Below are 48,632 nucleotides of genomic sequence, written 5' to 3'. Positions count from 1 at the left end.
GCGGCGGTGGAGCCGCATGTCGGGGCCGGTGGGCCGCTGCGGCGTCCGCAGCGGCTGGTTCTCCCAGTAGGCGCGGTAGGCCGCCGCCCGGCGCAGCAGGAACTCCTCCGGCGGCACGTCGTTCTCGGGGGTCCCGCCCGCGTAGTTGTTCTCGGTCTCGTGGTCGTCCCAGGTGACGACGAACGGATGGGCGGCGTGCGCGGCCATCAGGTCCGGGTCCGACTTGTACAGGCCGTAGCGGAGCCGGTAGTCCTCCAGCGTGACCGTCTCGCGGTTGTAGTGGGCGGGCAGCCTGCGGTCGGTGTCGTTGCGTGCGCCGCCGGTGGCCGTGACGGCGTACTCGTAGAGGTAGTCGCCGAGGTGGAGGACGACGTCGAGGTCCTCGTCGGCGAGGTGACGGTACGCCGTGAAGTACCCGTCGTGGTAGGCCTGGCAGGAGACGGCGGCGAGCCTGAGCTCGCTGATGCGGGCGCGCCGGGAGGGGGCGGTCCGGGTACGGCCGACGGGGCTGATCCACTCGCCGGCGCGGAAGCGGTAGAAGTAGACGCGGTCGGCGTCGAGGCCGGTGACGTCCACATGGACGCTGTGGTCGAACTCGGGGTGCGCGGTGGCACCGCCGCGCCGGACGACCCGGGTGAAGCGGGCGTCGTGGGCGAGCTCCCAGCGGACCGTGAAGCGGGCCCGGGGCAGCCCGCTGCCGGGCTCGTAGGGGCTGGGGGCGAGGCGGGTCCACAGCACCACGGACGAGGGCCCCGGGTCGCCGGACGCCACACCGAGGGTGAACGGGTCGGCGCCGATCCGCCGGGCGTCGGCCTCGGCGGCGTGCGCGGTGCCGGGCAGGCCGACGCTGAAGGCCAGCGCGGCGGCGGCCGAGGTGACGGTGAGGAAGGAGCGGCGGCCGAGCTGGTGCGCGGCGGCGGCTCTGAGTTCTGCGGCGTGGTGCGGCTGAACGGTTGTCATAGGGCCCTCCCCTGGCGGATGGTGTCCGCGTCCATGGCAGTGGCCCGTGGCGAATCCTCGTTGTCCGTGGTCCGACATCCGCATGGCGGTCGGGTGAGTTCCGCACCCGCCCGGTGCGCGTACGCTGCGCGACCATGGACGACGTACGCAGGATCGCGGTGGTGACGGGAGCGGGCTCGGGCATCGGCCGGAGTGTCGCGCTGGAGCTCGCGGGCGCCGGCTGGGCCGTCGCCCTGGCCGGCCGCCGGGCCGGTGCGCTCCAGGAGACGGCGGAGCTGGCCGGCGGGGACGCGGACACGCTCTGCGTGCCGGCGGACGTGACCGAACCGGACGCGGTGGCCGCCCTGTTCGGGGCCGTACGGGAGCGCTGGGGCCGGGTGGACCTGCTGTTCAACAACGCGGGCACGTTCGGCCCCGGCGGCATCCCCTTCGCCGACCTGCCCCACGAGGCGTGGCGCAAGGTCGTCGACGTGAACCTGACGGGCGCCTTCCTGTGCGCGCAGGCGGCCTTCCGGCAGATGAGGGACCAGGATCCGCAGGGCGGGCGGATCATCAACAACGGCTCGATCTCGGCGCACACGCCCCGCCCGGACTCGGCGCCGTACACGGCGACCAAGCACGCGCTGACGGGGCTGACGAAATCGATCTCCCTGGACGGGCGGCCCTACTCGATCGCCTGCGGCCAGATCGACATCGGCAACGCGGCCACCGACATGACGCTGGCCATGCAGTCGGGCGTCCGGCAGGCGAGCGGCGAACTGGCGGCGGAGCCCGTGATGGACGCGGCCGACGTGGCCCGGACCGTGCGGCACATGGCGGAGCTGCCGCTGGAGGCGAACGTGCAGTTCGCGACCGTCCTGGCGACGAACATGCCGTACATCGGCCGGGGCTGAGCCGCGCGGGCCCGGCCCTCGAAGGGGGCCGGGCCCCGCCGGGCGGCGTCACGGGGCCGGGCCGCACCCCGGGCCCCAGGCGTCCGGTGATCAGTCCTTGTAGTCGGGCGCGATCCGGTCCAGCAGCCGCAGCATCGCCGCCCAGGCGAGGTCGTAGGCGTCGTCGTCCTGGAAGTCGGCGCTCGCCTCGCCCGCCAGCTGCCGCGCCGTGTACGCGCACACCTCCTCCGGCGGCACCACCAGCGGCACCCCGCTCGCCTGCGCGGTGACCTGGATCTCGCACGCCTTCTCCAGGTAGTACATGCGCAGGAACGCCTGCGCCGCGCTCTCGCCGACCGTCAGCAGACCGTGGTTGCGCAGGATCAGCGCGGGATGCGTGCCGATGCCGGCGACCAGGCGGGCCTGTTCGTCGAGGTTGAGGGCGACGCCCTCGTAGTCGTGGTAGCCGACCCGGTTGTGGAACTCCATCGACATCTGGTTCAGCGGCAGCAGCCCGCCCTGCTGGGCGGCGACGGCGCAGCCCGCCCTGGTGTGGGTGTGCAGGACGCAGTGGGCGTCGGGACGGGCCGCGTGGATGGCGCTGTGGATGACGAAGCCGGCCGGGTTGACCTGGTACGGGGTGGGTCCGACGGGACGGCCGTCCAGGTCGATCCGCACCAGGCTGGACGCGGTGATCTCCTCGAAGAGGAGACCGTAGGGGTTGATGAGGAAGTGGTGTTCGGGGCCCGGCAGCCGCTGCGAGATGTGCGTGAAGATGAGGTCGGTCATCCGGAAGTGGGCCACGAGCCGGTAGACGGCGGCCAGTTCGCGCCGCAGGCGCAGCTCCTCGGCGGCGTACGCCGACGCGTCGGCGTCGGCGGCGGAGGCATCGGCGGCGGAGGCGTCCGAGGCGGAAGCGGCTGCTGCGGCGGGGGTGGCGTCCGAGGCGGAAGCGGCGGCGGGGGTGGCGGTCGGTGCGGCGGTCATGCGGGGGCCCCTTCGGTGGATGCGGTGGTGGGTGCGGTCGCGTGTCCCGCCGGTGCGACGGGGTGCCCGGCGGTCGGGTCGACGACCGGGGTCAGGGGCCGGCCGGTGCGGTGCCAGGCCACGACGTTCTCGGCGGGCCCGCACACGTAGGCGCGGCGCGAGGAGTCGCTCAGAAAGGCGCTGTGCGGGGACAGCTGGATCCGCCGGTGGCCGCGCAGCGGGTCGCCGGCGGGCGGCGGTTCGACGGGGAAGACGTCGAGGGCCGCCCCCGTGAGCCGGCCGGAGGCGAGGGCGTCCAGCAGGGCGGCGGCGTCGACGAGTTCCCCGCGGGAGACGTTGACGAGGAAGGACCCGGGGCGCATCCGCGCGAGCAGCCGGGCGTCCACCAGGGCGCGGGTCTCCGGGGTCAGCGGCACGTGCAGCGAGAGGACGTCCGCCGCCGCGGCGAGGGCCCCGAGGTCGTCGTACCGTGCGACGCCGGCCGGCCATCCGGCCGGGTCCGCGTGCGGGTCGTAGGCGGCGACGCCGCCGAGGACCGGGGCGGCGAGCGCGGCGAAGCGGCGCGCGATCCGGCCGAAGCCGACGAGCCCCAGGGTGAGGCCGCTCGCCCTGCGCGGGAGTTCGGCTGCGGTGAAGTCCTCGCTCCAGCCGCCGGACCGGACGACGGCGTCCGCCTGCGGCAGGCGCCGCACGAGGGACAGCGTGCTCGCGAGGGCGTGGACGGCCACGTCCTCGGTGGCGGCGTCGGGAAGATGGGTGACCCACAGGCCGCGGCGCCGGGCCTCGGCCGTGTCGACCATGTCGTGCCCCGCGGACATGGTGGCGACGATCCGCAGCGAGGGCAGCCGGTCCAGCAGACCGGCGTCGACGCGGGCGTAGCCGACGATCAGCGCCGTGGCGCCGGCGGCCGCGGCGGCGATCACGTCCGGGTCGCGGCTGCCGGCGACCCGGACGTCGAAGCCGGCGTCGGCGAGCAGCCGTGCGCCGGGCTCCGGATCGAGGTCCTCGGTGTCCGTGAACACGGCGATGGGCTGATCCATACGACCCTCAACAGATGATTCGTCGGTCAATGACGAAGTGAACGTACGATTCGATTCAGCTGCTTGTCCATTCTTCGCCGAGTCGTACGCTCGTGATACCGATCACCTTCGCGGCCGACCCCGCGCCGCGTGGCCGAGAATGAGACCGGACCCGGGCGCGGCCGCGCGCGGACCGGGCCGCCGACCCGAGGGGACCGCCCAGGTGGATCTGGACCGCATCGACCTGGCCGTCGTCCGCGAACTGCAGACCGACGGGCGCCTCGCCTACGAGACCCTCGCCCGGCGGGTGGGCCTGTCCCGGCCGGCGACACGGGCCCGCGTCCAGCGGCTGCTCGACTCGGGGGCCGTGCGGGTCGTCGCCGTGGTCCACCCCGAGGTGCGCGGTCTGACCGCGTCCGCCCATCTGTCGGTCGGCACCGACGGGCCGGCCGAGGCGGTCGCCCACCGGATCGCGGCGATGCCCCAGGCGCCGTTCGTCTCGCTGACCGCGGGCCGTCACGCCGTGATGGCCGAACTCCGCACGGAGGGGTTCGACGCGCTGGACCGCGCGATCGCCCGGGTGCGGGCGCTGCCCGGCGTCCGTGCCCTGGACCCGCTGATCGGCACGCGACACCTCAAGGACCCGTATCTGCTCACCCGGAGCCCGACGGCGGGCGACCTGGACGACACGGACCGGCGGATCCTCGCCGAGCTGGAGCAGGACGGGCGGCTGCCCTTCGCCGACCTCGCCGAACGCGTCGGCCTCTCCCCCGGCGCCACCCGGTCCCGGACGCTGCGCCTGCTGGACGGCGGAGTGGTGAAGGTGCTCGCGCTGGTACGGCCCGAGGTCCTGGGCCTCGGCTACCTGTGCGGCTTCGCGCTGCGCCTCACCGGCGAGCGCGAGCCGGTGGCCGCGGAGCTCTCCGGATGGGACCGCGTCTCGTTCCTCTCGGCCTGCCTGGGGCGCGCCGAGCTGGTCGGCACCGTCTCCGCGGAGTCGCTGGGCGCGGTGCGGACCACGCTCGACGCCATGCGGGCGCTGGCCGGCGTGCGGGAGGTGGAGAGCTGGGTCCACCTGGAGCTGGTCAAGGAGCGCTACGACCCGGGGGCACCCCCGCCCGGGCCGCGGGCATAGCCTCAGACGGCGTCCGGCACCGCCTCGTCCCAGGGCGCGGGACCGCTGCCCTCGGTCCAGGCGACCAGCCCGGCGTGGTCCACGCACCGGATCCCGCACTGCTCGGCGTAGTCGGCGGCGGGCTGCGTGAACTCGCCCGTGGTCACGACGACCGCGATCTGGGCCTCGTGCACGGCGAAGCAGGTGCCCCCGAAGCGCTGCACCTCCTGGGAACCGACCTTGTTCACGGGCCCGTACCGCTTGCACTGGACGACCACGCGCCGGCCGTCCGGGGCGGTCGCGAGGACGTCCGCCCCCAGATCGCCCGCGCCGCCGACGACTTCGACGTCGGTGCAGCCGTCCCGTTCGCACAGGGCCGCCACGGCGTGCTCGAAGGCGAGCGCGTCCATGGCGCCGTAGTCGGCGGCCTCGAAGGTCTCCGGCCCCGGGTCGTCGAGCACCTCCCCGGGCTCCGCGAGCACCTCTCCCGGCTCGGCGAACACCTCCCCCGGTTCGGCGACCACGTCCCGCGGCTCCACGAGCACGTCCCCCGCCCCGGGGAGGATCCTCGTCGGCTCGGGCTCATCGGGGAGGACCCCCGCCGTCGCCGGTACGGCCGGCGCGGGCTCCCGCACGGGCAGTTCGGCGGCGGCCCGGTGGGTGGCCTCGACCAGCGTTCCGGCGAGACGGGCCGCGGCACGGCGGCGGCGTGCCTTGCGCAGCCAGGCCGCCGCGGCGACCACCGCACCGGCCACGAGCACCCCCGTCACCGGGTTGTCGCCGACCGCTCCGGCCATGAGTTTCAGTGTGAGCGCGGCCCCGCAGAGCGCCGTCGCGACCAGCGCGAAGAACAGCACCGTCTGCCGGAGACTGAAGGCCCGTCGTGCCGTCACCGGCCGTGGCCGTCGGATGGGTACGGTCATACGCGGCGGTCACCCCCTCCTCGGACGCCCCTCGGGGCGCTGTGATGATCACTTGACTCAACGTGTGCCCAGGCAACGGGCGTTCACGTGTCCGAGGAACCGACTCGCGATCCACGGCCGCGGATCTCCCCCTCCGGCCCCCGGCCGGTCACAGGAAGCGCCGGATGGGGGCGACCGACAGCTCGGCCAGCCGCTGGCGGACGGGGCGCCGCTTCCAGCGGCCGGGCACCATCAGCTCGCTCGCCCGGACGTCGTCGTCGAAGTGCTGGTCGAGGGTGGCGGTGAACTCCTCGTCGAGGACGGCGAGCATGACCTCCTCGTCGTGGTCGAGGGAGCGCCGGTTGAAGTTGGTGGACCCCGTCAGGGCGGCGATCCGGTCCACCGTGATGACCTTGGCGTGCATCATCGTCGGCTGGTACTGGTGGATGCGCACACCGCAGGCGAGGAGTTCCTCGTAGTGGTTCTGGCCGGCGAGCTGGCAGACCCGCTTGTCGGTGTGGGGGCCGGGCAGCAGGATCTCCACCTCGACCCCGCGCCGTGCCGTCGCGCACAGCAGGTCGACGAAGTACTGGTCGGGGGCGAAGTAGGCCGTGGCCAGGCGGAAGCGCTCCTGCGAGGATTCGAGCATGACCCGGATCAGGGTCTGCATGTCCTGCCAGCCGAAACTGGCCGACCCGCGGACGACCTGGACGATCGCGTCACCCTGCGGCTCATGGGCGGTGAAGCGGTCCCGGTCGTCGAAGAGGCAGTCGTGGCACTCCGCCCAGTTCTGCGCGAAGGCGGCGGCGATGCCGTCGACCGCGGGGCCGCGGACCTGCACGTGGGTGTCGCGCCATTCGTTCGCGTTCCGGGCGTCGCCGCACCACTCCTCGGCTATGCCCACGCCGCCGGTGTAGGCCACCGACTCGTCCACCACCAGCACCTTGCGGTGGCACCGGTGGTTCTGCTTGAGCGGCGACAGGTACAGGGGCTTGCGGAACCACGCCACCTCGACCCCGGCCCGGTCCATCAGATCGAGCAGGTCCGCCTCGATGAGGCGGCTGCCGAAACCGTCCAGCAGCAGCCGCACCCGCACCCCGTCACGGGCACGGTCGGCGAGCGCCTGGGCGAAGAGCCGGGCGATCTCCCCGCGCCAGTACACGAACGTCATCATGTCCACGGTGTGCTCCGCCGAGCGGATGCTCTCCAGCATGGCGGCGAAGATCTCGTCCCCGTTGCGCAGCGGCAGCAGCGCGTTCCCCTCCGTGGCGGCGATCCCGATCAACCGCTCCAGCCGGCGCCGCATCCGCTGCTTGCGCTCGTCGAGGGAGGCGGCCGGGGCCGTGGGTCTCTGTTCGTCACATGTACTCGTCACGGTTCCACCTGGGGTCGTGCCGGGCCCGTCGGTGACCGGGTCCCGGCGCCGGTATTCGCCGCATACCCCGGCCACGCCCCGGCAGGCACCGCCACCGCCGAGACCCTCGCCACGCGCCATCCACCCCGGCCACGCTCCGTGACAGGCGCGGACACACCGTGCAGCCTCCGTCCGGGGGCCCCACCGACCTCGGCTCCCATGACCGCCTGCCGGCTCTCCGATTCACCCGTCGTGCTGGAGGCGGGCCGACTCGCCGAGCACCGAGCGGGCGCCCTCGAAGTCGGCCAGGCGGGCCGCGACCGTGGCCACCGCGAGTCGCTCCGGCAGAGCGGTGGAGAACTTCAGGCCACGTACCGCCCGAGGGTCCACAGCGGGCAGTACGAGGTTCTCGCCGACGCTCTCGCGGGCCGCATGCCAGGCTGCCGGTGTGAGGTCCTCGCGCAGGCGCAGCCAACTGTCGGTCGGCCGCTGCACGGGGTCGGCGACCGCCTGGAGAGTGGCCGCGAGGGTCGCGTTCGCCCGGTAGCCGGCCCATGTCCACCACCGGACGTCGGCGCCGACACGCGTGATCAAGGTGCCCCCGGAGTGGACCGTGCCAGGTGCGTCCGTTTCGCGCTGCTCGGCCAGACGTGCCTGTGCCCGCCGGGTGAGGAGGACCGGCGGATCCGCGCCCAGCAGCACCTCCCGCATGGCACGCGTGAGGGCGTACGACAGCCCGGCGACGCCGCCGTTCATCCACTTGGCCACACCGCCGCCGTCGGCCGGCTCGACGAAGACGCGCTTGCGCAGCCAGTCGATGTACGTGACCTGCCAACTGCGTCCGCCGAGCAGCAGCCGCCTGGGCCCGGGGCGTTCCTCCGTAAGGACACTCGGGTCGGTGCGGCCGATCTCCGTGCGTCCGGACAGGACGGTGAACTGCGGAGGCGCGGTGAAGGAGGCGGTCAGTTCGATGAAGTGCCGCTTCCCGAAGCGGCGTTCCGCCTCGGGACCGACGAACAGCATCCCGCCGTCGCTGTCGAGGAAGCCCTCGTCGGCGAGGTGGCGCACGATGGGCGCGGCCGACCGGTCGAACGGGGCGAGGCCGTTCCACTGCCGGTCCCACAGCCGGTCCCCTAGTTTGTGCTGCTGCAGGGTGACGGCGAGCAATTGCTGGGCCACCAGATGGCGCGGCTCCGGTGGCGGAACGACGGGTTCCACCCAGCCACGCGACCAGAGCAGCAGCAGACCCGCCGCCTGCAGCAGGGTGTCCTTGCTGGTGGTGAGGAACAGACAGTTCCGCAGGGTGCCCGCCCGCCGACCGGTGCGGCCGATGCGTTGCAGGAACGAGGCGACGGAGGCCGGTGAGTCGATCTGGATGACGCGGTCCAGGTCGCCGACGTCGATGCCGAGTTCGAGGGTCGACGTGGAGACGATGACGCAGTCGCGGGCCTCGGCGAACGCCTGCTCGGAACGGGTGCGTTCGTCGACGGAGAGCGAGGCGTGGGACAGGAAGACCGTCACCTCGCGCGCCCGGAGCGCGGCTCCCAGCTCCTCGACCTGGCGTCGCGAGTCGCAGAAGACGAGCCGCTTCTCCCCTCGGTGGAGGGCGGCGATCAACTTGGCCGCGTTGTCGAGGGAGCCGACGTAGTCGAGTTCCACCTCGCCTGCGGGCCGGGGCGGCGCCGCGTCGTCGTGCCCACCTCCGGCAGGGGGCGACAGCACCGCCGGGGCGACCACCTGACCGGTACGGCTGCCCGCTCCCGAGCCCTGCAGCCAGCGCAGCAACTGGTCGGGGTTGCCGACGGTCGCCGAGAGCCCCACGCGCTGGATGGCCTGTCCGGTGACCCGCTCCAGCCGCTCGAGCACGGCGAGCAGATGCCATCCCCGGTCGTCACCGGCGAACGCGTGCACCTCGTCGACGACGACGGCACGCACGCTCCCCAGCAGACGTGCATGATCGGTCTTGACGCCGATCAGCATCGCCTCCAGCGACTCGGGCGTGGTCAGCAGGATGTCCGGCGCCTCTGCCCGGAGGCGCTGCCTCACCGACTCCTTGGTGTCGCCGTGCCAGAGCGCAGCCCGCCGCCCCAGCCATTGGGCATAGGTGTCGACGCGGCCGACCAGGTTGTTGAGGAGTGCCTTGAGCGGACACAGGTACAGGACGGACGTACCGGTCCACTTCTGCTCGGTCATCGCCGACAACAGGGGGAAGCAGGCCGCCTCCGTCTTGCCTCCCGCCGTCGGTGCCAGCAGCACCGCGTCCTGCCCGGCCATGAGCGGCGTGATCGCGGCGCGCTGCAGCGGGCGCAGATCGGGCCAGCCGAGGGTGTTGACGATGTGGTGCAGCACGACGGGGTCGAGCCGGTCCAGTACGTCGGCCCCCCCGTCACCTCGATCCCGAGGTCTCCCGTCCGCCATCACAGCTCCAGGTCGATGTCGTCGGCGGACGCGGCGCCTCCTGTGACCGTGGCGGCCAGGTTCCGCTCGATGTCGGTGAGTTCGCTGCTCGCGACGGTGAGCCGGTAGTGCTGCCGTGGGTCGAAGTCCTCGAACTGGTCCACGCGGTCGAGCACGTCCCCGACGAGCTTCTTCAGAAACAGCCGGGGGGCCACCCCGACCTTGCCGCCCAGCGCCCCGCCGACGGCCGTCGCAAGGTCCGCGACATAGGCGTCGTCGACGACCTGCCGAACCCGCTCGGGCGCCTGTGCCGCATCGGCGTAGAGGTCGCGGATGGTACGGCCGAGCCCGGTCAGCGACTCCTGAGTGAACCCCGGAAGCCTGATCTGCACGGAGCGGGGGTTGTCGAAGCGCGGATCGGTCGTGAAGTCGGTGGCCAGCCGCTGGGCGAGCGGGGCCAGTCGCTGCACGCCCTGCTGGCCGTCGTAGAAGGCCGGGGTTCCCGTGATCACCAGATAGAGGCCGGGGAAGCGGCCGGAGTGCACCTCGTCGATGAGCTGCCGCAGCGCGTTGAGGGCCTTGTCGCGGGCGTCGGAGCGTACCCGCTGCAGCGTCTCGACCTCGTCGAGGACCACGAACAGCCCGTTGTGTCCGGAGTCCTTCAGCACGGTGAGCAGCCCCTGCAGGAACCCGAGCGCGCCGAAGTGGTCGAGGTCGCCCCGCACTCCGGCGGACCGCCGTGCGGAGGCGGCCACGTGCGGCTGGCCGCCGAGCCAGGCCAGGACGGCCGCGGCGGTCGCCTCGTCGCCTTCGGCGAGGGCGGCCCGGTAGCCGCGCAGCGCGGTGGCGAACGACGGGGCGTGCCGCGACACCTCGGCGAGCCGTGCGGCGAGCAGTTTCTCCACCGCGGCCGGAAGCTCCTCCTCGGTCGCGCCGTCCGCGAGGGAGTCCTCCTCCAGCGCGTAGAACCAGGCGTCGACGACGGGCCGCAGCGCGCTGGGCGGGAAGCTGGAGGTGGTGAGGCGTTCGGTGAGCCGCCGGTAGACCGTCTCCAGCTTGTGCAGCGGGGTCTCGTTCTCCGAGACCTGGATCTCGGCCACCGCGAAGTTCCGGCGCTTCGCCCGCTCCCCCAGCCAGCGCGTGAAGAACGTCTTGCCGGACCCGTATTCGCCCCGCACGGCCTTGAACACGGAGCCGCCGGACGCGACGGCGTCCAGTTCCGCGTCCAGTGCGGCTTCGAACCGGTCGAGTCCGGTGGCGAGCAGGTCGAGTCCGCTGTCGGGCACGGCACCGCGTCGCAGCGCGTCGATGACGGTACGGCGGCGGGCGGCGCTCACCTGGGCGGGGCGCGGGGATCCGGTGGTGCTCACGGCAACCAGTGTTCCATTTCCCCAGTCGTCTCCGGACGGCGACGGGAAGACGACGGCCCGGGCGCGCACCACCGACACCGTGGCAGGCCCCACTTCGTTGAATCGGTTGACGGTCACCCGAAAACGCTGCTGGAATCACTCTCCGTACATATTTCAGGGTGGGAGTGGGACGAACGTGGCGGCGCTCGACAATGTGAAACTCAAGGACGTCCTCGCGGATGTGGCATCCGGTTCCTTACAGTTGCCCGACTTCCAGCGGAACTGGAAGTGGGACGACGACCGTATCCGCGCCATCATCGCGACGGTGACGCTGGACTATCCGCTCGGCGTGGTGATGACGCTGCAGACGGGCGGCGCCACCCGGTTCCGTTCGCGGACTCTGACGGGCGCGCAGCCGGCGGGCGACCCGAAGGCCGATCTCCTCCTGCTGGACGGGCAGCAGCGCCTCACCTCACTGTTCCAGGCGCTGTGGCTCGACGCCCCGGTGGAGACGGCGGACTCCCGGGGCAAGCCCATCCAGCGCTGGTACTACGTCGACATCGAGAAGGCGATCGGTCCGTCCGCGGACCGCGACGAGGCCATTGTGTCCGTCCCGTCCGACAAGGTGTTCCGCGGCGACTTCAACCGCACGGTGCTGCTGGACCTGAGCACCACGGAGGGCGAGTGCGCGGCGGGCCTCTTCCCGCTCCATCTGGTCTTCGACGCCCAGCGCGTGAACCAGTGGATGATGGCGTACATCAAGGCGGACGAGACCCGGAACTGGGACCTGTGGGGCCAGTTCAACGATGTGGTCCTCCAGCAGATCCGCGCCTTCCAGGTCCCGATGATCCGGCTCGCCGCCTCCACCTCCATGGACGCCGTCTGCGCGGTGTTCGAGCGGGTCAACACGGGCGGTGTGCCCCTGAACGTCTTCGAGCTGCTGACCGCCACGTACGCCGGGGACCGCGACTACGTGGACGGGACCGGGGACTACTACCAGCTGCCCGAGGTGTGGCGGGAGATCAAGCAGGCGCTGGCTGCCAAATACCCGGTGTTCGGCCGTCTGGAGAGCGGCCTCGAGAACGGTCTGAGCAGCATCGACTTCCTGCAGGCCATCGCGCTGGTGCGCACCTGGGAGCGGAAGCAGGCCGGCACCGGGGCGACCGTGTCGTGCAAGCGCCGCGACCTGCTGGACCTCCCCCTGGCCGACTTCGTCCGGCTGGCTCCGAAGCTCGCCGACGCCTTCGCCTGGGTGGGCGACTTCCTGGAGCGTCAGTGCATCGTCCGGCCGAACGATCTGCCGTACAAGACGCAGCTCGTGCCGCTCGCCGCCGTCCGGGCCATCCTGGACGCCGCGCTCGACGGCCTGGGCGCCGAGGAGAGGACCGAGCAGTGGTTCTGGTGCGGGGTACTCGGCGAGATGTACGGCGGCTCCACCGAGACCCGGTTCACCCGTGACGTCGAACAGCTCGTCCCCTGGATCGCGCAGGACGACAGGGCGCCGGACACCGTCACGGACGCATACTTCATCGCCGACCGCCTGGACAGCCTCACCACCCGCAACAGCGCGGCCTACAAGGGCATCTACGCCCTGCTGATCAAGCAGGGCGCGGTGGACTGGCACCACACGGACAGCCCGCTCAAGCCCGGCCGGCTGGACGAGTACGGCGTGGACGTCCGGCAGGTCTTCCCCAAGACCTGGTTCCGGCGGGGCAACAGCGGCGGCCTGCCGACGAGCTCCATCGTGAACAAGACCCCGCTGTCGTACCGCGCTGCGATGGACATGACCGGGGCGCCGTCCTCCTACCTGTCCGCCATGGTCGCGGCGTCCGACATGCGCCCCGAGTGGTTCGACGACGTCGTCGCCACCCATCTCATCGATCCGGAGGCGCTCCGGGACAACGACTACGAGCGCTTCTACCGCGACCGCTCCCGTCAGTTGCAGGATCTGGTGCACGCCGCCATGGGCAAGCGGACCATGCTCCGCGACCTCGCGGAGGACGACGCCCGATGACGAGCACACCCACCGGCCAGGACATCGCCGCGCTCAAGGGCCGTACCGTCCCGGTGCAGGACATCCTCGACCTGTTCCAGGTCCGGGTACGCGACCACCGGACGGTGCACCGCATCGCACAGGCGCTCACGGACGCCGGGCTGACGACCCTGCCGGACTTCGCGGTCTGCGGGCAGCGGAGCAGCGTCGAAGTGGTGCCGCTCGCGTCGATCCCGGCGCAGGCGGGCCCCGTCGATGCGGAGGCGGACGAGACCGAGGAGGCGCTGCCCTCGGCCGCGCTCCCGCAGCGTCTGCTGCTCGGCGACATCCCGTCGGCGCGGAGCGGCCTGCAGTCCGTCAACCCCGCGACACCTCTCTCGCATGCCACGTTCCTGATGCACACCAGCGGACTCTCCCAGGTCCCGGTGACGACCGGTATGGCCCAGCTCCACGGGGTGATCACCTGGGCGTCCGTGGCGAGGATGTACGAGGCGGGCAAGGAGCCGACGGTGGAGAACGCGATGGAGAAGGACTCCGTTCCCCAAGCCGACACCCGTCAGGAGTTCTTCTCCGAGCTTCCGCGTATCCGTGAGCACGGCTACCTCCTGGTCCGCGGCGACGACGGCTGTCTCTCGGGCATCATCACCGCCGCGGACGTCACGGAACGCTTCGAAGGCGCGGCGCGGCCCTTCTTCCTCGTCGGGGAGATCGAGTCCCTGCTGCGCCGCTGTCTGGGCGCCGCGCTGGACGAGGAGGCGGTCAAGGCGGTCCAGACGAACAAGAAAGCCGAGCAGCGCACGGGCAAGGTCTCGGACCTCATGTTCGGCGATTACCTGCGACTGCTGGACGGCGACCAGTCGAAGACGTCGCTGGCCGAGCGTGCCGATGCCAACTGGGCGGCCCTGAAGTGGCCGAGCATGCCGAGGGAGCAGTTCCTCGGCCGCCTGAGGCGGGTGAAGGACATCCGCAACCGGATCGCCCACTTCGACGAGAAGCCGCTGCCGCAGGAGCTGCTCGACGAGCTGCGGACCTTCGCGAAGCTGCTGCGGACGTTCGCGGGGTGAGGCGTCGGGGTGTCCCGGTACTAGTGCCGGGACACCCCTGCCGGCTCAGGCCCGAAGACCGAACTGCTCCCGCAGCAGCGCCTCGTGGAGCCGGAGGGTGCGCCCGTCCGGCAGGGTCTCCAGCACCTGGACGCCGTCGTAGTTGACGAGCTGCCTCAGGACCGCCGCGAAGCCGTCTCCCCGGCCGGTGGGCAGGCCCGCGCGCTGGGCGAGCGCGGTCACGGGCAGGGTGCCGCCCGCGTCGAGCAGCGCGGCGAGTGCCTTGTGGACCTGCTCCTGCTGCGGCTTGCGGGCGAGACCGTCGAGCTGCCCCTGGTACGTCTCCGACCCCAGCAGCGCGGTGATGAGCGCCTCGGTCCGGGAGACGACCGTCGGGGTGAGGAGGGCGTCGTCTCCGCCGGGAGCCAGTTCCACGTCGAAGAGCGCGTCGGGCAGCGACTGGGGGTCGGGCTGCTTCCTGCGCGGCTTCGCGGCTCCCTTCTTCGGACCCGCGACGGTCGGTTGGCCTGCCCGCCCGTCCGGCACCGGGGTTCCCCCGGCCTCGCGTGACCACCACGCCGGCCGCTGGTCCCCCAGCTCCCGCCACCCCTTGGGGTGGTCGGCCCCGAAGGGCAGGAAGGCGAGCACGGGGATGGTGACCTCGGCGAGCGAGGCGCCGCCGTGGTAGCCGGCCTTGAGGTCGGTGTAGCGGGAGTCCGCGTCCCACAGGGCGACGACGGACGCGCCGGGTTCGGGCCAGACCACGCGCGGGCCGGAGAGGGTGATCTCCCGTTCGCCGAGCGGGCCGCCGGGCAGCCGGTGGCGGGCGGACGCGGGCTCGGTGGCCGCCCGGGCGGGCACTCCGTGACGGTCGACGACATGGCCGTGGTCGCTCGTGAGGACGACCGCCATGCCCTGGGCGGACGCCACCCGCAGCAGGTCGCGCAGGCCGGACACGTCGTCGATCCGCCATGCCCCGTCGCCGAGCTTCTGCTCCTTGGCGAGCCGGTCGTCGATGGCGTTGAGGACGACGGCGACATGGGTCCTGCCGTCGGCGAGGGCTTCGGTGAGAGCCGGGGCAAAGGCGTCGCCGGTGGTCTCGGTGCGCAGACTGTCCTTGTGGAAGACGGCGGCCGGGGCTCCGTTCCACAGTTTCAGTGCGGGGAAGAGCCGCTTCTCGTCGGCCTGGGTGCCCTTCATCAGGGTGCCCGCGAAGAGCGACGTCCGGGAGACGGTCGTGAGGGTGGGGAGGGCTGCGGCCATCGCCCGCCGCCGGGGCGCTCCCTCGTCCAGCGGGTCGAACTCCGCCCATGAGCGGCGCAGCGCCTCGGCGAGCTGATGCGCTATGGCCGCGCTCATGCCGTCGAGCACGAGCAGCAGCACCCGTCGCTCGCTCCCGCTCCGGACGACGGGCCCGATCACCCGGTCGAGGAAGCTCTCCACGGTGAGCATGCGGCCGGGCTGCGTCCCGTCCCGCGTCCAGCCGGCCAGCGAGCGAGCGAAGGCTCCGTCGATCTGACGCCGCAGGTACCTCGCGTGCGCGCCCAGGCCGTCGTAGGCGGCCTTCAGAACGGGGTCGGGGTCGCCGCCCGCCTCGATGTGCTCCAGGGCGAGGTCGGCCCAGCCGGTCTCGTCGATGTGCCGCTGCAGGGCGTCGGCGACGGAGCGTTCCTCGACCGGCGGTTCGCCGGCCGTCCAGAGGGCGAGGCGCTGCCCCATGCGGGCGCGTTCGATGCGGGCGGACTCCTCGGGATCGGCGGCGAGCCGGTGCTCCGAGAGACGCCGGAGTGCCTCCTCCACGGCGGCCGGGTCGCTTCCCCCCAGTGCCCTGCCGACGGCGGTGAACCGTGCCTCCAGCCCTCCGCGCAGGACGGGGCTCGTGGCGACGGCCTCCTCGGCTCCGAACTGGCGGGCCAGCACGGCGGCCCGGTCGAGCACGGTGCCGCTGGTGCGGCGTGCCTCGCGGGCCCGGTCGGCGGTGGTCCCCTCGGTCCGGTGTCCGGCCGTCAGCAGGGTGCCCGCGTACTCCTCGGCGGACCGGCCGAAGGCGGCCACCAGGGCGTCGAGCTGTTCGCCCACCGCCGGCGGCTGGTCGCCGAAGTAGCGTTCGGCCCGCCCACGGGCCCGATACGTCTCGGGGGCCGGTTCCGCGTGCTGCCACAGGGCGGCGCACACGAGGCCGAAGGCGGCGGCGTCCGCGCCGCGCTCGGCGTCGACGAGGGCGAGCAGGGCGCGTCCGGCGGGACCGGCCTGGTCCTGCTCGCCCAGGAAGGCCGTCAGCCCGGCACGCTCGGGGCCGCGCAGGCCGAGCAGCCGCTCGGGGGCTCCGGGCCGGGTCGACCAGTGCAGCAGGGTGTGTGCGTCGAGCCGGTCCTCACCGGCTCCGCGCGTGCCGTCCTCGCTGTCGTACCGGCCGAGGCGCAGGCGGCGCTGGGCGAGTGCGGTGAGGGCGTACTGCCGGGAGAGCCAGCCGCCGGGGACGGGTGTCCAGCCGCCGGGCGGGGTGGCGTCGAGCAGCGCCTCGGCCGCCCAGTTGACGTCTTTGAGGCGGGGGTCGATCTGCCGGGCGCCGAACGCCTCCCGCACGACGTCCCAGCTGTCGACGGTGTCGATGCGCAGCTTGTGGACGCGGGCGAGGATCGCGGGGTCGAGTTCGCTCTGCTCCCGGTCGGTGAGGACGACCAGGACGGCCGGGCCGGGGCGGCGTCCCGCCATGTGGTCGAGGACGAGTTCGTGGACGGCGAGCGGCGAGGGCGCCGCCGCGACACCGGCCGTCCGGCCGTCCCCCCAGGCGGGTTCGGCCGGGCCGTCCCACTGCGGCACCGACCGGAGCAGCACGGTCCGGCGCCTGCCGCCGCCGTCCTCGGTGAGGGAGGCGGCGAGGGAGGACTGCGAGGAGAGGTACTGGGTGACGGTCGCGGTGTTCAGCCGGACGGCGCCCGGGGCGGCGGCGACGGTGTCCGTCATTCGACGACCTTCCAGGTGATCTCGACGGTCGCGTCCGGGTGGCGGGCGGCCAGTTCGGCCAGCTCCGCCCGCAGGTCGGCGGCCGCGCGGGACACCGTCGTGCGACGGCCGCCGGCCCTCCGCACGGTGCCGCCGCCGGCGGGAGCCGGCGCGGGCGTCTCCGGCGGGGCGTACGGGATGCGCGGGTCGCTGGACACCGTGTCCAGAGGCAGGTCGTCGGCCACGGGCTGCGGCGCGACGGGGGCGGCGGTCGGCGCGGCGGCGGCCTGGCTGCGCTTCACCAGGGCGACGACCTCGCGCTGGGTGCGGGAGAGGGCGTCGCGCAGATCCGCGGTGCGCTGGTCGTCGCGGGCCACGTTGCGCAGCGAGTCGAGCAGCGCCTCGCCCTCGGGGCCGAGCCCGGCGGCGAGTTCCAGGGTGCTCCAGGGCGCGGAGGCGACGGCCTCCGCCACACTGCGGGCCTGCTTGATCGAGGTCCCGTACCGGTCGGCGCTGGTCTGGCCGATGTCGAAGCCGGCGAGGGCCTCCACGGTCTTCTTGGCACCGGCCGCGCCCTTGCCCGCCTCGGCGGTGAGCGCGTCCAGAAGCTGCAGGGAACGGCGGGCGAGGGCGAGCCGTCCGGTGTCGGTGGTCTGCCCGAGGCCGAGGAAGGCGGCGTGCGCCTCCAGCTGGTGCACCAGGTCGGCCGCGTGGTCGCGGTGGGTGCGGGCCGTCTCGATGATCTGGCGGGCGAACTGGTTGACCATGCGGCCGCGCCGCAGGGCGGGGGGCTTCGCACCGAAGACCGTCTCGAAGCGCTGCCGCGCGGTGTCCCAGTCGGCCTCCGCCGGAAGGGGCTGGCTGCGCAGCGCGTCGTGGTCCTTGATCGCCGACAGCTCGGGCGCGGGATCGAGCACCGTGCCGCCGCGGACCCACACCCGGTCGTCCATCTCGGCGAAGGCGCCGACGACGAGCCGGGCGAGGAAATCGGGCAGGCCGCGCGGGTCGGGCTTGTCCGTCCAGTCGGTGAGGGTGATCAGGGACAGGTCCCCGGTGACGCCCTGGGCGCTGGCGAGCTGGCGGAAGTGGTCGGCCCAGTAGCGGGACAGCTCGAAGTACGCCTCCTTCTGCTGTCCGAGGCGCAGGGGCCCGGCGATCCGCTGCATGAGCTTGCGGTCGGCGGCCGGGACCTCGACGCGCCCGTCCCGCGCCTCGGCGGCGGCCCGGACATGGGTGAACACCTTGCGGGTGTCTGCGGACTTGACGGCGGTGCCGGTGGCGTCGGGGTCGAGGTCGGGGTGCGCCGGGTACTGGTGGGCGAGCAGCCTGCCGGTGATGTGCCGGATGCCGTCGTGGAGGCTCTGGCCGAACGACAGCGTGAGGCCGTCGACGTCGGGCAGCGGGACGAGGTGCTGGTCGAAGTCGGCCACGACGTCGGCGGCCTGCTTCTGGGCGAGCCCGTACGCCTGCTTGAAGGCGCCCTTGACCTGCTTGAGCAGCGCCTCGCGCTGGGTCTCCAGGAGGCCCTTGGCACGGCTGCGGTTGTCGGCGTTGAGGTGGCCCGCGTACTGGGTGTCGAAGCGGTGCTCGTCGGCGAGGGCCTTGTCGATGACGACGAGGCGACGGAAGTCGGCGAAGCGCTGCGCGGACAGATGCGCGGGCAGCCAGGCGACGATGCGGGACCGCTCCCCCTGCTGCCGCTCGCGCAGCCGCTGGATCCGGTTGACGTCGTCGACCGGTCCCCACTCGCCCTCGTCGAAGGGGAGGTCAATGGCGATCCGCCAGCGGCCCTCCTCCTGCGGCATCAGGTCGTGGTCGGGCAGTTCGTCCTCGTCGGCGACGTTGCCGAAGACGATCTCGGCGGTGCGCGAGGTGCCGCGCCAGGTGAAGCCGATCTGGTCGCTCAACTGGCCGTGCTCGACCCCCAGTTCCTCGGACAGCAGCCGCCGGGCGAGGGCGRCCCGGTTGCCGGGGTTGTCGTTGACCTGTGCGTTGGCGATGACGGAGTCCACGTCGACGCCGGACAGCTCCAGCCGGACGCCGGGGTTGGCGTCGGTGCCGGTCTCCTTGATCTCGGGGAACCGGGCCGCCCACTCGGCGACCTTGTTCTTGATGATGCCGACCTCGGCCCCGGGGATCGGTGCGAGGACCGACCCGTGGTTGAGGGCGCCGAGCCGCCGGATGGTCAGCTCGGCCAGGGAGGGCACGCTGGGCGCGAGCGCGGACAGCAGCAGGGTGCACACGAGCCGGTTGTCGCCGGTGAACATCCGGCAGCGGTTGGCCCGCTGCGGGTCGGTGACGGTCTCGGGCCTGGCGCGGTACTGCTCGACGTCGTCCTCGGTGAGGTCGTACGAGGTGAGGAGATAGGGCCGCAGTTTGGTCTTGTAGAGCTTGTCGGCCGCGTCGAAGACGACCTTCAGGCTGTCGGTGAACGGCTTGTCGCCGCCCTCGGCGATCACCGGGTAGAGGTCGCCGACGGGGACGAGCTGGCCGAGCCGGATCTCGTCCCGGTGGTCGGCGAGGAGCTGGCCCATCAGCTTCAGACCGGTGCGGGAGCGCTGCAGCGCGGAGGAGATGTGGACGAGGGTGTCCATAAACGCGGGCGAGAACGGGTACGTCAGGCGGAACGACTCCGCGTCCGCCCCGGTCGTTCCCTTCTCCGACCCGAGCAGGGTGTCCCAGACCTGGGTGCCGACCCTCTTGGTCTTCTCGAAGGCCTCCTCGACCTGCCGTTCCGCCTCCGCGTCCTTCGGCTTGAGGATGCGCGCGTGGGCGATCTGGGGGAGGTTGCGGTCCTCCAGGGTGATCTTGTCGAACCGGCCGGAGGCGAGGTTCAGAGTGTCCTGGATGGAGGCCTCGGCCGCACCGGACACCTCCTCTCCGACGAGTTCGCGCAGGTCGCGCTGGCGGGCGATGAACGACACGACGGGGATGGCGCGGCGGGCGTCGCCGCCCTCCACGAAGTTCGTGATCTTGCTGGCCTCACGCGCGACGAACTTCTGCTCGTGGATGAGGGTCGCGAGCCAGAGGATCAGCTCGTCCAGGAACAGGATCAGGCCGTCGTAGCCGAGCGACTTGGCGTGCTCGGCAATCACGGAGAGGCCGGGGTCCAGGGAGATGAAGCCGTGCTCGTCCTCGGCGGCGTTCTTCGCGAAGCCGGGGAAGAGGTGGGTGGCGGCGTCGTTGACCAGCTTGGCCCGCAGTTCGGACGGCGTGGAGGGGTTGCGGAGGTCGAGCGGGGTGCCCCCCTCGTGGTCCTCCTCGGCGGCGAGCGCGGTGTCGAGAAGCTGCGGGGTCCAGGCGAAGCCCTCGCCCCACTCGTCCTCCTCGCCGTCCTCTGCGTCGCTCCCACCGGCCAGGTTGCGGATGACCGCCTCGTCACCATAAGAGGCGCGTTGGGCACGAATGTCGTCGAAGAGACCGTCGGTCCGGTACACCTGCGGAGTCGGAGCGTCCTTACACATCTTCTTGACGTGGGTGACATAACCGCCGAGCACTCGCTGCTCAAGAGACTTGGCGCCGAGCATGTGGTACGGCACGAGAAGGAACTTCTTGCCGTCCGTGGTCAGCCACTCGTGCTTGGTCAGCACCGGGTCGAACTCGGTGCGGGCGCGGGCTGACGGGTCACCGCTCAGCAGCGCGTACAGCACGGCCATGAAGTGCGACTTACCGGAACCGAACGAGCCGTGCAGATAGGCAGCCTTGGAGCGGTGGCCGTCGAGCGAGGACTTGATGAGCGCCAGCGCCTCGTCGAAGTTCTCCAGCAGCCGCTCGGTGACGACGTAGTCCTTGAGCGCGTTCCGCGCGCCTTCGGGTGTCGTCGCCTCGGCGAGCGACAGCACGAAGTCCGAGGTGGAGATCTTCTTCTTGATGTCGATGACATCGCGGAGGAGGGGCGGCTGGGCCATTGCGGGTCTCGCTCTCCCTGACAGTGGTCGGTTCTGCTGCTCGTACTCGGTGTCGCGCGGTGTCCGCCGCCAAGGCCCCGAGGCCGGTCCGACTCGTCCTGAACGTCACCCGTACGGCCCGCGCCAGCAGCCTACATCCGTACATCCGTCGACCACATGCCGTATGCCGGTGCGCACCCTCCGTGCGACCGGCCGCGGCGCCTTGGCCGGGTACTACGGCCGGGGCTGTCCCGACCGGTGGGCGTCCAGCAGGTTCCGGCCCGCGACCGTGAACGGGTGCTCGGGGCCGAGGCCGCGGGCCCGCCGCTCGACGACGTCGGTCATCAGCGCGATCGCCTCCTCCCGGTGTCCGAGCGCGGCCCTGGTCCGGGAGAGAAGCTGCCGGGCGGCGAGGACGACCGGGTGGTCGGGCCCGAAGCGCCGTACGTACGCGTCGGCGACGGACCGGATCCCGCTGTCCGCCTCCTCGTGGCGGCCCAGCAGGTACAGCGCCCAGGCGTGGTTGTGCCGGGCGCCCAGGGTCACGGTGTGGTCGGGTCCGAGGTACCGCTCGCACTCCGACGGCAGCGTGAGCAGCGCGCCGCCTTCCTCCGTGGCGACGTCGGCGGCCGGCAGCATCTCCAGCAGGCTGGCGCGTGCCCGCAGGGTCAGCGGGTGCGCGGGGCCGAGCGCGGAGCGCCGTCCCACGACGGTCTCGCGGAGCAGGGCGACGGCTTCCTCGCGCCGGCCGAGGTTCGCCAGCACGAGCTGGAGGCCGTAGCCGGTGTCCGTGGTGTCGGGGTCGTCGGCGCCGAGCAGGCGCTGCTGGGCCTCCCGGACCGCACGGAGCACCTCCTCCGCTTCCGTGTACCTGCCCAGCCGGAAGAGTGCCCGCCCGGCCCGGGAGCGTGCGGCGAGCACCGCCCGGTGCTCCGCGCCGAGGAGCCGCTGCCCGAGGTCCGCCGCGGTGTTCGCGGTCTCCCTGGCGGAGAGGTAGTCCCCGGTCCGGTGCAGGGCGACCGCGAGCCGCGTCGCGAGGGACAGGGCGTCGGCCGCGGACGGCACTCCGGTGCGGCGCAACAGGGCCAGCGCGTGCGGGACGAGCAGGCGCAGGCGGGGATCGTGCGGCCCGGCGTCGGGCACGGCGGGCACGGCCGCGTCGAGCAGGTGGGCGGCCGTGGTGTCGAGGGCGGGCACCAGGTCGGCGGGGGTGGCCGCGGCGACGCTGTCGAGCAGGATGCCGTGGCTCTGGACGCACCGCGTGCCGGCTGCGTCGACCAGCTCGGAGAGTGACTGGTCGAGGAGGGCGCGCAGGGCGGTCTCGGTGCGGGCACGGGGCAGCACGGCGTCGACACCGGCGTGGTTGAGCAGGGCCAGGGGCAGGGGTTCGGCGGCGAACCGGGCCAGCAGCCTGAGCAGGGCAGCCGCTTCGGGCAGACCGCGCGCCTCGAACGCGTCGAGGGTGAGCTGCCAGGTCAGGCCGACCAGGTGGCGGGGATCGGCCGTGGACAGCGCGTCAGCTCCCCGGTCGATCAGCCGGACCCGTTCGTCCCCGTCCAGCTGGTCCCCGTAGGCGTCCAGCGTCCACGGGTCGATGACCTGGTTCGAGAGGAAGCCGCCCGCCAGCGTGAGGGCGAGCGGCAGCCGCCCGAGCCGGTCCGCGACCCGCGCCGCCTGTTCCGCCGTCCCGCTGTGCGGTGCGAGGTCGCGCAGCACGAGCGCGGCGTCCTCGCGGGGCAGGACGCCGATGTGCTGCAGTTCGGCGCCCGGCCACCAGCGGGGCCCGGCGCGGCGTGTGGTCACCAGGACGGTGCCGCGCGGGCTGGTGCGCAGCCAGTCGCCGTCCCGCAGGATCGCCGGATCGTCGGTGTTGTCCAGGACGAGCAACCAGGGTTCGGCAGAGCGGTCGAGGTACTGCCAGACGAGATCGGCGGCGGGGCGCAGCCCGTTGCGCGCGGCAAGCAGTTCGGCGTCGGCCGCGCCCCGGTCGGCGGCGACGGCGAGCATGCCCGCCCGCAGGCTCGCACGGTCGGCGGCGTTGACCCACAGCCCCACCCGGCCCTGTTGCCCGGTGACCTCGTCGAACAGGGCGCAGGCGACCGCCGTCTTGCCCGAACCGCCCATGCCGTGCAGCACGTAGACCTGGCCTCCACGCTCCGCCCGGACGCTCTCCCGCAGGCGTTCCATCACCTCGCCGCGGTCGCGCAGCGCGACGGGGCACCGGCCGACCGCCGGGCGGCGCACGGAGTCCGGACCGCCGGGCTCGGGCCGGCCGGCACCGTAGTGGTGGTGCTCGGTGATGTGCTGGTCGCCCCGCGACTGGTAGACGCGCCCCTGGTCCTCGGCGTGACCGTCCGTCCCGCCCGTCATCGCTCGGTGATGTGCTGGTCCCGCCCCGCCTGGTAGACCCTGCCCTGACCGGACGCGGTGGCGTGCTGGCTGAGCTGCCGTGCGGCAGCCCCGTCCGGGTCGAGTCCGTCGAGCAGTGCGCGCAACTCCTCGACGGCGGAGGGCTGGGCGACGAGCAGCCGCCGGACCGCCCCCTGCCACTGGAGCCGTAGTTCGTCCAGGGTCTGCTGGTCGTCCGCGGCAACGGCGGCCAGGACGTCCTCTCGACCGGCCTCCAACTCGGCGGCGACGGTGTCGGCGCGCTCGGGCTGCGCCCGGCGCCAGAGGCGCGTGATGCCGTCGCGCAACTGCTGCCATGCGTCGGTCGCCATCAGCACGACCACGGTGGTCCCCGCGCTCTGCGCGAGCAAGGCCACTTCCGGGTCCACAGCCACCCCTCCGTTCGACCGGTTTTCGGACAGCGGAACTGAAAAGCATCAAGTGTCAGGCGTGCGGTGCGATCGTCATGTCATCCGAGGTCATTCCCGTCCAGGGCGTCATGAGACAGAGAGGAACCAGTCCTCGTCATCACCCCCCGGAACGGGGTCTGACGCCTGGTCAGGTCGTCGCGATGAAGGCTACAGTGAGTCACTCGACCGATCGAGGGGGCGATGGGATTGTCCAGGCCATGGGAAGCGGATCCGGAGACGGGCTTCAAGCGCCGCCTGGGAAAGTCACCCCAGGAACTCGGCAACACCACGGGAACCCCCGACTGCCCCGACATCTGGGAACTCGACAACGGCGACATCGCCGTCATCGGCCGTGACCTCACCGAGTCTCTCGGCAGGAACCTGCCCGACGGTGTCTCGATCGGATCGGACGAACGACTCGTCGTCATCCCCAGGAACATGCTCGTCGCGGCGAAGCCGGACATCCCCGGTGTTTGACTCCTTCGCGGGCGCCCCTTCCACCCGCCTGGACCGTCCCGCGTACCACGCCGACCTCGGCCGGATCTATTCCGGTGGCGGGATCGACTTCCTCAACAAGCTGGAGCGCGGCCAGCACTTCCAGGAGGGCGGTTTCCCGAGCTGGGAGGCGTTCGCCGCCGGCGACTGGGAGCGGGCACTGGCGCTGGCCGACGAGCGGCGTGAGGAGTACGCGCAGGAGCTGCGAAAGGCGTCGCGCTCGGGTGTCGCGCACCGGCGGCTGCGGGTGGTGGAATTCCCCGTCACGCCGTATGTGCAATGGGAATTGCACGTCTTGCGGGTGCGCGTGGAAGCGGGTGACGACATCAGGGTTCTCGACGCTCGCGCGATCGCGGACATCGAACGGACCCGGCCCGTTCCGGAGGTCGTGGTGCTCGGCGATGTGGTGATGTACGAGGTCGTGTACGACGCCGAGGGAAACGCGGACGGGGCGCGTCGCTACGGCGATCGCTCTCTGATTCGGGAAACGAACGCGGGATTCGACGCACTCTACGAGCGCGGCGAGGAGTTCCGCGCGTTCTTCGACCGGGAGATCGCCGACTTGGCCCCGCCACAGGTGACCGGTGCGCCGGAGGGCTCTCGCGGCTCCCGGTGATCAGCGGGCGGGAGAACGAGTGAGTCTCCGTGCCGCGATACCACCGCGCCCGATGCTGACGCGGGCGACGGCCGTACCCGCCGCGCGCGGGCGGGTACGGCGGCGCTCGGCATCAGGACTGGGACTCCTCCCGCGTCACAGCGCTGTCGTCCGCATCGCGCTGGCGAGGGGGCGCCGGGGTCACGGAAGTGTCGTCCTCCACGACTTCGCCGACGATGATGTCCCCGTCCGTCACCCGGTGCGACGGGTCCGCCAGCGGCAGGTCGGCGAGGTGCGTCTTGAGCCTCTTGGCCATCGGGAGGAAGGTCGCGAGCGTGAGCCCGCCCGACACGGCGGCCCCGACGAGAGGGATGGCCTTGGAGACGGTCTTCGCGAAGGACTCCTTCGTCATCTTGACGCCGATGAAGGCGGCGACCTTCTTCACGATGGGATAGACGACGCCGTGGGTGAGCGCCTTCTGCGGCAGCTTCTTGGCCACCTGCTCCGACATCATCCCCGCGACCTTCCCCACGGCTGCGTTCGCCGACTGGGTCCCGAACATCACGCCGAAGAACAGCGTGAGGACGCTCACGGTGGCGTCGTCGACGTCCTCGCCCTCGCCGGAGAAGAGGTCGGGCCAACTGTAGAGATAGGCGAGCTTCTGCGAGATGCGCAGCATGTGGCCGATGTACTGGGCCAGGTCGGCAGGCACCGTGGCGGGAAGGGCGATGATGCCGGGTATCCCGGCCGCGGCGGAGAGGGCGCTGACCTTGGCGGTTTCGTAGCGGATGGATTCGCCGGCCACCTTGTCGAGCAGGTCGACGGGGATTCCCGCCGCGGCGGGGGTCTCCTCTATCGCCTGACGAATCTGCTCCTCGGAGCAGCGACGGGCCAGCGCACTGCGGAGGTACGCCTCCCTGTCGATCCGCACACCCGGAAGCTTCGCCGCCGCCAGCAGCAACGTGAAGAAACGCGACTCGGCGTTCTCGACCTCTTTACCCTGCTTCATGCCAGGAACCTACAGTAGCTCCGGCACCTGATGACCGGGCTTGGTCCAACTCGGTTCGCTTCGCGGACACATGGACGGGAAAACAGCGCGTACATGCACAACAGAGCTGCACCGCAACCGACTTGCGCGTGCCAGCCCGCCTCCCCACGATCTCCGCAGGAGCCCCAGGGCGGTCAAGGAGCCACCGCGCGCACGATGAGTGTTCCGATGTACCCGGGGTGAGGCGCGTCGAGAACTCGCGCGTCGGCCGTGGCGAACCCGGCCCGTGTGAGCAGGCGCTCCCAGACCGCCGGGCGGTAGCTGTAGCGGTAGGTGAACATCGCCTTCCCGGCGAAGCCCCCCTTGTACATGCCCTGCGGCCCGTACGCGCCGGGGATGGCCGGCGGCTGCGAGAACGCGAGGACGCCGCCGGGCCTGAGCCTGCGGAGGACGAGAGGGAAGAGGCGGCCCGGATCGGTGAACCATGCGGCACCGAAGATCGAGTAGACGGCGTCGTACTCCTCCTCGTGCGCGCTCAAGTACTCCAGCACCTCCGAGCACACGAACTCCGCACCGGTGCCGCCCCAGTGCGCGGTGGTCTTCTCCACCATGACGGGAGACAGATCGACGCCCCGGGCGGTGATGCCACGCCGGGCGAGGTGGGCGAGGGCGCGGCCGGTGCCGCAGCCGATCTCCAGCACCGAGCGCGGGTCGCCGAGCAGCTCCGGGCCGGGCCCGTGTCCGGAGTACTGGGTCCAGCAGAAGCCGGGCTCCGCGTCGTCCTTGAAGGCGGAGGCGGCGAAGGTGTCCCACAGCTCGGTCTCGGCGGCGATGTCGTGGTGTGCGGGCAAGACGGTTCCTCTTCACGGGGCCGGGCCTCCTGCCCTCCGGGAGCGGAGCACAGCAGACCTACGCAGGGTCGTTCAGTGGCTGTCGGGGACCTTGTTGGCGCACGGCGAGCACTCCGTGCCGTCGATCGCCCACAGCTCCTCGTCGACGTCGAATCCGATGGACACCAGGAAGTCTGCCGTGCGCAGACAGAGCCTGTCGCGGCGGCGCTCGACGAACGGGGCGTGGTGCTTGTACCGGCCCTCGTTGTAGGCGTCGCAGAGGGCCCACCACACGGGCGTGTCGAGGATGAGCTGGTGGACGCCGATGTCGACGAGTTTGCCGACGCCCGGCGGTTCAGCCGTGGCACAGGCAGCCGCAGCGGCGCACGAGCAGCAGTTCGATGGTCCAGGGCACAGGTACGTCAACGGCCTGGCGGCACTCCGCGTGCAGATCCGCGTAGTCGGGAAGGCGAGCGACGGCGCATTCCGCGGACAGTGAGGCGGTCCCGGTGGCGGGAGCGCTCCGCACACCGGCCTCGCGACCCGGTGGACAGGCGCCTGCCCGAGGACCGCCCCTGTGGATTCCACAGGCGGTGAAGGGATCGGCTCCCTCACATGCAGTGATCATGAACAGGACGGCAGGGAAAAGGAGTTGCCCGTCGCGATGCGATGTTCTCGGGTGTTCTCCCGGACATGTCGAATGTTCTCGTATGGTCTGACGTGAAGGAGTGCACGCTGTGGTGGAAGCGCGTCGAGGCTGGTCATGCTGATCACGACACTCCGCACACCATGGAAGGCGAACCGTGGCCCGACGACTGCGCTTCATCGGAACCGACAGCAAGAACGGCGGCTGCCCCGCCGTACACGATGATCTCGACTCCGGCGAGATCATCGTGCAGGGAACACCCCTCACCGACCCCGAGGACATCGCCCGGCTCCAGCACTTCGGCCCTGGAGATGCCGCGGTGGTCGTGCCACGCGAACTCCTCGTCCATCACGCGCCCAAGGAGGTCACTCGCGTGCCCAAGCTGATCGACCTGGAGGAGTTCGGGCGGCTCTTCGAGACCTTCGACCACTCGGCCTGGCACCTGGAGACACGGCGGGGCTACGCGTCGGACCGGGAGGATCCCGGGTACGCGGAGTTCCTTGCGACCGGCACGGCCCCGTCCGACCTCGACAGCGAATGGGGCGCGAACATCCGACGGCAGACGGCCGACGGGAAGTACGTGGGGCGGGTGCGCGTCGTCGACAACCCGCCGACCGCAGGACAGTTGTTCCTGCTCGACTACGCGAGGTTCAACGCGGCCACGGGCGAGGACGTGCGCAACCTGTGGCGCGAGGACGCGGAGCGGGTCCGGCTGCCGAGTGAGGACTTCTGGATCTTCGACAGCCGGCTGGTGGCCGTGCTGCGCTTCGATGACGACGACGCCTTCCATGACGTCGAGGTCATCACGGAGCCGGCCGAGGTCTTGCGGTACTGCCAGGTACGCGACGCCGCGGTGCACGGCTCCGTGCCGTACGACGAGTTCGCGGCGCGACTCGGTGCCCACCACTAGCGAACGGAACCAGTGAGCACAGACTTCCAGCAGGCCAGGGAGGCGCTCGGGCTGCGCTTGAGGGAACTTCGACTGTCGGCCCCGGGAGGGCGGCTCACCGGCACGCAACTGGCTCAGCGGCTGGGCTGGCCGCACTCCAAGGTCTACAAGCTGGAGAACGGCCGGCAGACCCCCAGCGGCGAAGACCTGCGAGCCTGGGCCGGCGGTGTCGGCCGACCGGACGTCTTCGGTGAGCTGGAGGCCCGGCTGAAGGGCTTCGAGTCACACATCCGCTCGTGGCGGCGGCAGCTGGCCGCAGGACACCGGCCCGTACAGGACAATTGGAACCTTGAGGTCGACCGGTCCCGGACCATCCACGCATGGGAGGAGTCCGTGGTTCCCGGCATGCTGCAGACAGCCGACTACACGCGGCACATCTTCCTGCGGTACGCGGACCTCCAAGGGTCGGTCCGCGACACGGAGGCCGCCGTACGAGCCCGCATGAAACGCCAGGAGTGGCTGTACGAAGCGGGCCGCACGTTCCACGCCCTGCTGTGGGAGGCGGCCCTGCACGCCCAGGTCTGCCCCCCGTCCGTCCTCGTCGGCCAGCTCGATCGCCTCACGGCCGTCATCGGCATGGACACAGTGGAGCTGGGCGTCGTTCCGCTCGGCGCTTCACTCAAGATTCCACCGGCCAACGGCTTCTGGATTCTCGATGAAAGGCTCGTGATCGCCGAGGACTGGCACGCCGAGCTGTGGCTGGACGACGCCGACAACATCGCGCTGTACAAGCGGGTCTGGAGGACCCTCAACGAGTCTGCGGTCTACGGGGCGGAGGCCCAGAACGTCATCAACTCGGCGCGACGAGCACTGGCTGCGCGGTGACGACGCCGCGGTCGGCGCGGCCCAGGGCGCACACGGGAACTCGCCCTGGGCCCGCGCCCGTCAGAGGGCCGCGAAGTGGACGAACGTGGTCCAGGCCGTGGGGGCAACGGCCAGGGGGGTGCGGGTGGTGTCCTTGGAGTCGCGGACGTGGACGGTGCCGGGGCGGGTGGCGACCTCGATGCACTGGCCGCCCTCAGCGCCGCTGTAGCTGCTCTTCACCCAGACGAGGCCAAGCTCAGGACTGCGCTTCGTTTCAGCGTTCATCTCTCTCCCAACAGCTTCTCGACGAAGGCAAGGGACTCCCTCGGAGTGAGAGCCTGCGCTCGGATGATCCCATAGCGCGCTGATAGCGCATGGAGCGCGTCTCGCTCCGTAACAAGCGTGCTCCGGCCTTGAACCTCCAAGTATCCGACCTGCGTTCCCTGTCTGGGCATCAACAACGTGAACGCACCATCCACCCCGGCATTGTCCTCGCGTTCGAGCGGCATCACTTGAAGCTCGACGTTGCGCTTCTGGCCAAGCAACAGCAGTTGTTCGAGCTGCCCACGCCAAACCTGCTCCCCACCGAGCGGCCTCCGTACCACCGGCTCCTCCATCACGAAGCTCAGCAATGGTGAGGGCCACCTGTCGAAGATCTCCTGTCTCGCGAGACGCGCGGCAACGCGTTGCTCAATGGTGGCCTCGTCCAGCAGCGGACGACGCATCCCCATCAGGGCTCGCGTATAGTCCTCCGTCTGCAACAGGCCATTGACCACGTGCGTGTCGTATACGTGCAGCTCGACGGCCTCGGCTTCCAGCTTCGCCGCGTCGCGGAAGAACGCCGGATACTGCGCCCGCGCCACCTCCTCCTTGCTCGCGCACAGCACCCCACCGGCCCCGAGTGCTTCGTCCGCCTGGTCGATGAACCTCGGCGGCGGGATGCGCCTCCCCTGCTCGAACGCGGCGATCGTCGAGGCCGAGTACCCGGTCAGCGAACCGAACCGCGTGCGGTCCATACCCACCCGCTCCCGGAACAGTTTCAACTGCCGCCCGAACACGGACAGCATGCCCGTCCCGACCTCGTTCTCCGGCTGCTGAACCTCGTCGCCCACGCGCCAGCTCCTCTCCTACGCCCCGCACCGCCCACCGGACCTGATCCAACGTTCGGCACCGGAAACCCGTCACGCCCCTCGCCGCACACAAGCCCTCCGCCCCCGTGTACAGCCCGTACTCGTCAGCGCAACGCTCCTGGTCAACGCTACGCAGAGTCCGCGAGCGTTGACCCCATGAATTCAGCAACTCCCCCGAACGGGCATATGCCTCAGCACCCCGCATCGGAACGCGAGTTCACCATGCGCTTCACCTCGACGCCCCGGGGTGCTCGCCTCGCCCGCCGTCTCGTCTCGCACCGTCTGAACGACTGGGGCCACCCCTACACGACTCCGGTCAACGAGGCGCTCACGCTCATCGCGGCGGAACTCACCGCCAACGCCGTACGGCACGGCTACGTCCCCGGGCGAGACTTCCACGTCCGACTCACCCTCGCCGAGGGCACCTTCCGCATCGAGGTGACCGACACCCGGACCGAGAAGCTGCCTCCGCTGGCTCCCCCAGCCCTCGATACCGCATCCGAGTCCGGCCGTGGCCTCCACCTCGTCGCCGCGCTCGCTGACGGCTGGGGCGTCAACCCTCGCGAGGCGGCGCCGGGCAAGACGGTGTGGGCCGAGCTGCACGCACGGCAACAGGGCCACCCGCGCACACGGCGAGTGGCCCCTGAACCGACGGACGTCAATCTCCTACTGGCTACTGCTTCGCTGCTGCGCGACGACCTCGGGTCGCGGCCGGCGGACGCCAGCCACGGAGGTCGTCGTCCGTAAGCCCGTGCTCGCCCTGCTTCTGCTGGCGGTAACCGGCGAAGAAGTCCGCCGGGGAGCCGCTGTAGAGCATGTCGAACTCGTTGTGCCACTGCCCCAGCCACGGCTGGAGTTCCAGCAGGCCGGCGAGGAACGGCGTGATCTCCTCGGTGGACAGCGCGGTGTTGGTGAAGTACGTGGCGAGGGCCTGCGCCTGCTCCCGGTGGTCCCAGCCAGCCCACCCGTACAGCTCGGGGGTGGCGGCGTTGGTCTGCCCGTAGGAGATGAACCGCTCCTTAGGAACGTCGAGTTTGCCGCGTGCCCTCCAGTAGGAGGGGCGGAGGAAGTCGGCCGAGGTGTACTTCGGCGGCACGGGAATGGAGTCACGGATCTTCCGCTTGGCGGGCTCGTCCGGGGCGGCGTCCTCCTTGCGCTGAAGGTCCCACACCTCTTCCCAGTCAGTGCGCTTCTTGAGGCCGGAGGGCTTGTAGCGCAGGGCGGGGAGGAACGGCACATGCTCATCGGTGATCAGCTCGGCGACGACCTTCGCGAGTTCCTTGCGGGGCGCGTAGAGCTTGGCGACGGAGACGAAGTCCTCGTCGCGGGAGAGCGCGTCGGTGAGCCGGCTCAAGGTGAGGATGGTGGGCTGCCCATTCTCGTCGAACCAGTGGTCCCGGTTCTCCATCCGGTCAAGCAGCCAGGAGCGCAGTGCCTTCTCCTGGAGCGCTTCCCAACCCTCGGTGGCCCAGCGGCGCTTGTACTCGGGCCGCTCGACCATACCGATGGCACGGTTCGACTCGATGGCGTCGATGCGCTTCTGAACGATCTCGCGGTAGGGGGCAGGCCAGTGGGCGGGGATCTCCGTGATGGGGGTGTGGCCGTGGTGTGTGAACCACTTAGTGGAAACCTCGCCGCTCTCAACTTTGCGGGCGAGGACAATCTCGAAGGCACGTTGTCCTGCAACGATTTCAGGTACGTCGCTCTCTGAACCGCGTAGTTCTTCCGAGTGCAATGCGTAGATCGAGTAGACCTGCCAGTCCAGCTCCTCCTGGACTGCGATCATATGTGCACGAGTTCTTTCCCAAGCAGCACGAGCCTCACGAAGAACACTAGCGGTCGGCGTGAGCGTGGCAGCTACAGCTGCGGGGCTGGTAGCGCTGAGCTGCTGAGCAAGCGTGTCGAGGGCCGACGCGAGAGCAAGAGGGTACTTGTCAGGAAGCGGGAACTCCTCCAACTTCGTACCAGTGAACTCGTAGTTCCAGGACCACGGCTGGTCAGGCATGCCGCTGGCGGCAGTTGCATTTCCCTTGCTGTGACTCACTTGCTTCAGCCAAAGACAAGCGGTGGAACTGTTGAGCACTCCGAGTAGCCGCAAATACTCCTCTTCACTTGCCCCCTGCGGCAACTTGATCACCGGAGTTGTCCTGGTGAACGCACGTCCACTGCGGTCAAGAACTACGTGATTATGCGTGGCCACGAAGGCAAAATTAAGCGACCACGCATGGGCGCCCGCATCTTTGGGAAGTTGGTGCCACTCCCACCAGGGACGACCTTCAGCGAAGTAGGTGCGCCCGGAAAAGGTCGAACGGTTTCCAAGTTCCGTTCGACTAGGCCATAGGATGCGCTCGATATTTGGCATCACACTGAGGGGCGAGATCGACCTCGACGCATCGTACGGATGAATTACAGAGTCGCCGTCCGCAATAACGAAGTCACGAACCTCATCTCCGACGCCGATCGGCTTAACAAAGTCACTTTCAGCAGCGCGCATCTTTAGCGTCCGACACGGCAGTGTAAGCGCATCGTCTGCATGCGTATCGCCATAGAATCCGATTCGAATGACTTTCGATTTCAAAATACGCGCAGCGGCAACTGACAGAGATTCAACCAATTCAAGCCCGCCATCGGCCAGTATCCACGGCTTCTTGGCGAAGTAGCGAGCCCGATCCAAATCATCGACAGATACCCACTGACTCAGCGAGCCAGGCTTATCAATTTGCTCGACAATCGCGCGCCACACAACACCTTCCTCACCATTATCGGGCGCGGTCGGCTCACCCTGAACACTTCGCACCGTACGAATGCTCGACGATCGCTTACTGCCTTCACGCCGCCGACCCACAAGGATCACCGTGGGCGTTCCATGGCCGGGAATATATGCCCCTGAGGTATCAATCACCTCAGTCAACTCAACGCGGTCACGGAAGTAGCTTTCAATGAGCTTCGCACCAAATTCACGCTTCATGAAAGAGTTTGCGGTGATCTGACCGACCAGGCCGTACCCAAGGCCTTCAGCATCCCCTCGTTTGGCAAGCTCGAAGAAGCGTTGGGCAAATGGCACCGAGAGTGCATAAATTCCACCGCAAGCGTCATACAACTCGCGGTACAATACGTTCAGTTTTCGATCCTTCACGGTGATGTATGGCGGATTTCCCACCACCACGTGATACCGGCCCTGTTGAAGAATATCGGGTTGCTCATGCACGTCCTCTGTGGCGTACGCAAACGAGGCCAGAGGGTCTTCGCATTCGTCCTCCCCGCCGCCCAGAGTCAGCTCAAGCTGCCGAGCCTTGATAAGCGAGTCCCCCACCGCCAAATGCACCGGCCACTCATACCTCCCCGCCTCCCCCAGCGTCCTTACCCCACTCGCCGCCATAGCCGCCACCAGCAACCGGAACCGCGCCACAGCCACCGCGAACGGGTTGATGTCCACCCCGTGCACCGAGTCCAGCGCAGCCCGCACCCGCTCGTGCACGTCCTTCCCCGGCTGGCCCTCCCCCCACAGCCGCACCAACCGCCGGAACGCCCCCAACACAAAGTGCCCCGACCCACACGTCGGGTCGATCATCTTCAGGTCCTCGTACCCGAACTCCCGGACCGCCGGGTTCATGGTCCGGTCGAGGATGAACTCCTCCACGAACTCCGGGGTCTGGAGCAGCGCGTACGTCTTCCGTGCGGCCTCGCTCAGGTCCTGGTACAGGTCACCGAGGAACCGGGTGTCCCAGCCCTCCGTGCCGTCCTCGTTCAGCGGGTCGGTGAAGTCGTGGACGAGGACGCCCGTCTCGTCCCTCCCCCGCCAGAACTCGACCAGGTCGCGCGCCCCGTCGTGCGACAGCGGCACCTGATACAGCGGGTTGTGGCGCTTGTCGAAGAGCAGCCGGCCCGCCTGCCCCTGGCCCAGCTCCTCGAAGGACTTCTCCAGCCAGCCCCGGTACGTCGGGTCGTCGTCCGTCTCCACGTACGCGTCGTAGCGGGACTCCGCCAGCTCCCGCCGGTCGCCGTCCGGTCCCGTCAGGTACGGCTCCGGGATCAGCAGGTTGTCCTCGCAGAACCGCACGAACACCGAGCCGAGCACCCACGCCACCGCGACCTGCGTGATGCGCTCGTCGAGCCACGCGTTCCAGGTCGACGCCGTGCGCCCCAGCTTGCGCGCCTGGTCGTACTCGGCCCGCAGCCGGGCGCTCACGTCGCCCAGCGCCTTCACCTGGCGCCCGAGATCCGTCTCGACCGCCTTGACCTGCTGCTTCAGGTCGTTCAACAGAGCCTTGCGGTCGATCACTTGACGTCTCCCTCGCCACCACGGGCGCCGGCACTCGCCGCGCCCTCGCCGGACGCGCGGTGGGCGTTGCCCACCCATGTGTCCGGAAGCTGAATCCACTCCCCCAGCCCCGCCTGGTAGGGCACGGCCACCTGCCCGAGCCGGGGCTCGCGCGCGGGGTCGCTCTGCGGGACCAGGAGCCACAGTCCCCGCCCGCCCCGCCGGGCCGCCGACGCCAGCCGGTCCAGGACGCCCATCGCGTCGTACCGCGCGAACACCCCCGCCTCCGTCAGCAGCACGGGACCGGCCGCCCCGCCACCGTCCGCCCCGTTGCCCAGCAGCTCCGCGATCCGGGGCTCCACCACGCCCCACGCCGTGCGCGCGTACTCGGCGAACCGCACCGCGCCCTTCGAGCCGGGCTCGGCGGCGTCCGCCTTGAGCAGGGTCTCCCAGGTGGGCTTGGTGCCCGGGGTGACCTGCGCGTGCAGGGCCTGGAGGAACAGCTCGGTCACCGAGACCGCCTCCGCTCCCAGCCGCTCGCCGCCCAGCCCCGTCACGGCCTCCCGCACCGACCGCTGCCCGACCGTGAGCACCCGGTAGCCGTCGCGGCGGGCCGACGTGAGGAGCCGTTCCTCCGCGCGGACCGCGCCCGCGAGCTGCGGGTCGTCGGCGTAGCGCGTCACCGCGCCCGCGCGCGTGGACTGCCGCCAGGCGCCCGTCGTCAGATAGCTCGACGCGTCGTCCACCCGCGTCGGCAGGTAGCGCAGCACGCCGTCCCGCTCGTGGGTGCTGAGCGACAGCTCGAAGCCCGCGTCGCGCAGCGCCTTCGTGAGCGGGCCGCCCGTCGGCAGGTCGTGGGTCGTGCCGCCGCGCCCGTCGGGCACGACCATCTCCGGGAAACGCGCCCGCACCCGCTCGTGCACGGCCTCCCCCGTCAGGCCCGGCTGCCGGCCCTCCGGCATGCCCGGAATCCAGCGCACCAGCCCCGCCTGCGTGAGACGCAGCGCCCGCACCAGCGACAGGTCGCGCGGGTAGATCTCCAGGCGCGGCGTCGCGGCGGCGTTCACGGAGGCCGCGGCCGCCAGCTCCACCATCCGGCGCTCGTCCCAGTCGATCGTGCCCGGCGGCACCGTCAGCGCGCCGAGATCCGCGAGCACCGTCGCCGCCGTGGGCAGGGTGTCCAGCGTGGCGAGGCGGTCGGCCGTCCTGCCGAGGCGGGTCGCGTACTCCAGCAGGCCGGGCGCGGTCGGGGTGTCCGGGCCGTCCTTCTCCCGTACGTCGAGCGCCAGCAGGCCGGCTCCCAGCGACTCGTCCGTCGCCTTTCGGTTCGCCTGGTGCTGGAACTCAGCCTCCTGCGGCAGCAGTTGCTCGACCTCGACCACCGCCCGCACGGCCGCCAGTGCCATCGCCCGCCGCTGCTCCCGGCCAGCGAGATGCGTGCCGCGCCGGATGGCCAGGGCGTCGGCGACCTCCACCGCGGAGGCGACCCGGCCCATGCCCGCCAGCAGGTCGATGATCTCCGCGCGCAGGGCCTGGACGGCGGGCTCCGCCTTCCAGCGCTTGCGCTCCTCCTTGAGGATCTGCGGGATGCGGCCGTGGCTCAGCCCGAGGGCGTCCGCGACGTCCTTCTGCTTCGGCCAGACGCCGATGTCCGGCAGCACGCCGTGCGCGTCGGGCAGGCGCAGCAGCAGCCGCACCATCTCCGCCTTGTTGCGGTTGGAGCCGTTGTTGTTGACGGCGGGCACGAAGACGGTGGCGAGGGTGTCGAGGCTGACGGAACGCAGCGTGCGCGGAGAGAGCGCGGCGGCCGAGGCGCCCGTGGCGAGTTCGCCGACGAGGGCCGACTCGGCGGCGGTGAGCTGCTCCAGCTCCTCCTTGGCCTCCGCGCGGCCCTTGGCCGTGAGCGGGGAGACGGGTGCCTCGCGCAGCCGCTCGCCCCACTCGCGCTGCCGCTGCTGGACCTCGTTGCGGGTCTTGGCGCCCAGGCCGGGGGCGTTGACGAGCTTGCGGCGGCTGTAGTCGAGCAGTTCGCCGACGGTCGTGACACCGAGGCCGTAGAGGAAGGACTCGGCGGCCGGTGTGAGGCCGGAGACGGTCAGCGGGGTGTCGCGGGTGACGTCGGCGGCGAGGCGGTCGCGCTGCTGCTCGGCCGTCTCCGGCTCGGCGTCCGCGATCGCGACGGCGGCAGTGCCCTCGACGGACATCACCTCGCCGGCCACGGGGGCCGGGTGGCGGGAGCGGTGGCTGGACGGGACGGTCTGCGAGGCGTCGAGGAAGACCTTGCGCCAGGCGTCCCGCATCGGCTTCAGCTCGCGGAACCGCTTGCCGGCGTCGCGGTGCAGGGCCTTCTGGAAGAAGGCGACCAGCCCGCCCCGTACGGCCGGGTCGAACGCCTCGGCCGCGATGGTCGGGTACGGCCACTCCTTCGCGTCCGTCATGCGGGGCAGGACACTGCCGTCGCCCCACTTGGGCAGCTCACCCGAAGCCATCTGGTGCAGGGTGACGGCGACGGCGTACCGCTCGGCGTGCGAGTCGTAGGAGCCGCGGGTGATGACGTCGACGAAGGGATCGAGATAGCCGTCGGTGCCCGCGTTGGTGCTCTTCGCCGGGTAGCCGGCGAGGGAGAAGTCGATGAGGACGAGTTCGCGGGTGCGGTTCGGGCGGACGCGGACGGCGATGTTGTCGGGCTTGATGTCGCGGTGCCAGACGCCCTCGCCCTCCAGGAAGTCGACGGCCCCGAAGAGGTAGTCGCCGTACGCCTCGAGCTGGTCGACCGGGAGACGGCCGCTCTCGCGGAGCTGGCGGGCGACGGTCTCCTCACGGCGGCGCGGACGCCCGCCGCCCTCCGCGGCCTGGCCGCCGTCGTCGCGCTCGTCGCCTACGTACTCCAGGGCAAGGACGGTCCGGCCGCCGATGTGCAGCGGCTCGGGCTCGACGAGGCGGATGATGCCGGAGTGGGGGCGCAGCCGCCCCATGGCCTCGGCCTCGCGGGCGAGGATCTCGCTGCGGCTGTCGGAGAGCGCGACTTTCAGCACGGCCAGCTGGCGGGTCCTGCGGGCTTCGAACTCGAGATCGCGGACGAGGAAGGCGCGGCTGGTGGAGCCCGTGCCGAGGCGGCGGCGGATCTCCCACCGGCCGGCGAACACGTCACCGGCGACGGCCTCCAGCGGATCCTTGTCGGCGACGGGCTCGTCGCCGTCGTCGCCCGGCCCGTCCACGCCGGTGGCCGACGGGGCGGGGGCGGTGAGGGAGTCCTCGACGACCTCCAGCAGTTCCAGGAACTCGTCCACGCTCGACAGGCGCTGGCCGGGCCGGTAGGCGGTGGCGGCCTGCACCAGGAAGTCCACGTCCTCCGAGAGACCGTCCACCAGCGAGCTGGGGCGCAGGCCCTCCCCCGCCTCCAGGCGTGCCAGCAGCTCCGCCTGGCCGGCGGCCGGGGCCTTGCCGGTGACCAGCAGGTAGGTGAGGACGCCGAGCCCGTACACGTCGAGGTGGACCGGGTCGGGCTTGAGAGCGGTCAGCTCGGGGGCGAGGTAGGCGTCGGCGTCCTCGGCGATGTGCTGCGCGGAGAGGGCGGTCGGCGCGAAGCGGGTCATGCCCTGGCCCTGGGAGGAGTCGCCACTGCGCTGGGTGGCGATCTGCCAGTCGGAAATCTGCAGCTGGGGGGTGAGCCAGGCGGCCTCCTCCCCCACCGCCCGGCCCTTCCGGCCGCGCGGGCGGGGGACGACCAGCACGGAGCGGGCGGCGAGCGACCGGTGGTGGATGCGGCTGGAGTGCGCGGAGCGCATCGTCTCGGCTAGCTGGCGGACGAGCGCCATCCGGCCGAGGATGTCCAGCTTCTCCCCGTACTGGACCAGGTACTCGTCCAGCTTCAGGGTGTCCGGGTGGTAGTCGAAGATCAGCGCCGGGCCGGCCGCGTGACCGGAGGGGAAATACTGCTTGAGCTGGACCACGCCCGGGTGCTTGAACCGGCCCAGGACCGCGGCCTCGCGCCGGGCCGCGTTCTCGACGGACTGGCGGAGGGAGGCGTCTGAGCCGCGCTCGCTGAGGTAGATGCGGACACGGGCGGCCTCGGGGAGGTCGCTGTGGCGGGCCAGGTAGTCCGCCCAGGTGGGGCCGGAGTCGAACGACTTCCGCTGCAGCTCGTAGGGGCCGACCTTGTACTGCGCGTCGCTCTTGCGGATGCCGATGGCCTTGAGGGCGGCTTCGATCTCGCGCGAGCCGATCGCGGTGATCCGGCGCCGCTCGTCCCGCGGGGGCTGCTTCAGCATGTCGACCAGCTCGTCGAGCCCGTACACGCCGTTGCGGTCATGGGCGGGCAGCCGCACCTGCAGGCCGCCGTCCGTGAAGCAGACGGCCTCGGCGACCCACACCCGCCTGCCCCCGGGCAGCGCGAGCAGTCCGGCCAGCTCCTTCGCCTTGCGGTTCACCAGGTGCAGCGGGTTGCCGTGCGTACGGCGGCGGCCACCGGGAGTGGTCTGCACCCAGGTGCCGTTCTCGGAGGCGACCGAGCCGTGCCAGTCCTTCAGCTCGACCATGCAGACGCCCCCGGGGGCGACGACCAGCAGGTCCACCTCGCGCACGTGCCCGGTGTTCGCGGTGAAGGTGAAGTTCGACCAGGCCCGCCAGGGATCGGAGTCCGGCAGCTTCTCCCGGATCGCCTCCAGGCCCCGCCGCTCATGATCGAACTCGGACTCGGTGACCGTGACCCACCGGCCTTCCCGCATGCCTGTTCCCCGCTCTTTGTGTCCGCGAGGGCGACCGGTTGCCATGGTCCGGCCCTCGACTCGAATCCTAGTGGGTGGCCGCACCATGAAAAGGGACAGTGAAGGACGGAACTCCAGGACATTCCTCACCCATCAGGCTTATTCGCCCACTTGCGGTGCAGACACCATCACTATCCTGGAGCCTGTCAGAGCCCCTCGGGCGACAATGCGCAAACTCCCCACAGCTGTCGGTCATCTCCGCACCCGAAGCGGTCGCACCCGACGCGTCGCGGCGACACTGCGCAGACGAAAAGCGATCTACGTCAACTCTCCTGGGCACTAACATGGTTGTCTGCTGCGCACCTTCCCGGAGGGTACGCCGGCGGTGTTCCGGTGCCGTTCCCCGGCCATGAGCACGAATGGTCTCCACCGCGTCCTGCACGCGGTGTGACTGCGGATGCCCGGTAGGGCGATCCCTGCCATTCGCAGCTCACGCCCAGGAGTGGAAACCGATGAACCCCGTTGAGCAGAGCCCTGCACGTCGTGACCGGATTCGCCAGATTCTGGTCGACGTCGCCGTGGGTGCGGCCACCAGCCTGCTGGTGACGGCACTGACGGCGGCAGCGCGCCTGGTCTTCTGACCGGGTAGGTGGCGGGCCCCGGGGGCCCGCCACTTCGCCTCACCCGGCCTAGAAGAGGAACATCTCTCCGGGCCGAGCGGCATTCTTGCCGCGTTTCCTCCTGCGGCCGCTTCCCTTGGCGGGACGGGGCAGATGCGGCTGCCGCGCCTGTTCCGGCAGGTTCTCCCAGGTGGGTCGCAGCCCGTCGATCCGGACGTCGCCGACGAGCTTCTTCAAGTGGGCCCGGGTCTCCTCGTCCGTGGAGTAGAGCACGGTCGCGCGGCTCGCCCGGGTCATCAGCACATGGTAGGCGTGACGGACGAGACGGGCGAACTCGTCGTCGTCCACGCTCCTCGGCTTCACCTTGGGGTCGAACGACCCGGGGGCGGCAACACGCTTGACCCCGGCCTCCTCGTCCTTCCGCTCCTTGCCCCGGCGGAACACCCAGCGGTCGCCCCGTCGGACCATGTCCTCACCCATGATCACGCCGCACCAGTCCCATTCGAGTCCCTGCGCCGTGTACACACAGCCGATCTGCCCCAGGCCGTTCTCGTGCACGGACCAGATCTTGGACGGTGGGACGGTCTTGTCCTCGCAGAAGGAATCGCTGTACGCGTTCCACGGCCGGTGCCAGCCGCCGATCCGGACATCGAGCTCGAGCCGCTTCTCGTCTCCCAGGGGTTTCGTCCACGGCCAGCAGTAGCCGGCCACCATGCGCGCCGACGCACCCGCCTCGGCCTCGGAACGGATGATCCGCTCCAGTTCCTCCGGGGTGTCCACGACCTCGACATGCATCAGCCCGTCAGGCGTCCACAGCTCCGGCTCCGCGCCGGACACCCCCAGCGCGCCGCGCACCCAGCGGATGTAGGAGTCGCTGCCACCGCACCGGAACTGCTCCCACAGCCGGAAGCGGACCAGCTGGGCGCCGTAGCGCTCCGCCGCGTCCTCCACGAGAGTGGCGCTGCCGACGTCATGGGGGCGCACGGACTGCCCCTCGTCGAGGAAGAACACCGTCAGGCGGGAGGCGTCGAGAAGCTCCTCCACCTGGGGCTTGGTGCCCTGGTCCTTCGCCTTCAAGAATCGGTTGGTGGACTTCTCGCGCAGCCGGTGCGCCTCGTCGCAGATCAGCACGTCCAGAGGCGGTTCGGGTGGCGCGACGTAGTTGCTGAAGTAGGTGAACGTCTCCTTGAACTCCCGGTCGCCGTACCCGACATGCTCCTGCAGAGCCCCGTTGAACGCCCGGCTGCCGCTCGCGTAGTTGACCGTGCGTCCGTCGGCCTCCAGCTCCGCCTTGAGCTGCAGGCCGATGGCACTCTTGCCGGTGCCAGCACCGCCCGTCACGAGGAACACCACGCGCCTCTCGTCGGGAAGGAGCGCGGGCCGTGCCGGGTCCGGGAGGACCTTGGCCGCCGTCTCCAGGATCTGGTCCGCGACCTCCTTCTGACGCCCGCGCAGTGTGAAGACCGTGTCCTCGCCGCTGGAGCGGATCATGGCGTCGAGCAGCGGGGTGTTGCGCAGTCCCATGCTGCGCAGCAGTATCTCGGCCGCCGAGTCGGCACCGTCCGCCGCGAAGCTGCGCTCCAGGTCGGACAGCAGTTGGGCGCGGCGGTCGTTCGTGTAGACGCGGGCATAGGCGCCGGTCGGCGCGTCCACGCCGACCAGCGGAAGCACGGAGGCGTCGGTGGCGTTGTGCAGATAGGCGAAGCCTCCGCACTCGAAGTCCAGACCGTGCAGAGGCCCGCGGGATCCGGTGAACGCCTCGTAGTACTCCCGCAGCTGCAGCGCCGGGTGCTTCTTCTCCCCCATGCCGGGGACACTGACCAGCTCCGCCGTCGCCCGCTCCACCCGGGTCACTGTCGACCATCGCTTCAGCTCGACGAGCTGGACGGACAGCCCGCTGCTCGCGGGATGACGGCCCACGAGGACGACGTCGATAAGCCGCGGGGCGCCGACCCGGTCGGCCTCGTCGAGCGTCGCCGCGCACTCGACGACCATCTCCACGTTCCCCCGGCCGGCCGCTACCAGGTCCTTGGCGAGCTGCACCAGGCTCTCCGCCCAGGCGGAGCGTTCGCTCAACGACGCGTCGGTGGTGAGGAAGTGCTTCCACCTCGCCGCGAGGTGGGGCACCATGCGCCGCCTCGCGTCCAGGGCCAGCAGATCACGCGCCGCCAGCTTCAGCAGGAGCATGGACACGAAAGGGATCCCCAAGGGCACGAGTGACTCGTGCGGATGGGGGCGTGTCCACAGGGGAAGCCCGTCGGGCCGCGATGACGCCTCGGATCATAGGAAACCGAGTGCCCTTCCGGCGCATATGACCCGTCGGTAGGCCGGAAGCACGGGCATCTTGGCCGGATACCATGTGCCTAACGCCGCACCAGGGACTCCTCGGCCACCGTGGGACGTGCCTCCGTCCCGCCCTGCACCAGTTCCCGCAGCTTCTCCCGGGTCTCCGGGTCCGTCGAGTACACGATCGTGCCGACCATGCCCCGCGTCAACAGCACCTTGTACGTGTTGCGGATGAGACGGTCCACATCGGTGTCCGACGTCGACTTCTTGAAGACCGGGTCCTTGGACGCGGCTCGGTCGGTGATCCATCGGTCGCCCCGCCAGACCAGGTCCGGGCCGATGATGACGCCCGACCAGTCGTACTCGAACCCCTGAGCCGTATAGACGCATCCGACCTGCCCGAAGCCGGCAGGGTCGGTAGCCCAGAGCGCGGACGGGGGCGCGCCGGAGACGGAACGCTCCCCGCGCAGATTCCAGGGCCGCTCCCAGCGCCCGATGACGACATCGAGAGGCAGCGGGTCGCCGGGCTTCGGCTCCGGCGACCAACGCCAGCAGTAGCCCGCGGACATCCGAGCGCCGTACCTCTCGGCCCGGCGGGCTTCCAGGAACCCCTCCAGTTCCTCCGGGCTGTCGGCCACCTGGAGCTGCATGCGCCCGTCGGGCTCCCATGCGACGGGACCGCCTGCCTCCAGGCCGAGGAGCCGGACCACCCAATGCAGGTAGGCGTCGCTGCCTCCGCACCGGAACTGGCTGTCCAGCGGGATCACATGGCAGGGAATGCCCCGCCTGGCTGCGGCCTCACGGATCTCGCCCACGGTACCCATCTCACCGGGACGCACGACCTGGTGCTCGTCGAGGAAGAAGACCGGTACATGGGCGACGTCGATCAGTTCGTCGATCTGCGCCCTGCCGGTGCGCAGTGCCGCGCGGGTGTAGCGGTTGGCCGATGTCTCCCGGATGCGGTGCGCCTCGTCGCAGATGAGTGCGCGCAGGCTGTTCCTCTCGGCTGCCATGAAGCTGTTGAAGTACTTGAAGAGATCCTGGACTTCCCGCTTCCGGGAGCCGGCCACCTTGCGCATGGTCTTGGTGAACGACTGCGAGCCGGTGGCGTGGACCGCTGCCACGCCCCTGCGGTAGAGCTCACCGAGCAACTGGAGGGCGATCACGCTCTTGCCCGTACCGGGGCCGCCGGTGACGATGACGACTTCCTTGCGGTCGGCGCGCATCGCCCTCTCCACCGCGTTGAGCACCATGCGGTAGGCGACCTGCTGTTCGTCGAGGAGGACGAACTGCTCCCGCTCCCGCACTTCCTGTGCCGCCACCGCCATCAACTGCTTCGAAGGAGCGGTGACACCCGCGATCAGTTCGTCTGCTGCGAGGGCACCGGAGTGCTTGTCGCTCAGCTTTGATCGGAGGTGCTCGATGAAGGCACCACGATCATCCGCCGTGTAGAGGAGCTCCTGCGCCCCCTCCTTCTCACCCAGCAGGGCCGAGACACCAGGCTTGTTCGCATTGTGCAGGAATGCGACACCGTGGACCCGCTCGCGGTGCTGGGCCACGGCTCCGTTGAAGTTGACCAGGTAGTCGCAGTAGCGCCGGACCTGCTCCACCGGGTGGAGCACGGGGTGGGTGTAAGGGTCGACATGGCAGAGGGTGGGATCGTCCTCGTGCGGAGCCGCCTGGGTCCACTGCTTCAGCTCGACCACGACATAGGAGGGCTCCCCCGTGGCCGGGTGCACCCCCGCGAGCACGGCGTCGGCCCTCTTGCTGTTCAGCGGCAGCGCGTACTCCAGCATGACCTCGACGTCACCCAGACCGGCGTCGTTGAGCGCGGCGGCCAGTTCCCGGATGCTGCGCTTCCAGGAGCGCGACTCCGCATCGCTGGGTCCATGGCCGTGCATGTGGACGAAACGCTCGGTGAGGTGCAGGAACAGTGAACCGTCGAATGCCATGACGGCGACCGTCGTGGCGGACGCACGGAACAGCAAGGACTTCCCCCAGGCAGCACGAAGTGACTCGTGCGGGTGGGGGCGTGTCCTTCGAGACTCCACCGAGGTGGAGCGGAAGCCCGTCGGGCCGCGCTGACGATGGGTTCGAGGGTACCTGGGCGTACGCGCAGTTTCCCCGCTCATGGACGAGACCCCATGACGAGAGCCCGACCATTCGGCACGAAGGCCGCCGCGAGGGGCTATTCCGGGTCCCAGGCAGCGCTGAAGAGCGCCAGCTCGAGCACGTCCGGATTTGCCGGCCAGGAGATCGACGCGGCCGGGAGTTGATCGTTGGCCGCGTGCATCCACTTGAGGTAGACGCCGTAGCGGTGGGAAGTCCAGCCGCCGTCGCGCCAGATCCGCGCGGCAATCGCCTGGGACCACTCGTAACCAGCGGCGCGGCCAACGGCTGTGGCGTGCCTGCGCAGCACCCCGGCAACCACGCGGTCAAGGATCAGGGGAAGGGGGCCCCTCACCTCCGGCAGCGCCTGGCCCGCGAAGTAGAGGTACTTGGTGAGAAACGCCGGGCCGAGGCCGTCAAGAGTGTTCAGCACGTCGTAGGCCGCGACCGCGCCCTCATCCACGAGCAGGCGCACCGCCTCGGCGAAAACAGCCTCGGCTTTCGGCTGGGCGAGCACCTGGCCCGTGCGGCACGGGCCGTAGCCTGCCCTTCCGTAGCCCCACACTTGCGTGGCCACGAATGCTTCGGCCCAGCTCTCGGAGCGCGCGGCGCACCGAACCGCGGCCACGACCTGCGCTCGGCTCACCGAGGCCGAAGCGACCGCCGCCCGGTCGGCGAACGTGCGGGGCCACGGCGCTACGGCCATCCACTTGGACGGGGTGCAGGGGACGCTGTGAGAGCCGCTGCCCTGGGCGTACTGCCGTCCGCGTTCCGGGTCGGCCAGCCACTGGCCCAGGGATCGCACAGCGCCTTCCGGCAGCAGCAATTCGAGCAACGCCTCATCGAGCCTGTCGGCTCGGCTCTGGTCGAACGTCACGCCTGGAATCCCCCCTCGTTTCTCTACGTTTAGCAGCAGGCCGTGGTGTCCCACCAGAGTCGGGGGCCCCTCCGGGCGCCCTCCATCGATGCCACTGAGTCGAAGGTCGCGACCCCGTGACCACCGAGCTGGTCCACCCCTTCGTGGGCAGCCTGGGCCTGGAGGCGGTCGGCTGCCGGATCGACCACTCGGCCGATGTACCCGGCCCGCCGGATCGAGGCCAATGTGAGGGGCCGGTTCAGGACTTCCGTACCTCACTGGCGAAGACCGTGTCGGGACTGAGGTCCGAACTCCCCGGCGAGGGAAGCGGATCACTCGCTCCACGTGGCGTCATCCCAGCGTCACACCTAGTGCGCGGGGGGTGCGCACCTGGTGAAGCGGGGTGGCAAACCGCGGAGCCACGAGTTCGCCTCTTCACACCGGATGCGCACCCGAAGGTGCGGGGACAGATCGAGGAGGCGAACGCTCATCGCGTTTTCGTCGGCGAGAGGGGCCCTCGGTGGAAGGGGCAGACGAGTCGGGCTGTACGCCGGGTTCTGTGCCCCGGGACCTCGCGGTCGTCGGGGCGACGGCCATCCATCTAGGACCGGCGTTGCCGCCGGCCTCGTGCGGTCTACCCGCGGACTCGGGCGGGCAGCCCTCGAACGTCCGCGCAGGAACGCCCCCTCTTGCGAAGGAGTGCTCCCTCTTGACCTTGCTCCGGGTGGGGTTTACCTAGCCGCCTGAGTCGCCTCAGGCGCTGGTGGTCTCTTACACCACCGTTTCACCCTTACCGAGGACCGAGGCCCCCGGCGGTCTGTTTTCTGTGGCACTGTCCCGCGGGTCACCCCGGGTGGCCGTTAGCCACCACCCTGCCCTGTGGAGCCCGGACGTTCCTCGGGAGACCCCTTCCGGGATCCCACGCGGCCGCCCGCCCGGCTCGTCTGCCGTGGGGGACATGCTACCCGCAGCGTCAGACCAGGTCGGACGTCTCCAGGTCGAAGGCGAACGGCTCGGGCAGCGGCAGCGGCTTGCCGAAGGGCAGGGTGCACAGCTGCCGGTAGTCGCCGTTTCCGGGGTCCGAGAGCAGTGTGACGGAGGAGGCGTCCCGGTCCACCAGCAGGTACAGCGGGATCCCGGCCCCCGCGTAGCAGCGACGCTTGGCCTCCCGGTCGGCCTGCGGGCGGGTCGAGGTGACCTCGACCACCATGGCGACGCCGTCGGCGGGCATCCACGATTCCGCGCCCCGGAACAGGCGCAGCTCCCGTGGGGCGAAGGTGGCGTCGGGGATCACGTGGTTCCGGGTGCATCCGGGGCTGCTCCGCAGCCGAAGGCCCTTGTTCCCGGAGAATTGCATGTCGGTCCGTGAACGCCTGATGACCTGGTGGGCAACCACGTCGATGCAGTCCTCGTGGTCCCCGTCCGGCGGCGGTGTCACGACGATCTCCCCCTCGATCAACTCCGCTCGGAAGCCCTCCGGCGTGTCCAGCGCAAGGAAGCCCTCCAGCAGGACGTCCTCCTGCGCGAGCGGTTCGTGCGGCATGGCCGTCATGTCGCGCTCCTCCCTCGGTCGGCCGTCATGATCGGACATCTTTGCTCCCGCGGTCCCGGGGATGGGGGGTCGTTCCCCCGATCGTGGCACATGATCAAGGCGATGCACGGGCATCCCTGACCACCGGCGGCGCGGCTTGACCTTGTCGCGGCGTCAACGTTTCTACTGAGCTCATGCGCATCGGAGAGATCGCCGCTCTCGTGGGCGTCAGCACCCGCGCCGTCCGGCACTACCACCACCTCGGGCTGCTTCCCGAACCCGTGCGGCTGGCCAACGGCTACCGGGACTACACGACGAGGGACGCCGTACTGCTGGCGCGGATCCGGCGGCTCACGGAGCTGGGGGTCGGGCTGGACGAGGTGCGGGACGTGCTCGCCGAGGACGCCGGGCGGGACCTCGCCGAGGTCCTGGAGGAACTGGACGCCGACCTCGGGCGTCAGGAAGCGCGGATCCGGACCCGCCGGGAACGCCTCGCGGACCTGCTGGAGCGGGCCCGCGCGGGGCGGCTCCCCGCGGAGGGGCCCGTCTCGCCGTGGGTGGCCGACCTGTTCGCCGCGATGGCGGAGACGTCTGCCGCACTGCCGGGTCCGGAGCCCGCGATGGCGGCCGTGGACCGGGAGATGCTGGCACTGCTCGACACGGTGGTGCCCGAGGAGGAACGGGAGGCCATCATGAGCACCGTCACGCACCTGGCGCGGATGCCGGGCGGGATGGAACGCGCCTACGAGCTGTACCGGCGGATGGACGAACTCGCGGGGACACCGGCGGACGACCCACGCGTCGAGGAGCTGGCACGGGTGCTCTCGGACAGCCTGCCCGACGAGCTCGCCGTGCGGATCGGTGAGCCGGACGCGGCCGAGGAGGCCCGTCTCGACGGCTTCCTCTCCGATCTCTCCCCGGCCCAGTCGGCCGTGGTCCGCCGGGCGCTGCACCTGCTGCGGGAGCGTGCGCGGTGACCGGGCGCGGGATCGGCACGGTGCCCCGGCGCGGGGTCGGCGCCGTGACCCGGCGCGCCATCGGCGTGCTGCGGGCCGCCGGGTACGCCGTGCTGCCCGCCGAGCTCGCCCTCGTCCTCTGCCTGGCGACCGGCACCCGGGTGCCCGGGTGGCTGCTGCTCGCCGTCGAGGCGGGAGTCGTCCTGCTGGCCGCCGGCTTCGCGACCGTGTTCGTGCGGCTGCGCAGGTCCGGGCTGACCCGGCGGCGGGCGCTGGAGGAGCTGGTGCCGCCGCTCGTCCTGCGCCTGGCCGGCCACGAGCTGCGGCTGATGCGGAGCCTGGTGTGGTGGCCGCTGGGGCGGCGGGACGGTGTGGGCGAGGGCGCGACCGCGTTCGGCCACGCCCGGGACCAGGCGGCGCTGCTGTTCGGCTTCGGGTTCGTGGCCGTCGTCGAGACGGTGGCCCTGTCGTTCCTGCTGCGGAACGTCCCCACCGTGCACGCCGTGGTGCTCGTCCTGGACGTCTACACCGTGCTGTTCGTCCTCGGGCTGCACGCCGCGGCGGTGACCCGTCCGCATGTGCTGGACGACCGGACGCTGAGGCTGCGGCAGGGCGCGCACCTGGATGTGCGAATACCGGTCGCCCTGATCGCGTCCGTCCGCCGGGAGACGCTGTTCACCCACGAGAAGCGGGACGACGTGCTGGACCTGCCGGTCGGGTCGCAGACGTCGATCACCCTGGACCTCACGGAGCCGGCGACGTTCGCCGCCGGGTTCCTCGGCCGTCCACGCACCGTGCGGACCGTGCGCCTCCACGCCGACGACCCGAAGGCGCTGTACGCGGCGATCTGCGCGGCGGTCGACACCCGGGGCCGCACGGCGGGCAGCGGCAACGCGCCCCCTCCTACGGCTACGGCTACGGCTACGGCTACGGCTACGCGGGAGCGAACACCACCGTCGCCCCGGCCGGCTCCGCACGGGTGAGGCGTACCCGCAGCCGCTCCCCGAGCGGCAGCGGGGCGCCGTCGCCCTCGATCCGCGCCACCACCGCCGGATCCTCCAGCTGGACGGTGCCCACGTCGGGCTCCTTCTCCCTGACGTCCACCACGACCGCGTCGAACTCCTCGCCGACGCGGCCCTTCAGCACCGCGGCCTCGACGATGTCGACACAGGCGCGTTCCACCGCGTTCGCGCGCCGGGCGCCCTCCGCCATCTCCCGCGGCAGGGCCTCCAGGGCCGCCGTCGCCCAC

General features: G+C 70.9%; 33 protein-coding genes, 1 other RNA gene and 2 pseudogenes. 12 read left to right on the top strand and 24 right to left on the bottom strand.

The features are described 5' to 3' along the window. A partial coding sequence (locus EAO77_RS19940; RefSeq protein ID WP_187283321.1) for an alkaline phosphatase D family protein occupies positions 1–960 on the bottom strand: 960 nt, incomplete at its 3' end. 134 nt (positions 961–1,094) lie between these two features. Between EAO77_RS19940 and EAO77_RS19935 the strand changes: the two genes are divergently transcribed. Beyond that, the gene (locus EAO77_RS19935) at positions 1,095–1,853 is read left to right on the top strand and encodes an SDR family oxidoreductase (protein ID WP_187283320.1); all 759 of its coding nucleotides are present in this window, start codon (positions 1,095–1,097) and stop codon (positions 1,851–1,853) included. A gap of 90 nt (positions 1,854–1,943) precedes the next feature. On the opposite strand, the gene EAO77_RS19930 is transcribed toward EAO77_RS19935, so the two are convergent. Together EAO77_RS19930 and EAO77_RS19925 are read right to left on the bottom strand one after the other, a co-directional pair. Continuing rightward, on the bottom strand, positions 1,944–2,819 hold the full coding sequence (locus EAO77_RS19930; protein WP_261994040.1) for a class II aldolase/adducin family protein: 876 nt from the start codon (positions 2,817–2,819) through the stop codon (positions 1,944–1,946). Next, positions 2,816–3,859, bottom strand: a complete 1,044-nt coding sequence (locus EAO77_RS19925; RefSeq protein WP_147989647.1) for a C-terminal binding protein — start codon at positions 3,857–3,859, stop codon at positions 2,816–2,818. The genes EAO77_RS19930 and EAO77_RS19925 overlap by 4 nt, the downstream gene beginning before the upstream one ends. A 202-nt stretch (positions 3,860–4,061) precedes the next feature. Here EAO77_RS19925 and EAO77_RS19920 point away from each other — a divergent pair, with 202 nt between their 5' ends. Next, positions 4,062–4,973 carry an Lrp/AsnC family transcriptional regulator gene (locus EAO77_RS19920; protein WP_147989646.1) on the top strand — a complete coding sequence of 304 codons (912 nt, stop codon included), beginning with the start codon at positions 4,062–4,064 and terminating at the stop codon, positions 4,971–4,973. A 2-nt stretch (positions 4,974–4,975) separates the two neighbouring features. On the opposite strand, the gene EAO77_RS19915 is transcribed toward EAO77_RS19920, so the two are convergent. The 4 genes from EAO77_RS19915 to brxD form a co-directional block, all read right to left on the bottom strand. Then, positions 4,976–5,875, bottom strand: coding sequence for a restriction endonuclease (locus tag EAO77_RS19915; RefSeq protein WP_147989645.1), 900 nt, complete (start codon positions 5,873–5,875; stop codon positions 4,976–4,978). A 148-nt stretch (positions 5,876–6,023) separates the two neighbouring features. Next, positions 6,024–7,160: a phospholipase D-like domain-containing protein gene (locus tag EAO77_RS19910; protein WP_147989651.1), complete on the bottom strand. Its 1,137-nt coding sequence runs from the start codon at positions 7,158–7,160 to the stop codon at positions 6,024–6,026. 291 nt (positions 7,161–7,451) lie between these two features. Further along, the gene (locus tag EAO77_RS19905) at positions 7,452–9,626 is read right to left on the bottom strand and encodes a DEAD/DEAH box helicase (RefSeq protein ID WP_147989644.1); all 2,175 of its coding nucleotides are present in this window, start codon (positions 9,624–9,626) and stop codon (positions 7,452–7,454) included. Then, positions 9,626–10,975 carry a BREX system ATP-binding protein BrxD gene (brxD, locus tag EAO77_RS19900; protein WP_147989643.1) on the bottom strand — a complete coding sequence of 450 codons (1,350 nt, stop codon included), beginning with the start codon at positions 10,973–10,975 and terminating at the stop codon, positions 9,626–9,628. Before brxD ends, EAO77_RS19905 begins: the two co-directional genes overlap by 1 nt. A gap of 175 nt (positions 10,976–11,150) precedes the next feature. On the opposite strand from brxD, the gene EAO77_RS19895 reads away from it, so the two are divergent. Further along, on the top strand, positions 11,151–12,968 hold the full coding sequence (locus EAO77_RS19895; protein WP_147989642.1) for a DUF262 domain-containing protein: 1,818 nt from the start codon (positions 11,151–11,153) through the stop codon (positions 12,966–12,968). Further along, positions 12,965–14,011: a CBS domain-containing protein gene (locus tag EAO77_RS19890; RefSeq protein WP_147989641.1), complete on the top strand. Its 1,047-nt coding sequence runs from the start codon at positions 12,965–12,967 to the stop codon at positions 14,009–14,011. Before EAO77_RS19895 ends, EAO77_RS19890 begins: the two co-directional genes overlap by 4 nt. Before the next feature lie 45 nt (positions 14,012–14,056). Here the strand turns inward: EAO77_RS19890 and pglZ are convergent, their stop codons facing one another. The 4 genes from pglZ to EAO77_RS19870 form a co-directional block, all read right to left on the bottom strand. Further along, a complete protein-coding gene (gene pglZ / locus EAO77_RS19885; protein ID WP_147989640.1) occupies positions 14,057–16,957 on the bottom strand; it encodes a BREX-2 system phosphatase PglZ in 2,901 nt (966 codons plus the stop codon). Further along, positions 16,954–20,844, bottom strand: a complete 3,891-nt coding sequence (locus tag EAO77_RS19880; RefSeq protein WP_147989639.1) for a phage resistance protein — start codon at positions 20,842–20,844, stop codon at positions 16,954–16,956. The genes pglZ and EAO77_RS19880 overlap by 4 nt, the downstream gene beginning before the upstream one ends. Positions 20,845–21,057: 213 nt before the next feature. Continuing rightward, on the bottom strand, positions 21,058–23,193 hold the full coding sequence (locus EAO77_RS19875) for a tetratricopeptide repeat protein (protein ID WP_147989638.1): 2,136 nt from the start codon (positions 23,191–23,193) through the stop codon (positions 21,058–21,060). Further along, positions 23,190–23,600, bottom strand: coding sequence for a hypothetical protein (locus EAO77_RS19870; RefSeq protein WP_147989637.1), 411 nt, complete (start codon positions 23,598–23,600; stop codon positions 23,190–23,192). Before EAO77_RS19870 ends, EAO77_RS19875 begins: the two co-directional genes overlap by 4 nt. Before the next feature lie 228 nt (positions 23,601–23,828). Between EAO77_RS19870 and EAO77_RS19865 the strand changes: the two genes are divergently transcribed. Together EAO77_RS19865 and EAO77_RS38710 are read left to right on the top strand one after the other, a co-directional pair. After that, positions 23,829–24,098 (top strand): hypothetical protein, encoded by a 270-nt coding sequence (locus tag EAO77_RS19865; protein WP_147989636.1) that lies wholly within the window; start codon positions 23,829–23,831, stop codon positions 24,096–24,098. After that, a complete protein-coding gene (locus tag EAO77_RS38710; protein WP_187283319.1) occupies positions 24,091–24,732 on the top strand; it encodes a DUF6879 family protein in 642 nt (213 codons plus the stop codon). Before EAO77_RS19865 ends, EAO77_RS38710 begins: the two co-directional genes overlap by 8 nt. A 112-nt stretch (positions 24,733–24,844) precedes the next feature. Here EAO77_RS38710 and EAO77_RS19855 read toward each other — a convergent pair whose 3' ends face one another. From EAO77_RS19855 to EAO77_RS19845, 3 genes and pseudogenes are all read right to left on the bottom strand, one after another. Beyond that, entirely contained in the window at positions 24,845–25,720 is an 876-nt protein-coding gene (locus EAO77_RS19855) for a hypothetical protein (protein WP_147989635.1), read from the bottom strand. 173 nt (positions 25,721–25,893) lie between these two features. After that, on the bottom strand, positions 25,894–26,550 hold the full coding sequence (locus EAO77_RS19850) for a class I SAM-dependent methyltransferase (RefSeq protein WP_147989634.1): 657 nt from the start codon (positions 26,548–26,550) through the stop codon (positions 25,894–25,896). A gap of 72 nt (positions 26,551–26,622) precedes the next feature. Then, positions 26,623–26,877: pseudogene (locus EAO77_RS19845) on the bottom strand (hypothetical protein); the annotation flags it as partial. 455 nt (positions 26,878–27,332) lie between these two features. On the opposite strand from EAO77_RS19845, the gene EAO77_RS19840 reads away from it, so the two are divergent. After that, positions 27,333–28,085: a DUF6879 family protein gene (locus EAO77_RS19840; RefSeq protein ID WP_147989633.1), complete on the top strand. Its 753-nt coding sequence runs from the start codon at positions 27,333–27,335 to the stop codon at positions 28,083–28,085. Positions 28,086–28,097: 12 nt separating this feature from the next. Continuing rightward, positions 28,098–28,949: a helix-turn-helix domain-containing protein gene (locus EAO77_RS19835; protein WP_147989632.1), complete on the top strand. Its 852-nt coding sequence runs from the start codon at positions 28,098–28,100 to the stop codon at positions 28,947–28,949. Positions 28,950–29,009: 60 nt separating this feature from the next. On the opposite strand, the gene EAO77_RS19830 is transcribed toward EAO77_RS19835, so the two are convergent. Both EAO77_RS19830 and EAO77_RS19825 read right to left on the bottom strand, forming a co-directional pair. Further along, a complete protein-coding gene (locus EAO77_RS19830; RefSeq protein WP_147989631.1) occupies positions 29,010–29,213 on the bottom strand; it encodes a DUF397 domain-containing protein in 204 nt (67 codons plus the stop codon). Beyond that, positions 29,210–30,040, bottom strand: coding sequence for a helix-turn-helix domain-containing protein (locus tag EAO77_RS19825; RefSeq protein WP_147989630.1), 831 nt, complete (start codon positions 30,038–30,040; stop codon positions 29,210–29,212). Before EAO77_RS19825 ends, EAO77_RS19830 begins: the two co-directional genes overlap by 4 nt. A 204-nt stretch (positions 30,041–30,244) precedes the next feature. Between EAO77_RS19825 and EAO77_RS19820 the strand changes: the two genes are divergently transcribed. Further along, entirely contained in the window at positions 30,245–30,805 is a 561-nt protein-coding gene (locus EAO77_RS19820) for an ATP-binding protein (RefSeq protein WP_187283318.1), read from the top strand. Here EAO77_RS19820 and pglX read toward each other — a convergent pair. Continuing rightward, on the bottom strand, positions 30,732–34,340 hold the full coding sequence (gene pglX, locus EAO77_RS19815; protein WP_147989628.1) for a BREX-2 system adenine-specific DNA-methyltransferase PglX: 3,609 nt from the start codon (positions 34,338–34,340) through the stop codon (positions 30,732–30,734). The genes EAO77_RS19820 and pglX overlap by 74 nt on opposite strands. After that, positions 34,337–39,046 carry a BREX system serine/threonine kinase PglW gene (gene pglW, locus EAO77_RS19810; protein WP_147989627.1) on the bottom strand — a complete coding sequence of 1,570 codons (4,710 nt, stop codon included), beginning with the start codon at positions 39,044–39,046 and terminating at the stop codon, positions 34,337–34,339. Before pglW ends, pglX begins: the two co-directional genes overlap by 4 nt. Positions 39,047–39,537: 491 nt before the next feature. On the opposite strand from pglW, the gene EAO77_RS39480 reads away from it, so the two are divergent. Beyond that, positions 39,538–39,666 carry a DUF6408 family protein gene (locus EAO77_RS39480; RefSeq protein ID WP_222723681.1) on the top strand — a complete coding sequence of 43 codons (129 nt, stop codon included), beginning with the start codon at positions 39,538–39,540 and terminating at the stop codon, positions 39,664–39,666. Positions 39,667–39,714: 48 nt separating this feature from the next. Here the strand turns inward: EAO77_RS39480 and EAO77_RS19805 are convergent, their stop codons facing one another. From EAO77_RS19805 to EAO77_RS19785, 5 genes are all read right to left on the bottom strand, one after another. Beyond that, positions 39,715–41,832: a DUF2075 domain-containing protein gene (locus EAO77_RS19805; RefSeq protein ID WP_147989649.1), complete on the bottom strand. Its 2,118-nt coding sequence runs from the start codon at positions 41,830–41,832 to the stop codon at positions 39,715–39,717. 176 nt (positions 41,833–42,008) lie between these two features. Beyond that, complete coding sequence (locus EAO77_RS19800) at positions 42,009–43,919, bottom strand: DUF2075 domain-containing protein (protein WP_147989626.1); 1,911 nt, start codon at positions 43,917–43,919, stop codon at positions 42,009–42,011. A 200-nt stretch (positions 43,920–44,119) separates the two neighbouring features. Further along, positions 44,120–44,917 (bottom strand): hypothetical protein, encoded by a 798-nt coding sequence (locus EAO77_RS19795; RefSeq protein WP_147989625.1) that lies wholly within the window; start codon positions 44,915–44,917, stop codon positions 44,120–44,122. 509 nt (positions 44,918–45,426) lie between these two features. Then, an RNA gene (gene rnpB / locus EAO77_RS19790) (RNase P RNA component class A) lies at positions 45,427–45,839 on the bottom strand. 30 nt (positions 45,840–45,869) lie between these two features. Further along, positions 45,870–46,448, bottom strand: coding sequence for a Uma2 family endonuclease (locus EAO77_RS19785; protein WP_147989624.1), 579 nt, complete (start codon positions 46,446–46,448; stop codon positions 45,870–45,872). A 173-nt stretch (positions 46,449–46,621) separates the two neighbouring features. Between EAO77_RS19785 and EAO77_RS19780 the strand changes: the two genes are divergently transcribed. Then, complete coding sequence (locus EAO77_RS19780) at positions 46,622–47,404, top strand: MerR family transcriptional regulator (protein WP_147989623.1); 783 nt, start codon at positions 46,622–46,624, stop codon at positions 47,402–47,404. Beyond that, the gene (locus EAO77_RS19775; protein WP_261994039.1) at positions 47,401–48,366 is read left to right on the top strand and encodes a hypothetical protein; all 966 of its coding nucleotides are present in this window, start codon (positions 47,401–47,403) and stop codon (positions 48,364–48,366) included. Before EAO77_RS19780 ends, EAO77_RS19775 begins: the two co-directional genes overlap by 4 nt. Here EAO77_RS19775 and EAO77_RS19770 read toward each other — a convergent pair. Beyond that, positions 48,317–48,632, bottom strand: a pseudogene (locus tag EAO77_RS19770) (RNB domain-containing ribonuclease); the annotation flags it as partial. The gene EAO77_RS19775 and the pseudogene EAO77_RS19770 sit on opposite strands and share 50 nt — an antisense overlap.

Source organism: Streptomyces sp. T39 (genome assembly GCF_008042045.1).
GTDB lineage: Bacteria > Actinomycetota > Actinomycetes > Streptomycetales > Streptomycetaceae > Streptomyces.
Note: the sequence above shows the minus strand (reverse complement) of the source record. Positions and strands in the feature narration are given on the sequence as shown.

Coding starts and splice junctions, on each gene's coding strand:
- EAO77_RS19935 (WP_187283320.1), top strand. CDS start 1,095: ATGGACGACGTACGCAGGATCGCGGTGGTGACGGGAGCGGGCTCGGGC.
- EAO77_RS19785 (WP_147989624.1), bottom strand. CDS start 46,448: ATGACGGCCATGCCGCACGAACCGCTCGCGCAGGAGGACGTCCTGCTG.
- EAO77_RS19875 (WP_147989638.1), bottom strand. CDS start 23,193: ATGACGGGCGGGACGGACGGTCACGCCGAGGACCAGGGGCGCGTCTAC.
- EAO77_RS19905 (WP_147989644.1), bottom strand. CDS start 9,626: ATGGCGGACGGGAGACCTCGGGATCGAGGTGACGGGGGGGCCGACGTA.
- EAO77_RS19930 (WP_261994040.1), bottom strand. CDS start 2,819: ATGACCGCCGCACCGACCGCCACCCCCGCCGCCGCTTCCGCCTCGGAC.
- pglZ (WP_147989640.1), bottom strand. CDS start 16,957: ATGACGGACACCGTCGCCGCCGCCCCGGGCGCCGTCCGGCTGAACACC.
- EAO77_RS19915 (WP_147989645.1), bottom strand. CDS start 5,875: ATGACCGTACCCATCCGACGGCCACGGCCGGTGACGGCACGACGGGCC.
- EAO77_RS19780 (WP_147989623.1), top strand. CDS start 46,622: ATGCGCATCGGAGAGATCGCCGCTCTCGTGGGCGTCAGCACCCGCGCC.
- EAO77_RS19830 (WP_147989631.1), bottom strand. CDS start 29,213: ATGAACGCTGAAACGAAGCGCAGTCCTGAGCTTGGCCTCGTCTGGGTG.
- EAO77_RS19805 (WP_147989649.1), bottom strand. CDS start 41,832: ATGCTCCTGCTGAAGCTGGCGGCGCGTGATCTGCTGGCCCTGGACGCG.
- pglW (WP_147989627.1), bottom strand. CDS start 39,046: ATGCGGGAAGGCCGGTGGGTCACGGTCACCGAGTCCGAGTTCGATCAT.
- EAO77_RS19910 (WP_147989651.1), bottom strand. CDS start 7,160: ATGCGGCGCCGGCTGGAGCGGTTGATCGGGATCGCCGCCACGGAGGGG.
- EAO77_RS19855 (WP_147989635.1), bottom strand. CDS start 25,720: ATGAAGCAGGGTAAAGAGGTCGAGAACGCCGAGTCGCGTTTCTTCACG.
- EAO77_RS39480 (WP_222723681.1), top strand. CDS start 39,538: ATGAACCCCGTTGAGCAGAGCCCTGCACGTCGTGACCGGATTCGCCAG.
- EAO77_RS19890 (WP_147989641.1), top strand. CDS start 12,965: ATGACGAGCACACCCACCGGCCAGGACATCGCCGCGCTCAAGGGCCGT.
- EAO77_RS19820 (WP_187283318.1), top strand. CDS start 30,245: ATGCCTCAGCACCCCGCATCGGAACGCGAGTTCACCATGCGCTTCACC.
- EAO77_RS19925 (WP_147989647.1), bottom strand. CDS start 3,859: ATGGATCAGCCCATCGCCGTGTTCACGGACACCGAGGACCTCGATCCG.